This window comes from Microcoleus sp. LAD1_D3 (assembly GCF_036702135.1).
Taxonomy (GTDB): Bacteria; Cyanobacteriota; Cyanobacteriia; order Cyanobacteriales; family Microcoleaceae; genus Microcoleus.
Window position 1 is genome coordinate 1 of the sequence record NZ_JAUBSB010000019.1, and the last position, 57,671, is coordinate 57,671.

Annotated in this window: 48 protein-coding genes and 1 tRNA gene (1 of these 49 running past the window's edge); 26 read left to right on the top strand and 23 right to left on the bottom strand. The window is 45.6% G+C overall.

Features of this window, described 5'->3' with window-relative positions; genetic code table 11:
- Positions 1 to 463: 463 nt before the first annotated feature.
- The 5 genes from QUA74_RS13385 (at position 464) to QUA74_RS13405 (ending at position 5,929) form a co-directional block, all read left to right on the top strand.
- Entirely contained in the window at positions 464 to 1,132 is a 669-nt protein-coding gene (locus tag QUA74_RS13385) for a DUF3318 domain-containing protein (protein ID WP_333141663.1), read from the top strand.
- A gap of 396 nt (positions 1,133 to 1,528) precedes the next feature.
- A complete protein-coding gene (locus tag QUA74_RS13390; RefSeq protein WP_333329360.1) occupies positions 1,529 to 2,527 on the top strand; it encodes a sugar transferase in 999 nt (332 codons plus the stop codon).
- A gap of 547 nt (positions 2,528 to 3,074) precedes the next feature.
- A complete protein-coding gene (locus tag QUA74_RS13395) occupies positions 3,075 to 3,512 on the top strand; it encodes an ATP-binding protein (protein ID WP_333329363.1) in 438 nt (145 codons plus the stop codon).
- A 158-nt stretch (positions 3,513 to 3,670) separates the two neighbouring features.
- The gene (locus tag QUA74_RS13400) at positions 3,671 to 4,939 is read left to right on the top strand and encodes a WcaI family glycosyltransferase (RefSeq protein ID WP_333329366.1); all 1,269 of its coding nucleotides are present in this window, start codon (positions 3,671 to 3,673) and stop codon (positions 4,937 to 4,939) included.
- A gap of 198 nt (positions 4,940 to 5,137) precedes the next feature.
- The gene (locus QUA74_RS13405; RefSeq protein WP_333329369.1) at positions 5,138 to 5,929 is read left to right on the top strand and encodes a Uma2 family endonuclease; all 792 of its coding nucleotides are present in this window, start codon (positions 5,138 to 5,140) and stop codon (positions 5,927 to 5,929) included.
- 163 nt (positions 5,930 to 6,092) lie between these two features.
- Here QUA74_RS13405 and QUA74_RS13410 read toward each other — a convergent pair whose 3' ends face one another.
- The 4 genes from QUA74_RS13410 to QUA74_RS13425 all read right to left on the bottom strand — a co-directional run bounded on the left by QUA74_RS13410 (position 6,093) and on the right by QUA74_RS13425 (position 8,896).
- Entirely contained in the window at positions 6,093 to 7,004 is a 912-nt protein-coding gene (locus QUA74_RS13410) for a DMT family transporter (RefSeq protein ID WP_333329372.1), read from the bottom strand.
- A 12-nt stretch (positions 7,005 to 7,016) separates the two neighbouring features.
- On the bottom strand, positions 7,017 to 8,348 hold the full coding sequence (locus QUA74_RS13415) for a Na+/H+ antiporter NhaC family protein (protein WP_333329375.1): 1,332 nt from the start codon (positions 8,346 to 8,348) through the stop codon (positions 7,017 to 7,019).
- Complete coding sequence (locus tag QUA74_RS13420) at positions 8,348 to 8,623, bottom strand: BrnA antitoxin family protein (protein WP_333154178.1); 276 nt, start codon at positions 8,621 to 8,623, stop codon at positions 8,348 to 8,350. The genes QUA74_RS13415 and QUA74_RS13420 overlap by 1 nt, the downstream gene beginning before the upstream one ends.
- A gap of 66 nt (positions 8,624 to 8,689) precedes the next feature.
- Positions 8,690 to 8,896: a BrnT family toxin gene (locus tag QUA74_RS13425; protein WP_333329600.1), complete on the bottom strand. Its 207-nt coding sequence runs from the start codon at positions 8,894 to 8,896 to the stop codon at positions 8,690 to 8,692.
- A gap of 171 nt (positions 8,897 to 9,067) precedes the next feature.
- Here QUA74_RS13425 and yqeK point away from each other — a divergent pair, with 171 nt between their 5' ends.
- From yqeK to QUA74_RS13450, 5 genes are all read left to right on the top strand, one after another.
- The gene (gene yqeK / locus QUA74_RS13430) at positions 9,068 to 9,703 is read left to right on the top strand and encodes a bis(5'-nucleosyl)-tetraphosphatase (symmetrical) YqeK (RefSeq protein WP_333329379.1); all 636 of its coding nucleotides are present in this window, start codon (positions 9,068 to 9,070) and stop codon (positions 9,701 to 9,703) included.
- A 138-nt stretch (positions 9,704 to 9,841) separates the two neighbouring features.
- Positions 9,842 to 10,261 carry a ribosome silencing factor gene (rsfS, locus tag QUA74_RS13435; RefSeq protein ID WP_333329382.1) on the top strand — a complete coding sequence of 140 codons (420 nt, stop codon included), beginning with the start codon at positions 9,842 to 9,844 and terminating at the stop codon, positions 10,259 to 10,261.
- Positions 10,262 to 10,263: 2 nt separating this feature from the next.
- Positions 10,264 to 10,773 carry a CGLD27 family protein gene (locus QUA74_RS13440; protein ID WP_333329385.1) on the top strand — a complete coding sequence of 170 codons (510 nt, stop codon included), beginning with the start codon at positions 10,264 to 10,266 and terminating at the stop codon, positions 10,771 to 10,773.
- A 180-nt stretch (positions 10,774 to 10,953) separates the two neighbouring features.
- On the top strand, positions 10,954 to 11,907 hold the full coding sequence (locus tag QUA74_RS13445; protein ID WP_333329388.1) for an asparaginase: 954 nt from the start codon (positions 10,954 to 10,956) through the stop codon (positions 11,905 to 11,907).
- Positions 11,908 to 12,024: 117 nt separating this feature from the next.
- A tRNA-Met gene (locus QUA74_RS13450) sits at positions 12,025 to 12,101 on the top strand.
- Positions 12,102 to 12,504: 403 nt separating this feature from the next.
- On the opposite strand, the gene QUA74_RS13455 is transcribed toward QUA74_RS13450, so the two are convergent.
- The 3 genes from QUA74_RS13455 to QUA74_RS13465 all read right to left on the bottom strand — a co-directional run bounded on the left by QUA74_RS13455 (position 12,505) and on the right by QUA74_RS13465 (position 14,126).
- The gene (locus QUA74_RS13455; RefSeq protein WP_333329391.1) at positions 12,505 to 12,693 is read right to left on the bottom strand and encodes a DUF2949 domain-containing protein; all 189 of its coding nucleotides are present in this window, start codon (positions 12,691 to 12,693) and stop codon (positions 12,505 to 12,507) included.
- Positions 12,694 to 12,927: 234 nt separating this feature from the next.
- Positions 12,928 to 13,332, bottom strand: coding sequence for a hypothetical protein (locus QUA74_RS13460; RefSeq protein WP_333329393.1), 405 nt, complete (start codon positions 13,330 to 13,332; stop codon positions 12,928 to 12,930).
- Between the two features lie 623 nt (positions 13,333 to 13,955).
- Positions 13,956 to 14,126: a hypothetical protein gene (locus tag QUA74_RS13465; protein WP_333329396.1), complete on the bottom strand. Its 171-nt coding sequence runs from the start codon at positions 14,124 to 14,126 to the stop codon at positions 13,956 to 13,958.
- A gap of 51 nt (positions 14,127 to 14,177) precedes the next feature.
- On the opposite strand from QUA74_RS13465, the gene QUA74_RS13470 reads away from it, so the two are divergent.
- The gene (locus QUA74_RS13470; RefSeq protein WP_333329398.1) at positions 14,178 to 17,087 is read left to right on the top strand and encodes a PAS domain S-box protein; all 2,910 of its coding nucleotides are present in this window, start codon (positions 14,178 to 14,180) and stop codon (positions 17,085 to 17,087) included.
- 121 nt (positions 17,088 to 17,208) lie between these two features.
- Here the strand turns inward: QUA74_RS13470 and QUA74_RS13475 are convergent, their stop codons facing one another.
- Positions 17,209 to 17,799 (bottom strand): rhomboid family intramembrane serine protease, encoded by a 591-nt coding sequence (locus tag QUA74_RS13475; RefSeq protein WP_333329401.1) that lies wholly within the window; start codon positions 17,797 to 17,799, stop codon positions 17,209 to 17,211.
- A gap of 470 nt (positions 17,800 to 18,269) precedes the next feature.
- Between QUA74_RS13475 and QUA74_RS13480 the strand changes: the two genes are divergently transcribed.
- The 4 genes from QUA74_RS13480 (at position 18,270) to QUA74_RS13495 (ending at position 19,944) form a co-directional block, all read left to right on the top strand.
- A complete protein-coding gene (locus QUA74_RS13480) occupies positions 18,270 to 18,647 on the top strand; it encodes a Mo-dependent nitrogenase C-terminal domain-containing protein (RefSeq protein ID WP_333329404.1) in 378 nt (125 codons plus the stop codon).
- A gap of 357 nt (positions 18,648 to 19,004) precedes the next feature.
- Positions 19,005 to 19,307, top strand: a complete 303-nt coding sequence (locus QUA74_RS13485) for a hypothetical protein (protein WP_333329407.1) — start codon at positions 19,005 to 19,007, stop codon at positions 19,305 to 19,307.
- A complete protein-coding gene (locus QUA74_RS13490) occupies positions 19,304 to 19,564 on the top strand; it encodes a DUF433 domain-containing protein (protein WP_332972106.1) in 261 nt (86 codons plus the stop codon). The genes QUA74_RS13485 and QUA74_RS13490 overlap by 4 nt, the downstream gene beginning before the upstream one ends.
- Positions 19,561 to 19,944 carry a DUF5615 family PIN-like protein gene (locus QUA74_RS13495; RefSeq protein WP_333329410.1) on the top strand — a complete coding sequence of 128 codons (384 nt, stop codon included), beginning with the start codon at positions 19,561 to 19,563 and terminating at the stop codon, positions 19,942 to 19,944. Before QUA74_RS13490 ends, QUA74_RS13495 begins: the two co-directional genes overlap by 4 nt.
- A gap of 182 nt (positions 19,945 to 20,126) precedes the next feature.
- On the opposite strand, the gene QUA74_RS13500 is transcribed toward QUA74_RS13495, so the two are convergent.
- A complete protein-coding gene (locus tag QUA74_RS13500; protein ID WP_333329413.1) occupies positions 20,127 to 20,939 on the bottom strand; it encodes a hypothetical protein in 813 nt (270 codons plus the stop codon).
- A gap of 23 nt (positions 20,940 to 20,962) precedes the next feature.
- Positions 20,963 to 22,489 carry a ferredoxin:protochlorophyllide reductase (ATP-dependent) subunit B gene (bchB, locus tag QUA74_RS13505; protein ID WP_242723164.1) on the bottom strand — a complete coding sequence of 509 codons (1,527 nt, stop codon included), beginning with the start codon at positions 22,487 to 22,489 and terminating at the stop codon, positions 20,963 to 20,965.
- Between the two features lie 932 nt (positions 22,490 to 23,421).
- On the opposite strand from bchB, the gene QUA74_RS13510 reads away from it, so the two are divergent.
- Positions 23,422 to 28,935, top strand: coding sequence for an AAA family ATPase (locus QUA74_RS13510; RefSeq protein ID WP_333329417.1), 5,514 nt, complete (start codon positions 23,422 to 23,424; stop codon positions 28,933 to 28,935).
- Between the two features lie 78 nt (positions 28,936 to 29,013).
- Here QUA74_RS13510 and QUA74_RS13515 read toward each other — a convergent pair whose 3' ends face one another.
- Positions 29,014 to 29,160 (bottom strand): hypothetical protein, encoded by a 147-nt coding sequence (locus QUA74_RS13515; RefSeq protein WP_333329420.1) that lies wholly within the window; start codon positions 29,158 to 29,160, stop codon positions 29,014 to 29,016.
- A gap of 106 nt (positions 29,161 to 29,266) precedes the next feature.
- Between QUA74_RS13515 and QUA74_RS13520 the strand changes: the two genes are divergently transcribed.
- A complete protein-coding gene (locus QUA74_RS13520; RefSeq protein ID WP_333329423.1) occupies positions 29,267 to 31,453 on the top strand; it encodes an ATP-binding protein in 2,187 nt (728 codons plus the stop codon).
- A 406-nt stretch (positions 31,454 to 31,859) separates the two neighbouring features.
- Here QUA74_RS13520 and QUA74_RS13525 read toward each other — a convergent pair whose 3' ends face one another.
- Positions 31,860 to 33,071, bottom strand: a complete 1,212-nt coding sequence (locus QUA74_RS13525; protein ID WP_333329426.1) for an acetate kinase — start codon at positions 33,069 to 33,071, stop codon at positions 31,860 to 31,862.
- Positions 33,072 to 33,299: 228 nt separating this feature from the next.
- Here QUA74_RS13525 and psaK point away from each other — a divergent pair, with 228 nt between their 5' ends.
- Positions 33,300 to 33,560, top strand: coding sequence for a photosystem I reaction center subunit PsaK (psaK, locus tag QUA74_RS13530; protein WP_333329428.1), 261 nt, complete (start codon positions 33,300 to 33,302; stop codon positions 33,558 to 33,560).
- Positions 33,561 to 33,604: 44 nt separating this feature from the next.
- Here the strand turns inward: psaK and QUA74_RS13535 are convergent, their stop codons facing one another.
- From QUA74_RS13535 to QUA74_RS13545, 3 genes are read right to left on the bottom strand one after another with little or no spacing between them, the layout of a single operon-like run.
- Positions 33,605 to 34,243 carry a histidine phosphatase family protein gene (locus QUA74_RS13535; RefSeq protein ID WP_333329432.1) on the bottom strand — a complete coding sequence of 213 codons (639 nt, stop codon included), beginning with the start codon at positions 34,241 to 34,243 and terminating at the stop codon, positions 33,605 to 33,607.
- A gap of 32 nt (positions 34,244 to 34,275) precedes the next feature.
- Entirely contained in the window at positions 34,276 to 34,962 is a 687-nt protein-coding gene (locus QUA74_RS13540) for a DUF3226 domain-containing protein (protein WP_333329435.1), read from the bottom strand.
- Positions 34,955 to 36,049, bottom strand: coding sequence for an ATP-binding protein (locus QUA74_RS13545; RefSeq protein WP_333329438.1), 1,095 nt, complete (start codon positions 36,047 to 36,049; stop codon positions 34,955 to 34,957). The genes QUA74_RS13540 and QUA74_RS13545 overlap by 8 nt, the downstream gene beginning before the upstream one ends.
- Here QUA74_RS13545 and QUA74_RS13550 point away from each other — a divergent pair.
- Entirely contained in the window at positions 36,048 to 36,380 is a 333-nt protein-coding gene (locus tag QUA74_RS13550; RefSeq protein WP_333329441.1) for a DUF433 domain-containing protein, read from the top strand. The genes QUA74_RS13545 and QUA74_RS13550 overlap by 2 nt on opposite strands.
- On the top strand, positions 36,377 to 36,700 hold the full coding sequence (locus QUA74_RS13555) for a hypothetical protein (protein ID WP_333329444.1): 324 nt from the start codon (positions 36,377 to 36,379) through the stop codon (positions 36,698 to 36,700). The genes QUA74_RS13550 and QUA74_RS13555 overlap by 4 nt, the downstream gene beginning before the upstream one ends.
- Positions 36,701 to 36,849: 149 nt before the next feature.
- Here QUA74_RS13555 and QUA74_RS13560 read toward each other — a convergent pair whose 3' ends face one another.
- Positions 36,850 to 39,324 carry a phosphoketolase family protein gene (locus QUA74_RS13560; RefSeq protein WP_333329447.1) on the bottom strand — a complete coding sequence of 825 codons (2,475 nt, stop codon included), beginning with the start codon at positions 39,322 to 39,324 and terminating at the stop codon, positions 36,850 to 36,852.
- A gap of 524 nt (positions 39,325 to 39,848) precedes the next feature.
- Here QUA74_RS13560 and QUA74_RS13565 point away from each other — a divergent pair.
- The gene (locus QUA74_RS13565; protein ID WP_333329450.1) at positions 39,849 to 40,220 is read left to right on the top strand and encodes a hypothetical protein; all 372 of its coding nucleotides are present in this window, start codon (positions 39,849 to 39,851) and stop codon (positions 40,218 to 40,220) included.
- Between the two features lie 604 nt (positions 40,221 to 40,824).
- Here QUA74_RS13565 and QUA74_RS13570 read toward each other — a convergent pair.
- The 3 genes from QUA74_RS13570 to serA form a co-directional block, all read right to left on the bottom strand.
- Complete coding sequence (locus QUA74_RS13570) at positions 40,825 to 41,130, bottom strand: pentapeptide repeat-containing protein (protein ID WP_333329453.1); 306 nt, start codon at positions 41,128 to 41,130, stop codon at positions 40,825 to 40,827.
- Positions 41,131 to 41,287: 157 nt separating this feature from the next.
- A complete protein-coding gene (prmA, locus tag QUA74_RS13575) occupies positions 41,288 to 42,178 on the bottom strand; it encodes a 50S ribosomal protein L11 methyltransferase (protein WP_333329455.1) in 891 nt (296 codons plus the stop codon).
- A 185-nt stretch (positions 42,179 to 42,363) separates the two neighbouring features.
- A complete protein-coding gene (gene serA / locus QUA74_RS13580; protein ID WP_333329458.1) occupies positions 42,364 to 43,947 on the bottom strand; it encodes a phosphoglycerate dehydrogenase in 1,584 nt (527 codons plus the stop codon).
- Between the two features lie 290 nt (positions 43,948 to 44,237).
- On the opposite strand from serA, the gene QUA74_RS13585 reads away from it, so the two are divergent.
- From QUA74_RS13585 to QUA74_RS13605, 5 genes are all read left to right on the top strand, one after another.
- The gene (locus QUA74_RS13585) at positions 44,238 to 44,744 is read left to right on the top strand and encodes a hypothetical protein (RefSeq protein WP_333329460.1); all 507 of its coding nucleotides are present in this window, start codon (positions 44,238 to 44,240) and stop codon (positions 44,742 to 44,744) included.
- Positions 44,745 to 44,835: 91 nt separating this feature from the next.
- A complete protein-coding gene (locus QUA74_RS13590; protein WP_333329463.1) occupies positions 44,836 to 45,426 on the top strand; it encodes a Uma2 family endonuclease in 591 nt (196 codons plus the stop codon).
- Positions 45,427 to 45,639: 213 nt separating this feature from the next.
- The gene (locus QUA74_RS13595) at positions 45,640 to 48,918 is read left to right on the top strand and encodes a DEAD/DEAH box helicase (RefSeq protein ID WP_333329465.1); all 3,279 of its coding nucleotides are present in this window, start codon (positions 45,640 to 45,642) and stop codon (positions 48,916 to 48,918) included.
- Between the two features lie 15 nt (positions 48,919 to 48,933).
- Positions 48,934 to 49,758: an SWIM zinc finger family protein gene (locus QUA74_RS13600; RefSeq protein WP_333329468.1), complete on the top strand. Its 825-nt coding sequence runs from the start codon at positions 48,934 to 48,936 to the stop codon at positions 49,756 to 49,758.
- 238 nt (positions 49,759 to 49,996) lie between these two features.
- A complete protein-coding gene (locus QUA74_RS13605; protein ID WP_333252879.1) occupies positions 49,997 to 50,776 on the top strand; it encodes a photosystem II S4 domain protein in 780 nt (259 codons plus the stop codon).
- 104 nt (positions 50,777 to 50,880) lie between these two features.
- Here the strand turns inward: QUA74_RS13605 and QUA74_RS13610 are convergent, their stop codons facing one another.
- From QUA74_RS13610 to QUA74_RS13625, 4 genes are all read right to left on the bottom strand, one after another.
- A complete protein-coding gene (locus QUA74_RS13610; RefSeq protein WP_333329471.1) occupies positions 50,881 to 52,335 on the bottom strand; it encodes a hypothetical protein in 1,455 nt (484 codons plus the stop codon).
- A gap of 90 nt (positions 52,336 to 52,425) precedes the next feature.
- On the bottom strand, positions 52,426 to 52,785 hold the full coding sequence (locus QUA74_RS13615; RefSeq protein ID WP_333329473.1) for a hypothetical protein: 360 nt from the start codon (positions 52,783 to 52,785) through the stop codon (positions 52,426 to 52,428).
- A gap of 11 nt (positions 52,786 to 52,796) precedes the next feature.
- The gene (locus tag QUA74_RS13620) at positions 52,797 to 56,432 is read right to left on the bottom strand and encodes a tetratricopeptide repeat protein (protein ID WP_333329476.1); all 3,636 of its coding nucleotides are present in this window, start codon (positions 56,430 to 56,432) and stop codon (positions 52,797 to 52,799) included.
- 534 nt (positions 56,433 to 56,966) lie between these two features.
- Positions 56,967 to 57,671 carry the 3' portion of an SDR family oxidoreductase gene (locus QUA74_RS13625; RefSeq protein ID WP_333329479.1) on the bottom strand. The gene runs 84 nt beyond the window's last position, so the window shows 705 of its 789 coding nt (coding positions 85-789); its start codon lies off the right edge, out of view; its stop codon occupies positions 56,967 to 56,969.

Sequence of the window (57,671 nt, forward strand, 5' to 3'; positions counted from 1 at the left end):
TGATTTTAAACCATCCTAATCTTTCTTCAGTCTTGTCTTATGGTACTTTGGCTGCTTAAAAACTGTCCGGAGTATTGATATTTAAATCCTGGTCAAGTTACTATCGAATATTGAAAGCGGTTAATTAACCTGGCAGAAAGCCCAGGTATAAAAATTGAGAAAACAGCGATAACTTATCCACAAAAAACGCTGTCTTTGCCGAAAAAGATTATCACAGCAGAAGCCAGAAATAGCAGTAGGATAAGTGGTACTGTATCCCTTAGATGAGTGTCAGTCCGTCGCTCAAATACTCCAAAGGAAATGATCGAGTCGGCAGTTGCGATCGCCCCCACAGACTAAAATAAACTAAAATTGCAAGTATTGGTCGATCGACCCCCGTTACTAGACTAAATTTGCATTAAAGGTTTGCTATACTCCAAAAATAGACACATATTAACCTTTGGAAAATTAATAGGCCGGAGCTATGACATCCTATGCAACCTCTACAGCAAGAGCCGAGATGAGTGAGATCCGGCGCTTGAAAAACATACTGCCCCCAGAACTCCAAAGTTGGGTAACAGTAGAAAAAACAATAGAAGTTAATCCCACCCTGATCCGGAGCGAAGAAATAGGCAAAGACCAGGTAGAAATCCAAATAGACCTGATCCGCTGGGAACAGCTAGCAATGGATCAGCGGAACCTCCTATTTTGGCACGAAGTCGCCAGAATCCAAAACGACACCATCCCCAGAGACGGTTGGGAAATGGCAGCCCTCGCCATTGGTTTAGGTGGCGCCGTCGGCGAACTTTGGGTGCAAGACGGCTTGCTGCTGTTACTAGCCCTATCCCTGTGTGGCGTCTCCGGCTGGAGACTTTTCCAAAAAAACAACGGAGAGAAAAGTTTAAAAGAAGCAGTAGACGCCGACGAAAAAGCCCTAGCCCTAGCCACCCGCTTCGGCTACACTCTCCCAAACGCCTACAAAAGCCTCGGCAGCGCCTTAAAAACCTTAATCGAGCAAACCTCCAAAAAACAGCAGCGGGCTAAATACGAAGCTCGTCTCCAGGCGCTCAAACGCAACGCAGCCAAAGCCAAAGCCAAAGTCAAACCCATCACCCGCGAAACATCCCAGTCAGAAAACGTCTACAATTCTTAACCTCATCCCCCGACGCTGGTTACGGGGGTTTTCCAGTTAACGGTTAACTGTTGACTTCTGTGTTAGCTGTTGACTGTTAACTGCGATGGCTATCCGGTGCAAGACAGGCACAAAAATTATTAACGACAAGATTAATCAGTCTGAATCCACAAAAATCTTGATTCCGATGTCAAAGTTTGGCAGCGACTGGGTTCAAAAATCTTTGGGCCAAAACTGGCACTGGTAGACTTAAGTCTATTTTTGCCTTTGATATCATTCTCGGCGGGCGAGTTTGCAGGCGTTTTTGTAAAGTTTGTATAAAGCTAGCCTTTTGTTAACCATAATATTTGGTAAAGGTGGAGCGGCTAGGACAGAATAAGCTAAAGACATCAGCTTGAAATTTGAAACCAGGACTTCATGGTCAGTCACACCCCAGAGGCAGATTTTCGGGTTACGTACTTGGACGAGATTCCCTCAGTTCACATACCCGTGCGCTTGAGCGTACTTGAAGCCGTAAACTTCAAGACAACCTGCCAGCAACTTTTCTCTGGAAGCACCGTTCCCAGCAAAATTGTCCTAGACTTCAGTCAGACGACATTCATAGACAGTAGCGGGATCGGTGCTTTAGTCAGCAATCTGAAATTTGCCAAACAGCGAGATAGCGACTTGGTGCTCCGAAGCCTCAAGCCGCAGGTGATGGCAGTATTTGCTCTCACCAGCCTAGATCAAGTGCTGACGATCGAGCAGCCCTCTGCAACCTCAACTCCCACAGAGACCAACCCCTCGGACAATCAGCTACCGATGACGCACCCCTCAGTGCAATCGTGGGTGAAGCGGCTGATAGATATCGTTGGGGCAATCGTCGGTTTGATAATTACAGGAATTTTGCTCGTACCCATAGCAGCAGCTATCACTATCAACGATCCAGGCCCGATATTTTTCGGTCAAACCCGCTGTGGCTGGATGGGCAGACAATTTCGGATTTGGAAATTTCGATCGATGTGTACCAACGCCGAAGCTATGAAAGCCCAAATCAAAAACCAGGCTTCTGGCGCATTTTTCAAAAATGACAACGACCCGCGGATTACCAAAGTCGGGCGCATCTTACGCAAAACCAGCCTCGACGAACTGCCCCAGTTTTGGAACGTGCTCAAAGGCGAAATGAGTCTAGTCGGCACTAGACCGCCTACCCCAGACGAAGTTGAGCGCTACGAAGTCCCTCAGTGGCAGCGTTTGGATGTCAAACCCGGGATGACAGGGGAATGGCAAGTCAACGGTCGCTCTCAAGTCCGCGATTTTGAAGATGTCATCCGTTTAGATTTAAAATACCAACAAAACTGGAGCCTGGTGTATGACCTCAAACTAATTGTCAAAACTGTAACAGTCCTGTTTAACAAAAATAGTGGCGCTGTGTAGGAACCCTCAACAACCCACCGCTGAACTTTGAGGTGCTGTTGCCGACGAGGGGCGGGAACTCGAACTTGATACTTAGTCAAGCAGACGATCGCTAGCGATACCTACGTTAGCATTAAGTGTTAAAATTCACACGCCCAGAAAATGCACAGCTAGTTGCCAGCTCTGCATTCAGAGCATTAATAATTAGCAGCTTGCGAGTTCGAGCTCATACTCGAATGATCCCAGCATGATTTTCGAGGACGAGAAGAACTCACCTGTGTTTAGAAAAGTAGCGACTGCTAACACGGTCGAAGCTTAAATCACTGCCTCGCAAGCTGACTCGGGAATTATCCCTATTTAAACGCCCTACCGAGGCGGGTTACAGTATCGGAAGTCTCTCATTTGCTGTGCGAGTAAATGGTGCGAAAGGAATGCTCACCTTGAGGCAAAACGGGCTTCTTCAACTCAAGCTTGACTTAACTAATATGTTGCCAAGACCTTGCCCTCCTTTTTCTCTCCCTCCCCCGCTGAGTACAGCGGTGGTGGGGGCCGACCAGGGGGAAGAAAGATGAAAGACAAGCAACCAAAGGCCGAGTGGCACCTGCAGGTTGAAACAGACCTGAATGCTTTAACATCCGTTTTGGAATGGTTGGAGAATATCGTTTTGCCCATGATACCAGCGGATTTCTGGTGGCAGTGCCGCCTGATAATCAACGAAGGCTTTACAAACGCTGTCCGCCACGCTCACCTGAACTTGCCGCCCGCGACGCCCATAGACATTGAGGTAAAAGTGTTTGCTGATTACTTAGAAATTAGGATTTGGGACAGGGGTCAACCCTTCAACTTAGAAGCAAAGCTGCACTCGATCATGCAAGAGCAGCGCGATCCTTTGGACAGAGAAGGAGAAAGGGGATTGGTGTTCATGTACAAGCTCACAGACGACCTTCGGTATATCCGTACCGACGATCGCCGCAACTGCCTGGTAATGCGAAAAAACATTACCTGAGGGCGCGATACCCGCCCGGTCAGGGCGGCTTTCGCAAGGAGTGGAAGATCCCCTCGCCCCCTATTGTCCTACCGGGAACCCAACCAAATCCTCTGCAATTCTGCGGGTGTAGGCTCGATGCACGCGGCTGCAGGACAATTTGCTTCAAAATAAATATTATGCGTATTCTAATTTATTCCTATAACTACTATCCAGAGCCGATCGGCATTGCCCCCCTAATGACAGAACTAGCGCAAGGCTTAGTCAAGCGGGGGCACCAAGTCCGAGTCGTCACAGGAATGCCCAACTATCCGCAGCGCCGGATTTATCCGCAATATGAGGGCAAATTTTACCTCACCGAAGAACACAACGGCGTCACAATTCAGCGCAGCTATCTGCGCGTCAACGGTCCCCACCCCACCCTCCTAGACCGACTTTTGCTAGACGGCAGTTTTGTCGTCTCCAGCGCAGTCCAAGCCTTCAGAGGCTGGCGTCCCGACGTAATTTTCTCGACCATGCCCCCTTTACCGATTTGCGTCCCAGTCGCCTTTTACGGCTGGATTCGCGCTTGCCCGATCGTCCTCAACGTTCAGGATATCGTCTCAGAAGCAGCCGTGCGCGTCGGCTTGGTCAAAAAAAATGGACTGCTAGTTCGCATTGCTGACGCTTTGGAAAAATTGGCCTACAGCACAGCCAGCCAAGTCAGCGTCATCGACAGCGGTTTTATCAAAAAATTGCACTCTCAGGGAGTACCCCCGGACAAAATAGTTTGCGTTCCCAATTGGGTTGATGTTAATTTCATTCGCCCCTTACCCAAAGAAAATAACTCATTTCGAGAAACTCACAAACTCCAGGGCAAATTTGTCGTTCTCTATGCTGGGAATATTGCCCTCACTCAAGGCTTGCAAACAGTTGTCCAAGCCGCGGCTCGTTTGAAACATATACCCGAAATCGCTTTTGTAATTGTGGGGGAATTAACAGCACTCGCCCGCTTGCAACAAGATTGCGAAACTTACAAAGCTAATAATGTAATGTTGCTGCCATTTGAACCGCGAGAAAAATTGCCCGAATTGTTAGCTGCTGCTGATGTTAGTTTAGTAGTACAAAAGCGCCGCGTTACTAACTTCAATATGCCTTCAAAAATTCAAGTAATTCTCGCCAGCGGTCGGGCAATTTTGGCGTCGGTTCCAGAAACTGGTACGGCCCAGAAAGCAGTGCAGCAAAGCGGTGGCGGGGTGGTGGTAGCGCCGGAAGATTCGCAGGCTTTGGCTGATGCTGTTGAGGATTTGTACTTGCACCCTGCTAAGGTGGATGCGTTGGGCGAGCAAGGCCGAAATTATGCTGTGGAGAATTACGGATTTGAGGAAGCTTTGAATCATTATGAGGCTTTATTTGCGGCGGTGGCAGCGAGTCATGCTGAGAAAATATTGGCACCGCTGCCAAAATAAGATAAGCGGTTGAAACCGCTCCTACACAACCTTTCATCCCTATCTAAGAGACTAAAGAATTAAGGGGGTAGTTAAACTCGATTTGATATTACCTTTTTCCCAATTCTCAATTACCTTTTTCCCAATTCCCTTTTTCCCAATTCCCTTTTTCCCAATTCCCAATTACCTTTTTCCCAATTACCTTTTTCCCAAAATATTATGAAATTCACCCTGAATGTAGAAAACAACCCTACAGGCTGGCCTGACCACACTCAGCTACCAGAATCAGACGGTACTTTTGTGAAAAATTTTCAAGAACATCCCCAAAGCATTCTGTTAACCGATTCAATTACTCCCGTCCTCGAAAGAATTCATCCAGACGCTAACTACTGTATCGGTCAAGACAGCGGGATTTATTGGCGATTAACTGACCCGCTAGAACGGGGTGCAGAAGCACCAGATTGGTTTTATGTGCCCGATGTCCCGCCAACCATTGACGGTCAATTGCGCCGTTCTTATGTGATGTGGCAAGAATTGATTGCACCGTTAATTGTGTTAGAATTTGTATCGGGCAATGGTGCCCAAGAACGGGACAGAACGCCTTTATTGCGTTCCGGTCAACAGGAAACTAAGCCGGGTAAATTCTGGATTTATGAAAATGTCATCCGTCCGGCATTTTATGGCATTTATGAGGTAAGCAAGGCGAGTGTAGAAGTCTATTATCTGATGGAAAATAGGTATCGATTGGTTGCTGTAAATGAACGCGGTCATTATCCGATTGAACCGTTGGGAGTTGAATTGGGAATTTGGCAAGGAAGGTATCAAAATGTAGATTTGCCTTGGTTGCGCTGGTGGGACAGTGAAGGGAATTTGCTGTTGGCGGGATCTGAAAGAGCCGATGTAGAACACCAAAGGGCCGATGTAGAACAGCAAAGAGCCGATCGAGCAGAACAAGAATTAGAGCAATTGCGGGCGCAGTTGCGATCGGCTGGAATTCAACCGGAATTGTGAGCGAAATCTTGACTGGGAGGTGACTGACCAGAAGTGTCCGGTTAAAGAATTATCATTAACTTTGTAGTGACGGAAGTCCTCAAATCCCGCCCATTGCCGATCGCCAACAATTTTATTATAGTCATTAACCGGACATGATATGAAATAAGGTGCGTACATCATATCATTCTTTCTGTCTGTTGCTAATTTCTGCAAGGCTTGGTTCTGTGCGGTTAGTAATAATAATGCCGCAGACGATCGCCAACGTACTAAAAATATGCACCCACGAAATCGCTTCACCGAGAAACAGCCGCGCAGCAATACCGCTAAAAACCGGAATCAGGTAATAGATTAAGGCCGTGCGGTTCGGGCCAATGAGGGCGATCGCCTGATTCCACGCTAGAAACGCCACCACCGACGAAAGAACCCCTACATAAAGTAACGCCAGGGCGATCGAACGATTGAATACCACAGGGTGATAAATCCAACATTCCAGTGCATAGAAGGGCGATAAAAACAACAGCCCCAAGCTAAAAGTGCATAAAGTGAAAGTTGTCATCCGCAGGTTGGGTGGCTTGCGCTTTACTAGCATAGTGTAGCCAGCAAAGATGATAGATGCTAGCAACATATACAGATCGCCGATCGCAAAGGAAATGCTCAGCAGCCTTTCTAACGAGCCTCCCGCGATTAACAATACAACACCGCTGACGGCGATCGCAATGCCGACAGCGCGCGTTAACGAGATAAGTTCTCCGTAAAAAAAACGAGACATAAGTACAATAAAAACCGGAGAAGAAGTGGCAATTAACGCCATATTCACCGCCAGAGTTGTGTGACCGGCAACGTAAATCAAAGTGTTAAAAGCAGTCACGCCTAACAGCGCCGATACAGTCAAGTAAGGGAGATATTTTTGAATCAATTTCCAGTCAGAAACGGCCGCCCGCACGGTGAATGGAGCCAAAGTTGCCACAGCAATCGCCCATCGCCAGAAAGCTAGACCGAACGGCAAAATATCCTGATTCAAAGCTCTAGCAACGATGAAGTTTCCCGCCCAAATAACAGTCGCAATTACTGCAAAAAAATAACCGAGTGACATTCTCTTATTCATTTAGTGGGGGTGATTTTTATGAGAATGTTTAAGCAGCTTCGTTTGAATTAAGTTAAATAAGGGAATGAGATATAAATAAAAGGCATAAGGGATAAAATCTGAATTCACACTCAAGACAGTTGCAGGCACTAATCCGGCAATATTCCAAGGGATTAATGGAGAAATCACAACAGCGGTATTTTCCAAGTCTACAGCGAGTTGATAATCATCTAATCCATCTTTTCGGTATTTTTCTTCTACTAACTGATGAGTCAGGAGAATTGCGATAGTTTGGGTACAGCCAAATGCTGCTGATAAAATGCTAATTACTGTCGTCCCTAAAAATAAATCGCCTCTCGTTCGAGCTTTGTTTAGATACACTTCAATAAATTCTAGCGTTCTCGTCCCCGCAAAAATGCCGGCAAAGGCTGTCGATACAATCACAACTGTTGAAACTTTGAGCATCGACAAAATGCCTCCTCCCGCCACAATATCTTTTAAACTAGAAGTTGATTCTAACTTAAATCCGGTGAGCGCGAATTGCAGAATGTCGATCGGCGAATAACCTTGAACGAAAATGGCGATCGCACTTCCAGCAATTATACTAACACCCATCGCGATTTTGACTTCGACTCGCAGCACACAAAGGATGAGAATTGTCAAGGCTGGCAGCAAAGTTATCGAGTTAAGATTGAAGGCGGTGCCTAGTTCCAAAGCCAAATTGTTGCCCGAAAGTTCTACGGGATTTAAAAAAGATAAAATTAAATACAAGAGGCTGGAAACTATCAGCGGTAATAAGCCTGTCACGGTCATGTTTTTGAGATTAGTATAAATTTCGGTTTTGGTAATGATGGCAATCAAATTAGCGCTCGAAGACATCGGAGAACACCGATCGCCAAAATAAGCTCCGGCAACAATTGCCCCCGCAATCATATTGGGATTGACACCGCTGCCGCGTGCCGCGATCGTTAACGCAATGCCGATCGTGCTCGCAGTCCCAAAGGAAGTTCCCAGCAGCACAGAAACAATGCTAGTTAAGATAAACGCCGAAAAGATAAAATACTGAGGGCTAATCAATTTAATTCCCCAATATACGAGAACCGGAACCGTCCCCGCAGCCATCCAGACAGCCATCACAGCCCCGATTAAAAGTAAAATACCGATTACTGAAAAAGATTTTTGACTGCCAGTAACAGCCATTTCTATCAAGCTTGTTAGCGGAAATCCTCTTCTCAACAAAACGGCAATCAAAATTACCATCGAAGCCAGAAGTGGAGCAACTATAAAATAACTTTTGATGGCACTCACTAAAAGTAGAATAAATGAAATAATTACAAAAAATAGCAAATCCATTATTGATGGGCTTTCATGTATTCTCTTAGTAAGGCGTTGATCTGAGTTTGATAACCACGACCTTGAGATTTAAACCACTCCAAAACATCACTGTCAATGCGTAAAGTCACTTGAGCTTTAGTCTTAGGGTTAGGCAAGCCTCGCCGAACTACGGCTTTAGCGAACATTTCAGGCGTAATTTCAGGGCAATCAGAGAAATCAATATCTTCATCAGTCATGGCATCTAGACGTTCCCAGTCAGTTTGAGATTTGCTCGAAGTAAATTCGTTGTTCATATTTGTTTGCTTTTCTAGCATAAACAATGCGGGTACATTCCTCTCGTTCTGTATGGACGATAGCGACTACTCGCCCTTGCAACACAAACCAAAAGTCACAAACCTTTGCTCCCCATAACTGAATCGTTCGTCCTCAACTGTTACGATTTCTCCATCAAAAACTAATGGAACATCGATAAAGTCAATTCCATGTTTGCTAAGGTTGGTAAGACGTTTAGTCTCATCCCACTCAAATTCAATACCTTGATTGTCACTAGATATTGTAACTACAATTTGTAGTTACAGACCCTCACTTTATCACATCTTTGAATTGCTCGGGTAGAGCCGATCGCCTCCTTCACCCCTCCCCATCCTAGATGTCACCGCACCCCTGTCAGACGACGCAGCAGCCGCTCGAAACAAAACGCTAAAATACTAGATATCACACAATTTCGGAGTTAATATTTGACACTTGCACCCGCGCGCGAAATCGTCCTAGCTTGGCTCTCTGAGCGCGTTCCTGCTGCCCGCATCACACATATCCTCGGAGTCGAACAGACAGCAGGTGACTTGGCTCGCCATTACGGCCTCGACGAAGCCAAAGCTCGATCGGCCGGTTTGTTGCACGATTTGGCAAAATACTTCAAACCTCCACTGCTGCTGCAAATGGCAAGGGCGGAAGGTTTAGAGTTAGACTCAGTATTGGAAGCAAACCCGCATTTGCTGCACGCAGACGCGAGCGCGATCGTCGCCAGAGACGAATTCGGGGTAGTCGATCGAGAAATTTTGGACGCAATCGCCAATCACACCCTCGGCCGACCAAACATGAGTCAGCTCAGTTGTACCGTATTTGTAGCAGATAGCATAGAGCCGAGCCGCGGCAACACAGCCCAACTAGAAGCTCTGCGCGAGGCAAGCTTGCAAAATCTTTATGCAGCCGTGTGGCAAAGTAGCGATTATTCTCTTAAATATTTGCTAGAAACTCGCTGCTACATCCACCCCCGCACCGTACTTACGCGCAATTGGGCGCTGCAAATGGCCCGCGAATCGCAGGTAACAGGAAATTCGACGGGGAAGTCGATCGAACAAATCACAAGTTAAAAGTAAAATTTACCAGCAATCCTGTCCTTACTTTTGGCTTCAGCCTAACTCCTACTTCCCGTCTCAAACAGCCAACAACCGATGGCCAAAGCGCACCCATTCCCCCGAACCCCTATCAATTAGGAAATTAAACACTTAATGTCAGATCTAACTCAACTCGAATACTCCAGGGCCCAGTCTACAGCAACGGACGGCACCTCCCAAGACGAAGCCCGTGGCCTGATCATGACCGTTGCCCAAGCAGCCGATGACCGCAAAGCAGTAGATATTGTATTGCTCCGGGTGTCAGAAGTATGCTTTTTGGCAGACTACTTTGCGATCGTCACCGGGTTTTCCAATGTGCAGGTACGAGCCATCTCCCAAGCGATAGCAGACCAAGTGGAAGAAGAGTGGCAACGCTTGCCACTGCGTACACAAGGGCTATCAGACGCAAGTTGGGTCGTCATGGACTACGGCGACGCGATTATTCACATTTTGAAGCCTCAAGAGCGCGAATTCTACAATTTAGAAGCGTTCTGGGGACACGCCGAACGCATTGACTTTTCCCCCGCGCCGTGAGGATGGCTAATGTGAAAGACGTTTCTGCTTCTATTTGTCCGGTTCCGCAAGAACAGCGACCCATCAATGAATACCAAGAACTTAAAGAATCCTGGTTTTTTAGCTGGGTAACACTCAATTGGCCCGGATACCTGGCAAAACTAGCTTGGGTGTGGGCTTGGAGTTGCTTGGTATCTGGGCCGATAGCTGCTTCTAGCTTTGCTCCTGTCAAGTATCCAGCTAAGTTTGTCCTGTGCGGTGCCGCAGGTGCCGGTTTTATTCTAGGATTAGCTTTGCTGCGACTCTACTTGGGTTGGTTCTACGTGCGATCGCGCCTTTCAAATCCCACGGTCGTCTACGAAGAGTCTGGCTGGTACGATTGTCAATCTTGGCCTAAAACTCCCGAAGTTTTGCTTCAAGACCAGTTGATTGTCAACTACCAACTAGAACCAATTCTCAGGCGTCTGCGGCAGACATTTTATGGTTTGACAGTATTGCTGGTTGCCGGGGGACTAACTTGGAGTTGTTTGTAATCGGGAATGCAAGGGAGTTTTGAGTTTTGAGATAGCCGCGCACAGCCAACAACACACACGGGGTGCATGAGTCAGAAACGATCGCAGAAAGATTAACTTTACAACTCGTAACTGGCAGCTCGCAACTCCTAACTTCCTCAACCCCAATCTAAAATCTAAAATCTAAAATCTAAAATTGATATGACAAGGGGAAAACGAACCCAAGCTCCCGAACTGGAAGTCACATTGCTGCGCGAAGGTATTGTGGAATCGAGGCACCGCGCCCAGGCCGCTGTCTGCGACAACCGCGGGCGCGTTCTCTCTGTTGCTGGTAACTCGGAAACGGCTTCATTTGTCCGTTCTTCACTCAAGCCTTTTCAAGCTTTGGCTGTGACGGGGACTGGCACTTTAGAACGCTACGAATTGACCGATCGAGATTTAGCGATTATTTGCAGTTCCCATCAAGGTACGATCGAGCAATCGCGCCAGGTATTTAACGTCCTGTGGCGCTGCGACATTGACCCCTCTAAACTTCAATGCCCCATTCCCGAAGGCAAAAAGAGCGCCCTGCAATACAACTGTTCCGGCAAACACGCGGGAATGCTGGCTGTCTGCCAGCAACTGCACTGGCCTCTGGACAATTATTTACGCCGCAAACATCCTGTCCAGCAGCTTATTTTGGGCAAAGTGGCTGACTTGCTGGCAATGCCTGCCGAAGAGTTTATCAGCGCTCGTGACGACTGCGGTGCTCCTACCTATCTGTTGCAGTTGGGGCAAATGGCGTCTTTGTACGCTAAGTTGGCTTCCGGCGACAATGTGGAGATGGAGCGGATTGTCCGCGCTATGACTCATCACCCAATGATGGTTGCTGGTGAGGGGAAATTTGACACGGAACTGATGCGTTTGACTCAAGGCGAATTGGTGAGCAAGTCCGGCGCCGAAGGGGTGCAGTGCATTGGCCGCGTTGGCGAAGGCATGGGCTTGGCAATTAAGGTGACGGATGGGGGAAAGCGGGCTCAATTTGCTGTGGCGATTCACTTGCTCAAGCAGTTGGGGTGGATTACTCCGACGATCGCCGAAACTCTTTCGGAGACTTACCTGACTCTCAGCGAGTTCAAGCGCTTGGAGGTAATCGGGGAAGTTTCGATGCTTTAGGGCGATCGAGACTCTGATCCGATTTCAGCAACCCCTCCCACAATCTAAAAAGTTTTTTTGATTTAGGGGTTGCAATTTTCAGAAAGATATGTTTATATTAGAAAAGAGATAAAACGACGCGGGATAGAGCAGCCTGGTAGCTCGTCGGGCTCATAACCCGAAGGTCAGTGGTTCAAATCCACTTCCCGCCACCAAATTTGATAAGACAAGCCCCGGCAGCCTAAAGGTTGCTGGGGTTTGTTTTATACCGTCTGTTTGATGCCTTCTGCGATCGCCTCTTCGAGAGATTGAAAGCAGTTTATTTTAGTCTGCAAAAAAAATGAGGACACAGCAGTGCTGTGTCCCTACCGGATATTTGTGTTTTTCTTAAACGGAAAAGATAAGACCCATCCTCAACTTCAACACTTAACAAAAAAAGAGGACACAGCAGTGCTGTGTCCCTACCGGATATTTGTGTTTTTCCCAAACGGAAAATATAAGACCGATCCTCAACCTCAAGACTTAACCCCATACTTTTCGACGATTGTTTATGCAAGCTTTATTTGTCAAAAATGTGCAATCCGATATCCCTATTTTTTAAATCAGGATTTTAAATTGCTAAATCGGCTGAGCTTCCAACCAATCAAAAATCAAGTTTAACTGTTCCAATGTCACTAACCCGTACTGCCACAGAACCATCGGCAGTTCGCTGGCATCTTGTTCACCGTGTCGGAGAGCAACGGCGATGGCAGAATTCGATATTGCCAACTCTCCCCGCAAATAATCGATCAGTTGAGCCTTTCTCATCACCTTCACCGCCAGTTTTATGTGCTATTGTAAAGATCTGTATCTAATCGGTCTGTATCGGAAGTTTAATTGGTCTAATTTTAGGTTCACAATAGAGAACCAGGTGTGATGGAAACCGCACAAAACTGGTGATAAAACTCAGATAAAAAAGCGATCGCAGTCACAATAACTCCGAGAATCAAAAATTAGGTTCCGCGATCGCTCGTTTGCTTCACTTCAATTGATTTAAAATTGCTAAAGTCCAAGCTGAAGTTGAACTCCTGCTTCTGTGCCACTATCGGTTTGTTTGGGAGGTAAAGGATTTCCTTGACGCTGGGCGTCCGAAGGAGTAGTGATAAATTCCAATGGGCCCTCGATTTTGAGGCGAAATGTGTCGCCCAAGCTGCTTTCCCTTCTAGCAGAATTAGCCGCCGTTTCAGGTTCACCAATCAAGTTTTGGTAGTCCGAGTCTAAGGTTCTGTCCTCCACCGTCCTCAACGACTCCCCAGATAAAGTCGTTTCCGAATTTTGGGGCGCTGGTTGCAGTCTTTGTTGGGCGAGAACCGCCGGGGTCAAACCGATAAAAATTGAGCTCAGTCCGAGAGCAGTGCCAAGACTAGCAATAACTGCGTTCATCATCCATGCCTCCGCTAGTTGCATCCTACTATGCTTATTTTACCTAGCCGGAATTAAGTTGCACTCTATCAAAAGTAGCTGCTTGTGGAGAGATCAATTAAAGTTCCTGTCAAAACTTATAACTTTCGATCGTGCTCTCGGTCAAATAGAACTGACGCAGCAATCGGGTTGAAACGCCAAAATACGTCATTTCAGGAATGAGTCAACCAAAAACTCGGTTTGTTTGATTAGCGCGCGTCAGGAGTGGAAAAATAGTTAGTGCTGGACGCACGGGTGGCTATCCACCGGGGTTTTTTCATAAAAATAGTTGGTTGCAGCCCGCCGACACGCTAAAAAAACCCGGTTTCAGATACCAGTTTAAAAAAAGAATGGAACAGCCAGCAAATTCTAAACCCTTACAGAATCAGTTTTTCGCAATTCTTTAATTCTTTAATCTCCAATAGTCCGGACAGTTTTTATATAGCCCAATGGCTTATGCTCGCTTGACTTTGAGCCACTGTGGATAATTAAATCAATGTCAGCTCCACCCCTGACTTACATTTAATTCGACTTTTTTACGATCCTTGCCCTGTAAAGCTTGTAGTATCGTTCCAAAAATTGTCCGGAGTATTGTAATCTCAAATCTATAATAGTATGAGCGTGTAGAGTCAGTCCAGGATTGATACTGCATTCATCTCGATCGCCAATGTTCCCAAAGCTCGTGATCGCGCTAAGATGACGGTGGCAGTCGTTAAAAATTCAGTTGCCAGCGGCAGATTCCGAGTTATTAACAGCACTTTGCCTACTAAAACCATCTCAACTTCAAAACCTGCGCTCATCAATTTGTACTTGACCGGAATGTTGTGGGTTCATAATTGTTCTGCTTTACCATGCCAATCAAATATCTGACCGACCCGATTTTAAAAATGTCGGGCAAAGTGCCAATTCGCATCGTCCTTGTTGTGCCTTTTGCCCTCCAGACTTTCGCTGCTGTAGGGTTGACGGGGTGGCTGTCGCTGCGGAACGGGCGCATAGCCGTCAACGATGTTGCCGCACAACTGCGGACAGAAGTCACATCGCGTATCCAGCAACATATTAATAGTTATATTGAAACGCCACACCAAATCAATCAGCTCAATCTCGATGCTATCCGTCTCGGCATTGTGAACGAGCAGGATAGTGATAGTTTGCAACGCTACTTCTACAAACAAATCAAAATTTTTGATAAAATTAGCTACATTCAATTCGCATCCGAAGCAAAAGATTTTATTGGAGTTGAACGCCTCGACGACGGCAAGTTGCAAGCTCAGATTTCTAATCAATCTACTGGCTATAATTTGCATAGCTACGAGCTGTCTGAGTTCAATAAACCAACCAAGCTATTAAAAACCACTCTCAACTACGACCCCCGCGTCCGACCTTGGTACATAGCTCCGGTGCGGGCAGGCAAACCGACTTGGAGTAAAATTTATAATTATTTTGACGCTCCCAAACTAGCGATTACGGCTGCTCAACCAGTTTATGGCGAGGATGGTAAACTGATTGGCATCCTGGGTTCTGACTTGGCACTTTCCAAACTCAATGAATTCTTGGAAACTCTAAAAATTGGCAAATCAGGACAGACTTTTATTGTAGAAAGGTCTGGGCAATTGGTGGCAAATTCTACTCTGGAACCGCCATTTATTGTTAGCAATGGTGTTGCGAAACGCATTGTGGCAGCGAGTAGCAAGAATGTTCTAATTCGATCGACCGCCCGCTATTTGACTGAACGCTTCGGGGATTTGCACCAAATTGACAGATCTCGCCAGTTAGATTTTACGATCGACGGTCAACGCCAATTTCTACAGGTGACGCCGCTTTTAGACAGCAGGGGCCTCGACTGGTTGATTGTGGTGACGGTTCCTGAAGCCGATTTTATGGAAAGGATTAATGCCAACACTCGGTATACTGTGGTGATGTGTCTGGGTGCTTTGGTGCTTGCAACGGCGATTGGCGCTCTGACTTCTAGGTGGATTGTTGTACCGATTCGGCGTCTGAGCAAGGCTGCGGAGGCTTTGTCCCGGGGAGAATGGGATGGGATGGCGGTAGATTCCCGGTTGATGGCGTCTGTAGAGCGAGAGGATGAGGTGGGTGTCCTGGCTCGTTCTTTTAATATGATGGCGGATCAATTGGAAGAGTCGTTTACTACTCTCGAAGATCGGGTAGAATCCGCGATCGCCGACAAAAATCAATTAATTATTTCTCTGAAAAACTCGCAGCAAAAACTGGCTCTCCATCTTCACCAAACTCCTTTGGGAGCGATTGAATGGGATCTCAACTTTGAAGTAGCGGAATGGAATTTGTCAGCGGAAAGAATTTTTGGATACAACCGCTTGGAAGCAATGGGACGCCACGGAGTCGATCTCATAGTTCCTGAAAGTGCTAAGGAGTATGTCAGGCAACTATCTATAACTTTGCTCACTAATACAGGAGGAGTTACCAGCCTTAACGAGAACATCAGAAAGGACGGCAAAATTATTCTTTGCGAGTGGTACAATACGACTTTGGTTGATCCTGACGGCAGCATCATTGGGGTGGCATCGCTGATTCAGGATGTGACTGAATTTCACAGTGCTGTGGAGAAGTTACGGGCTAGCGAGGAGCGGTTTCGCCAGTTGGCCGAAAATATTCATGAGGTATTTTGGATTAGAGAACCCAATCAAAAGCAGCTAGTTTATGTCAGCCCTGCTTGCGAAAAAATATGGAATTTGAGCTGTCAGAGTTTGCAGTCAGAACCGGAGGCTTTTTGGGATGCTATTCACCCGGAGGATCTCGATCGCCTCAAGGCTGCTTTTGAGAAACAGGTGCGGGGGGATTATGATGAGGAGTATCGGGTAGTGCGATCCCCTACGGGGGCTACGCCAACGGACGGTTCAGTTTGCTGGGTGCGCGATCGGGCTTTTCCAGTCCGCAACGAAACAGGGGAAATTTACCGCATCGTCGGTATTGCTGAAGATATTACCCAGCGCAAATTAGCAGAAGAATTCCAAAAAGTCGCTCAAACCGCTCAAGCTGCCAACCAAGCCAAAAGCGCCTTTTTAGCTAATATGAGCCACGAATTGCGAACACCTCTCAACGCGATTATTGGTTACAGCGATATGCTCAAAGAAGACGCCGAGGATTTAGGCTGCGAAGATTTTATCCCCGACTTGCACAAAATTCAAACTGCTGGGAAACACTTGCTTTCTTTAATTAGCGACATTCTAGATATTTCTAAGATTGAAGCGGGGCGGATGGAACTTTATTTGGAAACTTTCAACCCTGTTAATTTAATTGACGAGGTAGTTTCTACTGTCAAACCCTTGGTTGATAAAAATTATAATAAGTTTGAAGTTTATTGTGCTACAGACTTGGGAATGATGTATGCTGACCTTACCAAAACTCGTCAAATATTGCTCAACCTGCTGAGCAATGCAGCCAAATTTACCGAACGCGGCACTATTACCCTCTGCATTGAAAGAGTTAAACATGACAGCTTAACAACTCAAAAAATAGCAGAACCTTCCGATTTAATAATTTTTCGGGTAGCTGATACCGGCATTGGGATTCCCCCGGAACAATTGCAGCATTTATTTCAAGCGTTTATGCAGGGCGACGCCTCAACTACGCGCAAATACGGCGGCACGGGTTTGGGATTGACTATTAGCCGTCACTTTTGCGTGATGATGGGTGGCGATATGCAAGTTCAAAGCCAGTTAGATTGCGGTTCGGTTTTTACAGCCTGCTTGCCGGCGCGCGTTGAATTATTGGTCAGCAGTTAGTCTTGCTGTCCGGGACGCAATTGTTACAAAAAAAATCTGGTTTCTTGACCAAAACCTGCGCTTTTAGATAATTTATGAGCAATAAACCAAGGTGATGATACGATGCAGCATCAGCCTTATTCTAGTTAATTCGGCGTTTGTGCCGCCCCAAAAGTTGAGCTGTTAATACCCCCCCGACAAAGCCAAAGAAATGTCCTTGCCAGGAAACTCCCGGCTGCGAGGGCAAAACTCCCCAAATTAAACTGCCGTAGAAGAAACCGACAATTAAAGATACCAAAATAGAGGTAAAGCTGCGTTCAAAATAGCCCCGCAGCAGCAAAAAGCCGAAGTAGCCAAAGATTAGTCCGCTAGCACCAATGTGAACGGAATTGGGCGCGCCGGTCAGCCAAACTCCGAATCCGCTGACTAGCACAGTGACGGCACTCACGATAAAAAAGTCGCTAATTTCTCGCAGCATTATCAACCAACCCAATGTCACTAAAGGGAGGGTATTGGCGGCTAAGTGAGCAAAACTGCCGTGCAGAAAAGGCATAAACAAGATGCCTTCAAGTCCGTCGATGCTGCGGGGGCGGACTCCGTAGTCATTCAGCCTGCTTCCGAACAGGAATACATCGACAATTTCGATAATCCAGAGGAGGGAGACGAAGCCACCGAGAATGGTGGCGTGGCTTTGCAATTCGCGGGTGATAGCTTTGCTTTCTGGGTTGCTCATGGGTTGTGAGGGCAGGGATACCGATTATTTCTAATTGTAGGAGTTTCTGAGCGATCGCGAGAAAAGATAGTTGGGGCGGGGTTTCAGGGTTTTTTACAGCAGAGCTTATTTAAAAATATGATAAGTTTTATTAAAAGTTCCGCATTTTCACGTATAGGATAATTCACCTCGATGCGTCACAATTGTAATTGAACTACAAAAGGAGAGTCAACCGAAGGTTGAAGCTAAAACGTAGAAGACAGAATTTTTACCCTATCAATCAATTGTTGGGCTTGAAATGAGGACATTTTTTAGATCGCACACCGTGACTAAAAAAAATCAGGAACTACTTTTCTCGCCCTAAGTCATTAATTTAAGAAGTTCGATCCGGTAAAGCAAAACGAGATGCTGTAGATACAGATTGTAGATAATATCGCACAAGCTCTACAGAGAGTTCTTGGCACCTCGTTGTAAAAGAGGAAGAGAGCAAAATGAACGTATTTGAGCATACAGTCTCCTACCGAACTCTGCCAATCTGGGTACGGTTTGGCAAACAAGAAACCGCAGTTAGTGTCGCTACAAATTCTCAACCTTACGGTCAAAAGCCACACTTTGACCTTTTGCATCCGCTAAAACAAGGGCTTGATGACACTGCAATTAAAAGTCAAAAGTTGGCTCGGTTGCTGTGCAAATTAATTCCCAGCCAGTGTCCGTTTGAGCGAGAAGTCAAAATTTGCGATCGCACTTTATTTTCCATTCCGCCGCTGTGCAAGTTAAATCCACTTTACGAGCAAGTGGTTGGGCTGCGCTTTCGAGCTTTGTGTTATTTGGCTGACGAGTGCGGCGAAGATGTGACTCCTTATTGTTAATTCTGCAAAAACTTAAATTTTTAACTGTCTTTTCACCCTCCCTTATCCTTGTTGGGGAGGGTTTTTGTTTGGTGCCGACTTTCAGGGAGCAAAAGTGCGATCCATTTCTTGAGCGTCCAGTAAATCAGCTTTCAATCAATTCTTTTTTTGTGATTGATAGTTATCTCAAGGGTGGTTGTTTGGGAGATTTTCCTAGGGTTGATATGATTCTTTGCATGAACCCACTATTGGCTCATCTGATATTGTATAAATTTTTCTCGCGGGCGATCGCACTTGGTTTGAAAAGGGCGAAGGGCGATCGCTCCGACCTCGTGTTAGACTGAATCTAGCGGTCGTGTTAAGCAAGGAAAAATAGCCGTGATACCTCTGCAAGAACAAATTGTTGACAAACTGAAAAATTTCTCTGAAATCGAACTGCAACAAATCCTCAACTTTGCTGATTTCCTGTTATGGCAGCGGAGAAAGCAGGAAGTAGCTTCGCCGCCAGATGAAACGGGCAACAGCAAACCAGCAAATATGGATGAAGAGTGCGAGGTTCATTATGTTGGTGGAGTCTTAGTCGTCAAAGCATCATCAATAAAAAATCAAGAACTGATTAATTGGCATACAATTATTTACGATAGGCCCGAAAATGGAAAATATCTAATTGAAAAGACATGACTCAAAATAATTTACTGTCTCGCATCTCAATTGACTCGAATATCTGCTTTGGCAAACCGTGTATTCGCGGTCATCGCATCTGGGTTTCTCTGATTCTTGACTTTCTAGCTAGCGGCATGACTTTGGAAGAATTGCTTGAGGAATATCCGGGAATTGAACGAGAAGACGTTTTGGCTTGTATTGCTTATGGGGCTGAGTTGGCAAGAGATTATTATGTCGAAATTCCTCTGGCTGAAAAAAAGGTAGTTTTAAAGTGAAGTTAAAACTTGATGAAAATTTGGGCAGCATCCGCGTTGTTTCGATGTTACGTTTGGCTGGCCACGATGTTGCGACTGTACGAGAACAAAATTTGAGTTCAACACCGGATGAATTATTAATTGATATCTGTCGAAGGGAAGGTAGATGTTTGGTGACGTTGGATAGGGGATTTGGCAATCGCCTCCGCTACAATCCTTCTGATTATTCTGGGATTGTGTTACTGCGTCTGCCTTCTCAAGCGAAACCGCCTGATTTGCAAGCGGCAGTAGAAATATTAATTCGCGGATTAGATGCCGCAGAAGTTGTGGGTAAATTGTGGATTATCCGACGGGAACAGCTTTTGGAGTATCAAGCAATATCAGAAGATGAATCTGACTAAAAATTTACCATCAAACTTACAAAAAAATTAGTTTAACACGCTATTTGCGGTATAAGGTGCGCCCATAAACACCCTACAATTAGTGGCATATCGCCCTTGGTTTGAGAAGGGCGATTCCCTACGAGATAGCTACCCTTCTGAAAAGCTTGGCGAACACTTTACGATTAATTTTTGATATTTAGCTAAACTCTAGGTGATGCTAATGTCTGCAACCCAAAAACAACTAGATCGCCAAGGTTTTTAACTAAAATTTCCATTGCTGGTTTCAAACCCCATTTTTTAACTTTAGTAGGTGAAAGCGCACCATGTGCAGTGGCATTTCTTAAAGCCTTGGCTAACCTAGTAGCATTAGCCCAATCTTCTATCGGATTGCTATTAACAAGCCAGTCTTTAATTAGATTTCGATCGCCATGTTTAAGACCAAGAAAATTTAGAAGTTCATCACCTGTTTCAGGTGTTTCAGTAGATAATTTTGTAAGCCATTTTTCAAGATCTTTTCTGTCGGTATTAGGTGGTATTAAGGGAATATAATCAGGGAGATTGCATTTAGATGTAAAATCTTGAACGTCAGCTATACTAAGACCTGAGTTGTTTTCTCTCAGATTCATTAATGTCTTTGTAACACTTTCAAATCCACCGTAGGCCATCACCAGTTGCCACTGAATGCCTCTTGCATTAGCGGTAGAAGGGTCGTTTGGTAGAGTATTACCTGCCACAGGATTATCCCATTCAACAGCAGCTTTGGTCAGGTGAAATCCTATTGATAAAGCTTTCATCACATTATCAATATGCTTTCGATCTTTAATATGACTTTGATTGAATATGGAAAGTCTCTCTTGTATTTCTGAACACTTAGCTGGCTCCAACCAAGATTCATTAGGGCCAACTATCGCCCATATTTCCTTCCAGCCATCGTCTTGAGTAATATCTGGCATTTTTCCTAAGTCAACTTTATCGTAAATTAATCTATTTGTTTGATAAGCAAGGGCATCCACAAGAGATGCCCTTACCCACCTAACTACGCGCCGACAGATTCCTTCGCTGCGTAAAGCACCTCAACGGTAATCTTATCAATCCCCCGATCGCGCGCAAACTTCTCAGTATTCCGTTTCACCTTACCCCGCACAAAACCAGGGATTTTATTCAACTCAGCCTGTCCATCCTTCGTCCAACCCATATCAGAGTCAGCCGAAATACCCTTCGTAATCACTTCCTTGGTATCGTGGCCGCCGAAGATTTCCAGCAAGTGGTCTTCCATTCCCAAAGTAAAGGAATTGTAGACCAAATCTACGCACTGATTCGTGCCTTCATAACCCAAAAATGGCTTGTAGCCGATCGGGAAATTTTGGACGTGAATCGGTGCAGCAATTACGCCGCAGGGAATATCCAACCGCTTACCTACGTGGCGTTCCATTTGGGTGCCGAAAATCGCCGAAGGTTCCGCTTTGGCGATCGCATCTCCGATCGCCCCGTGATCATCCGTGACGAGCACTTCATCGCAATACTCGCTGACCTGTTCCCGGAACCAGTCAGCGTCGTGTTTGCAGTAGGTTCCTGCCCACACAACGTGGATTCCCATCTCGCGAGCCAAAATCTTCGTCATCGCCGCAGCGTGGGTATTATCGCCAAATACGACGGCTTTTTTGCCGGTTAAGTTTTGGCAGTCGATCGATCGCGAAAACCAAGCGGCCTGCGACACAAATCGAGTTTGTTGGTCAATAAAATTTTCGTAATCAACATCCGCACCTTGAGCATTCAAAACTTGCTGAATCTTGCGGATACAGCGCGCAGTTTCTACCACACCCATCGGCGTAATATCCACCATCGGCGTGCCGAATTCTTTTTGCAAATACTCCCCGGTCATCATCCCCAATTCCCGATAAGGAACCAAGTTAAACCAAGCACGCGGCAGTCTTTTCAAGTTATGAACCGAAGCACCTTCGGGAATAACTTCGTTGACTTCAATGCCCAAATCTGCCATCAAACGCTTCAACTCGGTGCAGTCGTGCTGGTTGTGGAAACCCAGGGTAGACATACCGATAATGTTGACAGATGGTTTTTCGCTTTTGGCTTCTACTAAATCGCCTTTTTTGCGGGCTTTGTTAATGTAAAATTGGACGATTTGATCCAAAGTGCGATCGGCTGCTTGCAGTTCGTTGACGCGGTAATGATTAACATCCGCCAGCAATACATCGCCTTTGGCATCCAATTGAGCTCGCTCCACGAAGTTTTCCAAGTCTTCTTGCAGAATGCTGGAGGTGCAAGTCGGGGTGAGCACGATTAAATCTGGGTGTTCTTCTCTGTCTTTGCGGGTGATGTTGTCCACCACCCGTTCCTGCGAACCCCGCGCCAGTACGTGTCTGTCAACGACGCTGGTAGTCACCGGGGTGAAATCCCGTTCCCTCTCCAGCATGGAACGCATGACGTTAAAATAGTCGTCTCCTATGGGTGCGTGCATGATTGCATGGACGTTTTTGAAGGAAGTGGCAACGCGCAAAGTGCCGATGTGGGCTGGCCCTGCGTACATCCAATAAGCCAATTTCATAGGTATTTTTCCTGGTGCTGGTTGAGAATTGCCCGATCGGGCGATTACTGCTAAATTTTAAGGTTGTTTCTGATTTTCTCACCGGATGAATCCTTGAGAAATACTAACTTTCTGAGAATTTACAGATTTAGGAAATGCTCAAACGCTTTGCCTGCTTGGCATTTGACTCGCAATTCAAAGAACTTTACCTGGGTTTTATGGCAATAATTCTTAATCTTTCCTAAAATTTTCTTAAGAGTTAGGCAAATTTGATTAATGTAGGGTTCGCTGCCGTGCACCAGACAAGGTGCAATAATTCTGCATTTTTTGTCAAATTTAGTCCGCTCTAACGCTCTGTTAGTAACGCTCTGTTAGTATTGTTAGTCGAGTCGCCAAAACAGATAGAATTGAGGGCAATTGCAGCTTCAGAAGCAACACTTACTTTCCTCAGCGCCTCGGTCGCGAATTATAGTTAAGATTTGCACCGCCCGGTTTTTTTTTAGCACCCACAATTCGGGCCTTATTACCGAAAAAAATACATCTTTCACCACTTGCGTATTTTCACGAGATGTGGTTACGCTCCGCTAAAATCAAGCGATTGCTTGGAATCTGAGATGATTTAGTTGTCAGCGTGGCGATCGAGCATTAGAGTAAATCCTTGCACAAATCTTGTATTTGTGATTTTGTTTACCTAACTGCTGAGGTGACGAAAGCCCCAGCGTGCTTTTGTCAGCAGTAGCTCTTTCCTGTCAAGGCCTGCTTTCCCACACATCCCAAAAGATAGCTCTTGAGCGATAATGAAGAATAACATAGGATTTACGAAAAGAAACCCGATTTACACGAAAAAATCTTGGGTTTGTCAACGACTAGCAACGAAGAAACCCGGTTTCTAGCCCGCCGCGCGTAAGTCCTGTAACATTGACCAAGCACACCTAATTTGAGAGAACCCAACTATGATGGCAATTCCCGGCGTTGCAGTTCTCGCTCTCATTTATGAAAGCAGCACTTCCCTGGTTTACCGCGGCCACAACGAGCAGAACAACCAACCTGTTATTATCAAGCTTATCAAAGAAGACTATCCGACTCCTGAAGAACTGAATAGATACAAGCGCGAATATGAGATCACTGCCAACTTAAGCCTGTTGGACGGAGTTGTTAAAGTGTATAAGTTGCAGCAGGTTAGAAATAGTCTGGCAATGATCTTAGAAGATTTTGGCGGGGAATCTTTAAAGATATTTATGGCTTCCCAAAAATTTACCATTTTAGGATTTCTAACTACTGCAATCAAAGTTGCTGAAACTTTGGGAGAAATTCACGGAAAAAATGTTATTCATAAAGATATAAATCCCTCTAATATAGTTTTTAATCCTGCTACTGGACAAGTTAAACTAATAGATTTCAGCATTTCAACAGCATCCAACCTGGAAAATATTCCCAATAAAAATCCCAATTTTTTAGAAGGCACTTTAGCCTATATGTCGCCCGAACAAACCGGCAGAATGAACCGGGTAGTCGATTACCGCACCGACTTTTATTCCCTCGGCGTGACCTTCTATGAAATCCTGGCAGGACAACTCCCTTTTCCCACTACAGATCCCATGGAGTTAGTTCACTGTCACATCGCCAAACAGCCAGTACCTCTTGCTGAAATAGCCCCGGAAATTCCTAAAGCTGTTTCAGATATTGTGATGAAATTGTTAGCAAAAACTCCTGAGGAGCGTTATCAAAGTGCTTGGGGACTAAAAGCCGATTTGGAATCCTGCCTGTTTCAGTGGCAAACATCTGGGGTTGTTTCTGAGTTTCCTCTCGGCAGCCAAGATATTTCTGACAAATTTCAAATACCTCAAAAACTTTACGGCAGACAGCGAGAAGTTGAAACTCTATTAGCGGCATTTGAACGGGTAGCAGCAACAAATAATCGAGGCTCCCGCACCGACGATTCTCAAATTTCTGTCATCAAGAAAGAGATCAAATCGAAAAAAGAAATTCCCTTGTCAGTCCAGGGGAGAGCACAGCATAAATCCCGCAGCGAGATGATGCTGATTGCCGGTTACTCCGGCATTGGCAAATCTGCAATGGTGAAGATTTTAGACAAACCTATTACCCGCAGGCGCGGCTATTTTATTTGGGGAAAGTTTGACCAGTACAAGCGGACTATTCCTTACTCTGCGGTTGTCAGCGCTTTTTCGGAATTGGTGCGGCAACTGTTAACTGAAAGCGAGGCTCAATTAGCAGTGTGGCGCGAAAAACTCCGCAGTTCATTCGGTCAAAATGGGCAAATTATTATTGATGTCCTTCCCGAAGTTGAGCTAATTGTCGGAGCTCAGTCTCCTGTAGCTGAATTGGGGCCGACGGAATCTCTGAACCGCTTTAATTTAGTATTTCAAAATTTCATTCGCGTATTTTGTCAGCCAGAACATCCGCTGGTAATTTTTCTCGACGATTTGCAGTGGGCTGATTCTGCTACTCTCAAGCTGATCGAATTGATGATGACAGATGAAGCTACGCAATATCTGTTTTTAATTGGCGCTTATCGGGATAATGAAGTTAGTCCTACTCATCCTTTAATGATGACTGTGGAGACGCTGCGAAACCAGGAAGCTATCATTAATCAGATTGCTTTGTCGCCGCTGGGGGTGGAAAACATAACTCATTTGATTGCGGAGACATTGCACAGCGATCGAGAATCTGTCAAACCGTTAGCTGAATTGGTAATCAGCAAAACCGACGGCAATCCTTTTTTTGTCAATCAATTCCTACAAACATTGTATCAGGAAAACCTGCTAGTTTTTCACCCGCCACAGTCGGGGAGCAAGGGCGGCTGGCATTGGGATATGACTCAAATTGAGCAGTGCGCTATCACTGACAATGTAGTAGATTTGATGGTACAAAAATTGAGAAAACTGCCAAGTTCAACGCAGCAAGTTTTGCGCTTGGTGGCCTGTTTGGGCAACGAGTTTGACTTGAATACTCTTTCTTTAATTAATGAAAAAGAAGCCTCGGAAACTTTTTCTCATCTGTTGCCCGCGATTAAGTCGGGACTGATTCTGCCAACTTCGGAATTGGAAAGCAAGTCATTAGATTACGTGCTGTTTCCGCTATTAATTCTGAATTATAAATTTTTGCACGATCGCGTACAACAAGCAGCTTACGCTCTGATCGACGACTCGCAAAAAAAGGCAGTTCACCTGAAAATAGGCAGGCAAATCCTAGAAAACACTCCGGCTGAATATCGGGCTGACAGAATCTTTGAATTAGTCGATCACTTGAATGTGGCTCGATCGCTAATTAAAGACGATCGAGAATTAATTGAACTCGCAACGCTGAATTTAGACGCCGCCCGCAGAGCCAAAGATGCCACTGCTTATGTTGCTGCCTTGCAGTATTTGACCGCAGGCATGGACGGTTTGGGCAAGGATATTTGGGATTCCCACTATGACTTAGCCTTTGCTTTGCACATGGAGCGGGCAAATGTCGAGTATTTAAACGGTTTTTTTGAGAAGTCAGAAGAATTTATTAATATAACTTTGCAAAAAGCGCGATCGCCCTTAGAAAAGGTAGAAATTTACAACCTGCTGATCGTGCAGTACACCCTGCGGGCGAAGTACGAAGAAGCCGTTAAAGCCGGAATCAAAGCTTTGGACTTGCTAGGCATTGACTTGCCACTAGACGGGCTACAAAAAGTCATATCCGAAGAATTTGCAACAGCCACGAATATTTTAGCAGGTAGAGAAATAGCTTCCCTGATTGACGCCCCCGAAATGACTGTACCCGACAAAAAAGTTGCAGTCAAATTAATTACCAACTTGCTGACATCGGCGTACCTCAAAAATCCCGACTTGTGGAAAGTCAGCGTTTTAAAAGGAGTCAATCTTTCTCTACAATACGGTTTAGTACCCGAAGCCTCTCTTTGCTATGCTGGCTACGGTATGTTCTTAAACGCAGTTTCGGGAGATTACAAAGCTGCGTATCAATTCGGCTTGCTCTCGCTGAATCTCAGCGAAAAATCTGGCAATATCGGCTTGAAGTGCAGAGCTTGTTCATCCCTGGTCAGTATTTTTTATTACTGGTTCAACCACATCAAAGATTCCCACGCAATCAGCAATGAAGGATATCAAGCAGCTTTAGAATCAGGAGATTTAGAGTATGCCGGTTATATCCTGTCCAACCGCATAGCTAACTCATTTTTTCAAGGTAAAGAAATCTCGCAAATTCTGGCCGACACGAGCAGGTATTTGCAGTTCAGCCAAAAAACCAAAAATCAGCTCGTAACCGATATATTATTAGGGGTAGAGTTAATCCTGCGTAATTTGGGTAAACTGACTCCTGAAAAGTTTGTATTTGAAAGCGAAGATATCAGCGAAGCTGAATACGTACACAACTGTCAAGCTCATCAAAATTTGTACTCGCTCTGCCTTTATCAGATTCGCAAATGCCAGGTAATGTACTGGTACGGCAACTTCAACGAAGCGCTACAACTAGCTTTTGAAGTAGAAAAACAGCTATCTTTTATTACCGGAGCGATACCCGCTACCGAATGGAATTTTTTCTTTTCTCTAACTTTAGCCGCGGTTTTCCCAAATGTTTCAGAAGACAAGCAAAAGGAATACTTGGAAAAGTTAGAGGCAAACCAAAAACAGATGAAAATTTGGGCAGACAACTGTGCCGAAAACTTTCTGCACAAGTACCTTTTAGTACAAGCAGAAATAGCCAGAATTTCCAAAAAAGATTCAGAAGCTGTAGAACTGTACGATTTCTCTATAAATTTAGCCCAAGACAATGAATTTGTCCAAAATGAAGCGCTAGCTAATGAACTAGCAGCTAAGTTTTGGTTGAGTAAAGGCAAGTATCAATATGCCAAAATCCACTTGCGCGAAGCTCACTCGTGCTACTTGCGCTGGGGTGCAGTTCGCAAAGTAGAAGATTTAGAACAGAAGTATCCGCAGTTGCGGGAAATGACGCCAATCAACGGCAGTTTTAACAACAGTCAAACTACCACAACTATTCATACTTCTACTGGCAGCGATGCAAGAGTGCTGGATTTGGCAACGGTAATGAAAGCATCTTTGGCGATTTCTAGCGAAATTGTCCTCGATAAGTTGCTGGCTTCTTTGATGAGAATCTCCTTAGAAAATGCGGGGGCTCAATTAGGTTTTCTGATTTTAGTCAGAGATGGTCAACTGTTGATTTCAGCTAAAGCGTCAGTATTTGCTGAAGATGTAGCTGTGCTGCAATTTACGCCTGTTGCAGACTATCATGATTTACCTGTGACGGTGATTAATTATGTGGAAAGGACTCGCTCGGATTTGGTGTTGAGCAATGCGGCGGGTGAGGGACTATTCACAGCCGATCCTTACATCGCTAAACACCAACTCCAATCAATTTTGTGTACTCCAATCATCAATCAAGGCAAACTGATCGGCATTCTTTATTTAGAAAACAATTTGACTGTCGGAGCATTTACTCCCCACAGATTGGAAGTTTTAAGGTTGCTTTCTTCCCAAGTTGCTATTTCTTTGGAAAATGCTCTACTTTACAATTCGGTGGAACAGAAAGTACAAGAGCGAACGCAGGAGTTAAATGAAAAGAACGAGCGCTTAGAACAAACTTTGCGCGAACTTAAACTAACTCAAGCTCAATTAATCCAAACGGAAAAGATGTCTAGTTTGGGGCAAATGGTCGCTGGTGTAGCTCACGAAATTAATAATCCTGTAAGTTTCATCTACGGCAATCTTAATCCGGCTAGCGAATACGTTAAAGACTTGCTAAAATTGATTGAGCTTTACCAGCAGCACTATCCAGAACCTGCGGATGAAATTCTCGAAGAAATAGAAACAATTGAGCTGGAATTTTTGAGCGAGGATTTGCAAAAGCTGCTGGATTCCATGAAAGTAGGAGCGGAAAGAATCCGGGATATTGTGCTAAGCTTGCGGAATTTCTCGCGCCTCGACGAAGCGCAAATGAAGTCGGTAGATATCCATCAAGGCATCGACAGTACGGTGATGTTGCTGCAACCGCGCCTGAGAAAAGAGGGCGGGCGTTTGGGCATTGAGGTGATTAAAAATTACAACACGCTACCCCTAATTACTTGTTATGCGTCTCAGTTGAATCAGGTATTTATGAATATTTTGACAAATGCGATCGATGCTCTCCTCGTAGCAAGAGATTACCCGGAAAACTCTCATCAACAGCCTACGATTACAATTTCTACAGAGGTGAGTGACAGGAATTCTGTCATCATTAGAATTGCCGACAGCGGGCCGGGGATGAGCACTGAGGTGCTGCACAAGATATTCGATCCATTTTTTACAACTAAGCCCGTGGGTTCGGGAACTGGTTTGGGATTGTCTATTTCTCACTCGATTGTTGTCAGTTCTCATGGCGGAAAATTGACTTGCGTTTCTGCACCAGGAAAGGGGAGCGAGTTTATTATTGAAATTCCGATCGCCCCCAGGCAAGTTTTGTAATCGGCGCTACTATTAACCAAAATCCCCAAATCAATTCCCGTTAGCAACCCTTAACAATCCGGCCACGCATTGCGTTTACTAAACTTTGAATTCGCAATTCAAGCTCGGCGAAAACTCTGCATTAAAGTCGATCGCTCTGGTTTTCATAAAAGGGCGATCGCCCTTTTGCAGCCGCACTGAGGACTTTTCATCACGACGAGGTGGCAATGCTTCGGCATCCGGCAAAGCATAAAAAGTGTCAGATTTTTAATTAAAAAAGTAAATATTGTGTGTATCTTCAGGATCGAACTGTCGATAGTAGATCATACTAAAATAAAAGTAATTTCCGATCATGAAGATACGTCACTTCGGCAAAACTCCGGCGATCCCATTGCAGCTCATACTGATGGTGCCATTTGTTTTGCAAATCTTTGGAGCGGTCGGTCTGGTGGGATATTTGTCGTTCAAAAATGGACAAAAAGCCGTAAACGACCTGGCGGCTCAGTTGATGGATCGAACCAGCATTTCGGTGAATCAACATCTGGAGGCTTATTTATCTATTCCGCATCAAGTGATTAAGATTAACGCCGATGCGATTCGGATGGGATTGCTAGATGTGCGCGATCGCCAAACCCTCGGTAAGTATTTCTGGCACCAAATGCAGGCCTATGACCTGAATTACATCGGCATTGGACTGACCACGGGTGAGGGAGTAGGAGCCGCACGCTACGACCCCAAAACCGTCGTGATTGATGATTGGAGTCCCAAACCGCCGAATAATGTCACCAATTATGCCACCGATAACAAAGGCGATCGCACTCACGTCGTGACTATTTATGATTGGGACAACTTCCAAGAACCCTGGTACACCGAACCCGTGAAAGCAGGTAAACCCATCTGGTCGCGGATCGTCACCGTAAATTATCCCAATTATCCCTACATCGCTGCCTCCGCTGGTCGCCCCATCTATGACGCAAATAATCGCTTGCTAGGAATGGTTGGAGCCGATATCCATCTGTTGAAACTGAGCGATTTCTTACGGAATATAGATCTCAGTAGCTCAGGGCAGGTTTTCATCATGGAACGAAATGGGCTGTTGATCGCAAATTCTGCGAAAGAACAACCCTTTACCACCGTCAAAGACGAGATTCGGCGTTTAAAGGCGATCGACAGTGGCAATCCCATAGTGCAGGGAATTGCCAAACAAATCCAGCAACGGTTCAAAGGGTTTCAATCCATTTCTAAAGACACCAATCTTCGACTTGATTTTCAAGGAGAACTCTACTATGTGCAAGTCACTCCCTGGCGCGACCAATATGGATTGGATTGGTTAGTGGTGGTGAGTGTGCCAGAAAGCGAGTTCATGGCACAGATTGATGCCAACACCCGCACCACAATCTTGCTCTGCTTAGCAGCATTGGGGGTAGCTTGTGGGATGGGCGTTCTTACCTCCGGCTGGATTACGCGTCCAATTCTGCGACTGAATCGGGCGAGTGAGGCAATAACATCTGGCAACTTCGACCAAGCTGTAGAAGACAGCCGTATTCAAGAACTCAACGCCCTTGCCAACTCCTTTAACCAGATGGCAAGACAACTGCGCGAATCGTTTACCGCCTTAGAAAAAAGTAATGCAGAATTAGAAGACCGGGTGGAATACCGCACCGGTGAACTCAAAAACGCCCTAAGTGAGTTGCAACGCACCCAATCACAGATAATTCAGAGCGAAAAAATGTCTAGTTTGGGGCAAATGGTTGGTGGAGTCGCCCACGAAATTAACAACCCGGTCAACTTCATTCACGGCAACCTCGTCCATACACAGCAATACACCCAAGATTTGTTAAAGTTCGTGCAGCTTTATCAACAGCACTATCCTAACCCTGCTGACGAAATTCAAATCGCAGCCGAAGAAATCGACCTGGAGTTCTTGCAAGAAGACTTGCCCAAAATGCTGTCTTCGATGAAAATGGGTACCGATCGCATCCGCCAAATTGTCCTGTCGTTGCGGAACTTTTCGCGCATGGACGAAGCAGAGTTTAAACCAGTGGATATCCATGAGGGTATTAACAGCACCCTACTGATTTTGCAACACCGCCTCAAAGATAGACCGGAACGACCGTCTATTGAGGTGATTCAAGACTACGGTTCTCTACCCCTGGTGGAATGCTACGCCGGACAACTCAATCAGGTGTTTATGAATATTTTGACAAATGCGATCGATGCTCTCCTCGTCGCAAGAGATTCCCCGGAAAACTCTCATAAACAGTTTGCTATTACAATTTCTACAGAGGTGACTGACAGGAATTCTGTCATAATTAGAATTGCCGACAGCGGGCCGGGGATGAGCACTGAGGTGCTGCACAAGATATTCGATCCATTTTTTACAACTAAGCCCGTGGGTTCGGGAACTGGTTTGGGATTGTCTATTTCTCACTCGATTGTTGTCAGTTCTCATGGCGGAAAATTGACTTGCGTTTCTGCACCCGGAGAGGGAAGCGAATTTATTATTGAAATTCCGATCGCCCCCAGGCAAGTTTTGTAATCGGCGCTACTATCAACCAACATCCCCAAATCAATTCCCGTTAGCAACCCTTAACAATTCGACCACGCATGGCGCTGACAGGGTGAGAACCCCGTCAGAACACTGATATAATCAAGGACATAGCGGTCATATCCCTCTGAAAAAAGGGAAGTTTTTTTCGGTAATTCTGATTAATGAGCCTAATAATATCGGCTCTTCCGTATTTAGTGTGCCAAATTATTAGTTTTTTGGCGTCCTACACCATAGCTGGCAGGGATTTTAAGGCAATCGCCACTACTTGAGCAAGTTGCTCAACAGCGCAAGCAGATGTAAATAATTTCCAACCCTTACCTAGCAAGCCTTCAGGATAAATTTAAGTTAACGCCAGCACACTAAGTACGGAAGAGGCGAGAATCCATAAAATAAATTAGTGATAAAGTTTCCAGCATTCTCGCGCAATTTCCCAATCCTCCTGCGTGTGAATGACTAAAACTCTCGCCGCTGAATCCACTGCCGCAATATCTTCATCCATCGGCGACTGTTGATTCTTCTCCCCATCCAATTTCAAACCCATAAATCCAAAAGCTTCGCAAGCAGTCGATCGCACAACAGCAGAATTTTCCCCAACTCCAGCCGTAAAAATTAAAGCATCCAACCCTCCTAAACTCGCCAGCATGGCACCAATTCCGGCACGCAAACGGTGGATATAAATATCCAAAGCCAGTTGAGCTCTCTCATTACCTTGGGCGATCGCATCTCCAATCTGCCGCATATCGCTAGACACCCCTGAAATCCCTTTTAAACCAGAATTTCGATTGAGAATACCATCAAGTTTCTCAGCAGTAAAATCGGATTGTTTTAACAGATGAATGAGAATGCCTGGATCGATCGAACCCGATCGACTTCCCATCATCAAACCTTCCAAAGGCGTAAATCCCATCGTCGTGTCAACACTCCAGCCACCGCGAATGGCCGCCAGAGAACATCCGTTGCCCAAATGACAGCTAATCAACCGCAAATCTGCCAAATCTTTACCCAGAATGTCGGCGGCCCGACGCGCGCAATATTGATGGCTAATCCCGTGAAAACCGTAACGGCGAATCCCGTTTTCCAGCCATTCATAGGGGCCGGGATAAACAAAGGCTGCGGGCGGCAATTGTGCGTGAAAAGCTGTATCAAATACTGCTACTTGCGGCACATTTGGGAGGATTTTTTCAATCGCTTCGATACCTTCGAGGTTAACCGGATTGTGAACGGGGGCGAAAACAGATAAACGGGCGATCGCCTTTTTAACATCCGGCGAAATTAACGTACTTTGCTGATAATCTTGTCCGCCATGTACGACGCGGTGGCCGACAATATCAATCTCTTTTAAATCATTAATTGTTTGAACTCTTCCCCTCCAAAGACTCTCTAGCATTCGAGAAATAGCATCTTTGCGAGAGTCTGAGGCAAACTCCTCTTCAAGTTGATCGCCTTTTGCTGTTTGGACTTTCAACTCTGCTATACCCTGCTGGTGACTCCAATCAATTTGAGCTGACCAGAGGGGTTGCAAAGGTCGATCGGGCAGGACATCGTTTAACTCGTAAAGACAGCTCTTTTGACTGCTAGAACCCGCATTTAACACCAGTATTTTCATGCTTGATTATTTCCTGTTGATTCGTTCTTTCGATCGCTAGGCGATTGAAATCGCGTCTTGTCAAACTTTCATCCGCCTGCACAGACTAAGAAACCTTGAGATCCTGGAAAAATTATTAAGAAAAATGTCAAAAAATTAACTATTAATGCAAGGTGTAGCTAACAGTTGCATTTTTTTGATATATCTTCTATGCACATTTTCATTGACTAAAGTTTAAGGAGCCGATCGATGTTTACACCAATTTTACTTGCCACTGTCGCCAGAACCGTAGAGTGGAACCCCACGGTCGGTTTGATTATGATTGTTTGCAATATTTTAGCTATTGCGATCGGCAAATCAACCATCCAGAAGCCTACCACAGGCCCAGCAATGCCCTCATCCAGTATGTTCGGCGGTTTGAGTTTGGGTGCAGTTGTGGGAACTATGGCCTTTGGTCATATTTTGGGAGCAGGTACTATTTTAGGATTGTCTTACATAGGCGCGATTTAGTTTCAGACTGTAGGGTACGCAGTGCGCGCACCCTACCCGCAATTTCAAGTACCGGGTAAATTCCGGAGAGTTTCATCCATGTACGATCGATCGCCCAAAACCTCCAGCAACGGGCCGCGCACGTCAAACTTAACAATACTGACAGAAGCTGCTAAAGTGGCAATGCGATAGCGATAACGTCCCAAATCAATCCCCAACAAACTGCACAGAATAATTCTAATAGTCGCCTTGTGCGAGACAACCAAAACATTACCGCTCTTGTACTTTTCCTGAATTTCTGCGATAACTAAGGACGCTCGGCTAGCAATTTCCACGGAAGTCTCGCCGCCATTCGGTGCATTCCAAGCAGGTTCAGTCAGCCAATTAATATAATCTTCTTCGTATTCTTTTTTGACCTCTTCTACTGTTTTGCCCTCCCACTCACCGTAATTAATTTCCTTAAGTCCGTCGTGAAGCTGCATTTCAATTCCCACAGCATCGCACAAAGGTTTTGCAGTAGCAATAGTCCGTTTCATCGGACTGACATAAACAGCATTCCAAGGCAATTTGGCGTAAGCGGCGCCAAACTGTTCTGCCATTTGAAAACCTGCGGGCGTTAATTCTGGATCGATATGGCCGCAGAAACCGCCAGTCTGGCTGTAAGTCGTTTCACCGTGTCGTACAAAGTAGATTTTTAAGCTCATGAGTTAGTTAATTGTGTGTCAATTTTACTATGTTAGCAAAAGAGTTTAAAAAACTCCTTCAAATCATCGAGAGCAGGATTATCCCAATCCCAAATATCTTTTTTGTGTTCCATAACATAATCAAACCGAGACATAGTGCATTTCCTGCCAGCTTGTTGCTGTTCCTTATCTGAGCAAGTATCATACCTGAGATAGATGCTCACCCAGAATTTATTCAAATCTTTGTCGCTAATATCCTTTCCCTGGCTTTTTATGCAAGTTTTCCAGCTATTCAAACAATCAGCATGAGGAGATTCTCTAGCCTTTATTGTCTTTAAAAGCGTTTCTAGTTCGCCTTTACCTCCAACATTTGTAAAGTAACAAGCCAATTTGGCTTTTGTTCCATTATCTCCACAAATTTTGATAAATTGTTTAGTGCTTGACAAAGTTTCAGATTCAAACACCTGTTGTATACATTCATTTACGAATTCCAGCCGCTCTGCCTCTGAATAGTTATCAATATCAATAATAATCCCAATCTTTTCTATATCTCTTTTTTGAAGGTCGGCTTCTAAAGCTTTTAAAGTAGTAATTAATTTGGTTTCGCTCAAGCCTTCCAAACGTTCATAATCATCTATATAAATAGGTTTTTCTACCTGGAGATCGCAGTTTAGTTTCTCAACCATTGCCTGCATAAAAATTGCATCATTTTTACTTTCTACTATGACAATATTACTCACCTCTTACTCCTTTTTGATGTTCTAGTGCGTAATTCAAAGTTTCCAAATCGCGCCGGATTCCGATTATTTGATCTGTTTTCGGTTTCTTGGCTAGTTCAAAATATGCGCTGCTACATTCCTGATTGGGTTCTAAACCAACATCAGCAAATGCTTGCAGCATCTCTAAACTGTGAGTTGTGGCAAAAATCTGGGTATCCAGTTCCACCGCCAAGCGAAATAAAATTCTCCAAAACTCCCGCTGGTTTGTATAGTGTATGCCATTCTCTATTTCATCGATTAGCAGGATTTTATGTTCGCTGTTTACCAGTTTCAAGATAATGTCTGCAACTCGGTTAATTGCATCTCCGAATAATGGAAGAGGCAAACGCTTTTCTCCTTTTTTTCTCAAGTACAGCGTGGGTTCACCAATTGAAAAGCTTTCTACTGATTCGATAGCCGGATCGATAACTTGAAAAGCTTTTAAAACTTCACTATCTTTATCATCCAAACGGGCGCGATCGTAGGCTGCCGTGAGTTCTTTTCCAGAAATTCTGATAAAGGAAGGAATGATTGCTACTTCGTCAGCCTCATCTGCAATAGAAATTCTATCAATATTTATTGAACCACGGGAACTAGCTATTAAAGATGACTGGAAAGGTTTTTTTTCGTTTATTATTACCTTAATAGTTATTACAGATACACCTGCCTTGTCTTTCGGTAAAGCATCTATTATACCTTGACTAGCAATCAGATCAACTAGGGTGTTTTTAAATTTATTTAAGATCGACTCTATAACTATTTCTACTCTATAAGCTTGATAATTCTCTCTTTTTCCAATAATTACTATAATTTTATCTTTTTCAAACGAATAAAATAAGTTATCCCAGGCTCTCTTAGGCATAGCTTTTAGGGCTTCTAATGACTCCCTTCTTAGCTCTCTTAGTATTTCTATACTACTCGCTTTGGGAGCAACATAGAGAACAAGTGCTTCTAGCAAGGCTGTCTTGCCAGCATTATTTTTACCGCCGATTAAATTGACTCTTTCAAACCCAGAAATTTTGATTTGCTCAAAGCACCTAAAATTTTGAATTTCTATTTCTTTAAGCATGACCGCCTCTTTTGAATGTACAAATCCTAAATCACCGTTGATTTATGCTAAGATTAATTCTATCTTAGTTGTTTTACTTGAGCCGCAACAAGCAACGAACGTCATGCAGAATATAGATTTCTTTGAAGTCATTGAACGCGATCCAACCAAGGTGAGTGGTGCATGGGTATTTCGGGGAACGCGCGTACCTGTTGCCGCCTTTTTCGAGAATCTTAAAGATGGAGCCTCTATTGACCAGTTTCTGGAATGGTTTCCGGGAGTAACTCGCGCCCAAGTTGAGGTATTACTCGATCGCGCGTTAGCCTCATTAACGCAAATGGTAGAGGCATGAAGATATTGTTTGACCAAGGTACACCAGTACCGTTGCGCCGATCGCTGCTGAGTCATACAGTAGATACTGCTTATGAACGTGGATGGTCAACATTAGCAAATGGCGATCTGCTCGACACTGCCGAACGCGATGGGTATAATCTCCTGGTGACTACCGATCGCAACTTGCGTTATCAACAAAACCTGACAAACCGACAAATTGCTATTGTGGTTTTGCTGTCTACTTCTTGGCCTCGCATTCAAAAACATCAAGACGAGATTCGGAACGCGATCGACACTATTGTTCCGGGCGCATACCTAGAAATTGAGATTGCTTGCTGAAGCTTTATTTAACTGATGTCACTCCCTATGATTGTCAAACTGAGGTGAAACCTCGATCTTGCGTAGGTTGTATACTCGCAAAATCGTTAATTTTCCCTGTGGTTGACAATCATAGGGATGAGTAGCTTGTGCTCTACAAGCGATCGCACCTATCCAGGTGCACCCGATCGCACAGTTTGTTCTGCAGTCGCCCCCGGATCAGTCGTTTCCTGCGGCGCTTCCCGCGAAACCGGGCCCGCGTGCGGCCACTTCCAGTCGCGAATTTCCGGCATATCATCGCCGTGCTTGGTGATATACTGCGTGTGCTCGATCAGCTTGTCACGGATAGCTTGTTTACCATAAGCTGCTACAGAACCCAGTTTCGGAACGCGATCGAGAACATCTGCAACTAAATGGAATCGATCGAGGTCATTCATCACCACCATATCAAACGGCGTCGTAGTCGTTCCCTCTTCCTTGTAACCCCGAACGTGAATATTCGAGTGATTCGTGCGGCGGTAAGCCAATCGGTGAATCAGCCAAGGATAGCCGTGAAAAGCAAAAATCACCGGCTTATCTATCGTGAACAAAGCATCAAAATCCTTGTCAGACAAACCGTGAGGATGTTCGCTAGCAGGCTGAAGAGTCATCAAATCCACCACATTAACCACCCGCACTTTTAAATCGGGATAATCTCGGCGGAGAATGTCAACAGCAGCCAAAGTTTCCAGCGTCGGAACATCACCCGCGCAAGCCATCACCACATCCGGTTCGCCGCCTTTATCATTGCTGGCCCACTCCCAAATACCGATGCCGGCCGTACAGTGTTTAATCGCAGCATCCATATCCAAATACTGCAATGCCGGCTGCTTCCCTGCAATAATCACGTTGACATAGTGGCGGCTGCGGAGACAGTGATCCGTTACTGACAGCAAAGTGTTCGCATCCGGCGGCAAATAAATCCGCACCACTTCCGCTTTCTTGTTAATTACGTGGTCGATAAAACCCGGATCTTGGTGAGAAAAACCGTTGTGGTCTTGCCGCCAAACGTGAGAAGTTAGCAGGTAGTTGAGAGAGGCGATCTGTCGGCGCCAAGGAATATCGTTAGTAGTTTTCAACCACTTGGCGTGTTGGTTGAACATCGAATCGATGATGTGAATAAATGCTTCGTAACAAGAGAAAAAGCCGTGGCGTCCCGTCAGCAAATAGCCTTCCAGCCATCCCTGACATAGATGTTCGCTGAGGACTTCCATCACCCGGCCGTCGGGGGAGATGTGGTCGTCTTCGGGCAAAATTTCGCCCGCCCACACCCGGTTCGTCACTTCAAACACCGGATCGAGGCGGTTTGAGGCCGTCTCGTCAGGCCCGACAATGCGGAAATTCGCGTTTTCCTGATTCAGTGTCATCACCTCTCGCAGGAAGCGGCCGGAAACGCGGGTTGCTTCTGCCATTACAGTGCCCGGTTTTTGCACGTCAACGGCGTAGTCTTCAAATTCCGGCATTTTCAAGTCTCGCAGCAGCAGACCGCCGTTAGCGTGGGGATTTGCCCCCATCCGCCGAGATCCCTTGGGTGCGAGTTCCGCCAATTCGGGAATTAACTTGCCCTTTTCGTCGAAGAGTTCTTCCGGCTTATAGCTTTTCATCCAATCTTCGAGGAGTTGGACGTGTCCCGGCTTAGAAGCCATTTCCGAAAGTGGGACTTGGTGCGATCGCCAATAATCCTCAGTTTTCTTACCGTCAACTTCCTTCGGCCCCGTCCAGCCTTTGGGAGTTTTCATCACAATCATCGGCCATTGAGGACGGCCGGAATAGCCCTCTGTCCGGGCTTTTTCCTGAATCGCCTTAATTTCGCCGATCGCGGTATCGAGAGTTGCAGCCATCAACTGGTGCATCGTTTCCGGGTCTGAACCTTCCACCCAATAAGGTTTGTAGCCATAACCCACCATCAAACTTTCCAATTCCTCACGCGGAATGCGGGCCAACACGGTAGGATTGGCAATTTTGTAGCCGTTCAAGTGCAAAATCGGCAACACTGCCCCGTCGCGAACCGGGTTGAGAAACTTGTTAGAGTGCCAGCTAGCAGCTAGCGGGCCGGTTTCCGCTTCCCCGTCGCCGACAACAGCCGCCACAATCAAATCGGGATTGTCGAAAGCCGCCCCGTAAGCGTGCACCAGGGCGTAGCCGAGTTCGCCGCCTTCGTGAATCGAACCGGGGGTTTCCGGGGCGACGTGGCTGGGGATACCGCCGGGAAAAGAGAACTGTTTGAACAGCCGTTTGATACCCTCTTCATCTTGGGAAATGTTCGAGTAATATTCGGTATAAGTGCCTTCGAGATAGGTGTTGGCGACCAAGCCCGGCCCGCCGTGTCCAGGGCCTGCGATGTAGATGGCGTTGAGGTCTTGGGCTTTGATGATGCGGTTGAGGTGAACGTAGATGAAGTTTAGGCCTGGAGTGGTGCCCCAATGTCCGAGGAGTCTCGGTTTGACGTGTTCGATTTTGAGGGGTTCTTTGAGTAGGGGGTTGTCGAGGAGATAGATTTGTCCGACGGATAGGTAGTTTGCCGCCCGCCAGTAGGCGTTTATTTTGTGGAGTTCTGAGTCGGAAAGCGGCTTTAATTGCGGGATCTCGGTTGTTCCTAGCATCATCAGCGATTGACTCCTAAGTTGTGGTTGTTTTGTAACGTGCGATCGAGAAGTGCGATCGATCTTGTAACTGACGCGGATATTATTATTTGGTTATTTGAGACACTGTTTATGTTGACTCCATGTTTCACCAGCAAACACTTGAATTGTATACCATTTTTATCTAAATCCAAGTTTAAATCAACGTTAATTTTTGAGTAACAAGTGCTCTCTTATCACGGCATAAAAGCCGAAGGTTGCGGGGGTGAAAGCCAGCGGAATCACAAAGATACTTCTCAAGGTAGAGGTGAGAAGCATTTATATGTGAAAATTCTGTTTTTGGAGGCTTGCAGATGAGATGCAGACTCTTGTTTTGGTAGACTTTTGTATATTCGGTTAAGGTCTAGGAGTAAGAATCATCCGTAAGTTGTTCAGCCCCGATATATTCGAGATTCGAGATCAACAAGTTTGAAAAATGATTACCTTATACACTGCACCATCCTTTGATGAACTACCAAGATGAGCCCACCCTGTCTAGAGCTTGAAACTTGGCTCCGTATGGCAAAGCACCTTACAAAAAGGTTATCATCACAGCACAAAGTTTTGAGCTGGCTCCCAAAGGTAAAATTCCTTTCATCGACTATCAAGGAAACCTGATCGGTGATGTCTTTCTAATCATTGATATTGCGAACAATTCTGCTCGGGTTACACCTTGGTATACGCCGGAACACAGTTTTGAACATGGTGTTGATGCTGCTCCTTGGGAAGGAATTGGTACGGGGTGGTTTTATTCGGTTTTAGGTGGCGGTTCGGAGTTGCGTCCCCAAACGAATGTAGAGCGTATCCCGGTTGATTTTGACAATACTTATGATGCCAGGATGCGGGGAGATAGGGCGGTTCCCACTTTATTTAACGGCTAGTTTGATGCTGTTTTTAATCCGCAGGGTGGTAATCAAACTATTTTTTCTGAGGCGCTTCCTGGCTGGTCTTTTCATAATGGTGAAACGTCAGGGAGTGTAGCTACAAACAATCTTGTTGATGTGCATCAGCTATCTGCAATAGAGACTCCGGCTTTGCACGCATAATATCAAATCCGTTAGCATCGGAATAGTAAATTCGAGTTCACTGTTCACGGCGTTGACGGTTGACTGTTCACGGCGTCAACAGTCAACCGTCAACAGTCAACATCATTCCGGTGTAACCGGAATTGATATAACTGGATAGGATAGGAGTCGATCGCACTCAAGCAAATTATGCTCTGAAGCTAGAATCCGGTAAAAGTATTACTCACAACCGTTTTGTAGTGCCTGAGTGGGGAAATTTACGCTTTGATCTCCCTGTTCCCGAAGCAGAACTGAAACGAGGCAGAATAGTATCGCAAAAAATTAAACCATCTTCTTCTGTATGGACTTGAAATGTTGCTGCCATCAAGTTGGCTGTGGTTAGGTCAGTACCAGACAATCCTGTACAAAACAGGCTGCCTTCTCTCAAGTCAACATCAATTAGGTCGCATACCAGGTCGGCCTAATCTAAAATGGCTTTCCTCAAATTGGCAGCAGTCAATATAGTACCAGATAGGGTAGCAGAGTCTAGGTTAGCCCTACTCAAGTTAGCAGCGCTGAGATTAACATGACTCATTTTTGCTCTAGTCAAGTTAGCACCGCTGAGATTGATACCACTCCACTCATTTTGACCTGGTTGGAGGTGTCTGATATCACCCACGCCAGCAACGTTTAAGTTAGCACGACTTAAATCAACTTCAGGAAAATCTCTCTCTCCCGCAGCGTAACGTCTATATAGTTCTTCAACGGCCAGAGCTTTTTTGTTCAAACTGTTTATGCTTTGATAGTAGGGCGATTCCTTCTACTTTTTATCAAAAAATATATCAAGCTGTGGGAGAGGTTGAACCCGATCGCATACCAACTAATCCAGATGGCTCAGAATGAATACAACAGTCCTAAAATCTCAACTCGAAAATATCAGATCGCTAACTGCGCCGAATATTAAAACAACACCAATCTTGGCGCTTCCACAGAGTAGCGACAATCCAGCCATGCTGTTCGAGAGTGTCAGCAATTGGCTTAGCTTGTTCGAGCAAAATGCCGCTGAGTACGCCCCAAGTAGTGGGTTTGCTAATTGCAGTGAACTGCGGGATTAAATCGATGATTACTTCTGCTAAAATGTTGCATATCAAACCGTCGATCGGCTCATCTACCATTTCTTTCAAGCGATCGATACTGCCGAGTTCTGCAACTAACTGCTGAGAATTAACGCGGTTGAGTAGTCTGTTGCTAATGGTCGATCGCACTGCCAAAGGATCTGTATCCAAAGCATAAACTTTTGTAGCGCCCAACAACACCGCGCCGATCGACAAAATACCCGATCCGCAGCCGATATCAGCAACGATGCACTCTTTGTCATCAAAACCGAGACGCATTTCTAGCGACTCCAGACACAGTTGAGTAGTAGCGTGAGCACCGGTACCGAAAGCCACACCGGGATCTAAACGCAAAATAATGCGATCGGTATCAGCCGGTGGGGGCAGCCAGGCCGGATTAATTAAAAAGCGATCGCCCACTTCTTGAGGCTGCCAGTGCTGCTTCCAAGTGCTGCCCCAGTCTTCGTCTTCAATCAAATCCCACTGCATCGCAGGTAGGGGCAAACCTGCACACAGAGCATCTTGGCGCAGCCACAGAGACAGAGCGGCCAAATCCAGCAATCCTGCCTGTTCTTCCGGCAAATAAGCCGACATCAGACAGGAATTGCTTTTGAGCTCAGTAGCAGTTCCCTGACAGCAAAACCGTTCCAGACGCCAAAAGATGATATCTTCCAGCGCCGGATCGCAAAGAATTCTAATTTCCCACCAGCTATGTGCCATAACAATTTTAGATTTTAGATTTTAGATTTTAGATTGGCCCAGGGGAACTGGAGACTGGGAACTGGGGACTGAAGAATGAGGATTGGCTAATAGAAAAATTCCCAGTTGTCTTGCCAATTACCAACAATCAATTACCCATTACCAATTATCAGTCCTTGCATCCAAAATCTAAACTCCAAAATCCGTCAAAGATTTACTGTGTAAGCATCCCGAATTCCCGGAACTTTGAGGATCTCAGCCAGTATCCCCTCTGGTAGAGGGTCATCGAGGCTCAAAACCATCACCGCATCGCCTCGCACGATTTTACGGCCTACTTGCATACTGGCAATATTGACATTAAAACTGCCCAATTGGGAACCAATTTTGCCAATAATCCCCGGCATATCGCGGTGCAGGGTAAACAGCATATGGTGAGTGGGGGAAACGTTGACTGGGAAATCGTCAACGCTGGTAATCCGAATTTCGCTTTCGCCGAGCACTGCACCTGTCACGGTGTGTTCGCCGAGGGTTCCCTTAGCCGAGAGGTGCAGGGAGCCGGTGTAGTCGCGAATTGAGGCGTCTCTGGTTTCGACGACGCGAATTCCGCGTTCTTTGGCTTCGATGCTGGCGTTGACGTAGTTAACGCGCTCTCGCAGGGCTTGGGAGAGCAGGCCTTTGAGGGCGGCAACAACTACGGGCTGGCTTTGGTTGTTGGCCAATTCGCCTTGCAGTTGGACGTTGAGGTAATCGACTCGGCCTCCGGCTAGCTGGCTGACGAGGTTGCCGAGGGTTTCGGCGAGTTGCAGGTAGGGTTTGAGTTTTTCGATCGAGTCTGGGTAAATTCCCGGTATGTTGACAGCCGATCGCGCGGGCAGCCCCAACAGTACATCGCGAATTTGTTCAGCCACGTCGATCGCCACATTCACCTGAGCTTCCGCTGTAGATGCTCCCAAGTGGGGCGTCAGCACGATGTTCTGGCCGACAGCCCGCAACGGGGAATCAGCTTCCAGCGGCTCCTGTTCGTAAACGTCCAAAGCTGCGCCGGCGATCTTGCCTTCTTTGATGGCTTCTGCGAGGGCTGCTTCGTCGATGATGCCGCCTCTGGCGCAGTTTATGATGCGGGCCGTGGGCTTCATTTTCGACAGCACTTCAGCGTTAATTAAGTGCAGGGTTTCCGGCGTTTTGGGGATGTGCAGGGTGATGTAGTCGGATTCGCGCATCAGCAGTTCGAGTTCTACCAAGCGGCAGCCCAACTGGTCGGCTCTTTCGGTCGAAATGAAGGGATCGTAGGCCAGCAGTTTCATGCCCATTGCTTTGGCTGCGGCGGCGAGGTGGGAGCCGATTTTGCCCAAACCAACGATGCCGAGGGTTTTTTTGTAAACTTCTACGCCGATAAAGCGGTTGCGTTCCCATTTACCACCTTTGACGGATGCGTTGGCTTCGGGGATGTGGCGGGACATGGAGAGCATCATGGCGATCGCGTGTTCGGCGGCGGCGATGGTGTTGCCTTCAGGGGAATTGACGACTACAATTCCTTTGCGGGTAGCGGCGGGTACATCGACATTATCTACGCCGACGCCGGCTCTGCCGATGATTTTGAGTAAATTCCCGGCTTCTATGATTTCTTTGGTAACTTGGGTGCCAGAACGGATCATTAAAGCGTCGTAATCTGGAATAATTCGTACCAGTTCTTCGGCTGAGAGTCCTGTGTTTACGTCAACTTGCGCGACTTGGGAGAGGATGTCAATTCCGGCTTGGTCGATCGGATCGGATACTAAAACTTTAGGCATAGCAAGCAATTGAGTGGAATCAGTAAAAATAGGCAAGCGCGTTGGCGAGCACAAAGTTGAGGCTTAAACCAAGGGCAGTATCTCACGGCTGGGCTGAAGCTTGCCTTTGTGCAGTTTGAATTGTATCTGCATTCGGTCTTGACCGACCGTTTTTGCTTGAAATATTTTAGGTTTCGGGGCGATCGCACTCTCGGATGGTCTGGAAATCCCCGAACTGCTTAGCTAGTATGTCTTTTCCGACTATAATTATTTCTAGGTGTCCGAGCCTAACCATCAGGAATTATTTGTCAATGAATTATCTTATCGCCGTACTGCCCGATCGAATTCAAGCCGAAGCTGCCTACAGTGCTCTGGAAAAAGAAGGCTTACCCATGAAGCAAGTGAGCATTTTGGGCCGCGGCTACAAAACTGCTGATGAATTTGGCTTAATCGACCCCAACCAGCAAGCGAATAAACAAGCTAAACTCATGGCTGTTTGGCTGGTGCCGTTTGGCTTTATTGCTGGCGTTACTTTCAGTCTGATGACTCAGTTGAAGACTTTTGCCTGGGCGGGCGAAATTGGCGATCACGCGATCGGCGGAGTGCTAGGTGCGATCGCCGGCGGGATGGGCAGCTTTGTTGTTGGCGGAGCCGGGGGCATGGCTTTTGGTAGCGGCGATGCTTTGCCCTACCGCAACCGTTTGAATGCGGGTAAATATTTGATTGCGGTTAAGGGTTCTGACGATTTGACTGGGAAAGCTGCGAAGATTTTGCGGCAGTTTGAACCGGAAAATATCCAAGGTTATACAGAGACTTAGTTATTTGTTGACTGTTGACTGTTGACTGTTGACTGTTGACTGTTGACTGTTGACTGTTGACTGTCAACTCCTTTAATATTTGGAGGCAGTTATGGAATCACAAACTATCCCCCTACCTTCTCCCCTAGAATTAACGCTCGAATTAACAGACGAGCAGTTTTTTCAGTTGTGTATAGACAACCGGGATTTGAGATTTGAGCGCACTGCCACGGGAGAATTAATTATTATGCCGCCTGCAAGTAGCGATACAGGCAGACGGAATGCGGATCTAAGTTTTCAACTCGAAGGTTGGAGCCGTCAAAATAAGCATTTGGGAATAGCTTTTGACTCTTCAACTGGATTTAAACTCCCCGACGGTACAGACATTTCTCCCGATGCTGCTTGGATGCGCCGCCACAGGTGGAATACTTTAACTCCCGAACAGAAAGAGAAATTTGCGCCGATTTGTCCAGATTTTGTGGTGGAATTGCGATCGACCCCTGACTCGCTAGAAAAATTGCGGTCTAAAATGAAAGTGTATGTAAAAAATGGAGCGAGGTTGGGATGGTTGCTCGATCGCAAAAATAGAAAAGTAGAAATCTCCCGTCAAGGTAGAGAAGTAGAAATTTTAGATGAACCTGCAACTTTGTCCGGTGAAGATGTACTACCCGGTTTTGTGTTGGACTTAACTGATATTTTCTAAATTTGTAAGAAGAATCGGCGGTTGAAACCGCATCTATCAAGTCAAAACCCGCAGAGGGTGGTTAAAGAGGACAACTGGGGTAAAATTACGTTATTCTCTTTAGTCGGCATCCAGCAGACATGGTTTGTATAAACCTGCTTTCAATTGCGTTCTTATGTTTTCCCACTCATTCATGATATGATAGGCTGCCAAAGGTTGCGTTTGGTATGACCTATGAAAATCCTCCACGGGACTTGGATTCCTCAAGCAGAAGAGAATTTTATTCAACCTGGAACGTTTTATATTTGGGTTGAAACCACTGAAAAGAAAAAACAGCCTGTTAAGGTTCATCCCCGACAATTGGAGACGGGACAGTTAAGAGAGTTTCTAACGAAAGAAGCCGGGATTCAACTGCCACCAGTCAGCAATACAAGTGCGATGGGGCTAGAATACGCGATCGTCCCTCGGTATTTTTTACTGCCCACTGCCGACAACCAGCCGTTGCCTTCTTTAGAACTAGCGCGATATTTAGAGACAGAGTTACCCGAAACATTTGAGTTGGAGTATTGGCAAGTTGATTGTGTGTCCATCGCCACCCACACTTTGACTAAAGTATTGAACGATTTGCATTTTTTTGCCCTCTACGATTTAGCAGAAGTTCAGTTTGGTTCAGACTTGCTATTTTGGTATCACTACACCCAATTTTTTAAGCAAATTGTTCTGAAAGATCATTATATTCCGGCGTTGCGCTATCGAGAAACTGCTCCGATCGCGATCGCACCCATCGAAAAATCCGAACCCGCTGAGAAAGCCACGCGCGGGCGTAAGAAAGCGGGCGAGACAAAAACCAAAACAACTGCAAAAACTCCAAAAACACCTGCCAAAATTGCACCCAGCTTTGAGATTTATCCGGGATGGGAAATTGTTTCAACACAGTACGAAACTGATTTACAACGCTATGTTGAATGGATGCCTTTAGTTTGTGTGTCCGGTTTTCGGAAGATCCAGCTACAAGATACACCAAAGTTCTACGATCGCGAACGGTTGCTGCGGCATTTTTCCGAGTGTGCGATCGCGGAAATTGTCACTCAAACCCCCATCCCAGCATCGTTTGAAAATAAGATTGCGGATTCTTTACTCCAAATCTGCCTCAACCAAACACGAAAAATCGCGCGAGTAAGCCTTGAGCAATACCGGCAATGGCAAACCTGGCGCGATCGCATTACGCGCAATCAATCTGCTGACTCATTCTCCCTCTGCTTTCAACTACAATCCCCCGAAAACCCCGAACAGCCTTGGGTTTTAGAGTTTCAGGTGGCTCCGAAAAAAGACCCATCTCTGCGGATGCCGTTGCAGGATTATTGGCGATCGCGATCGACTCAACAAAAGCAGTTGCAAACACAATTCGGCGAGAACTTTGAGCAACATTTGCTGACAAATCTCGGCTACGCTGCCCGCATTTATCCCCAACTTTGGCAAGGGTTAGAAACCGACAAACCCGTTAACATTACCCTCAGCTTAGATGATGCTTTCACCTTCCTCAGCGAGTCCGCTTGGGTATTAGAAGATGCCGGATACAAAGTGATTGTCCCCGCTTGGTGGACGCCGAAGGGACGACAACGGGCGAAGATTCGCCTGCAAGTCAAAGGGAAGGGCAGCAAGAGCGCTGCCATCAAGGGCAAAGGATTGTTTTCGGCGGATTCCTTGGTGGAATATCAATATGAATTGGCGATCGGGGGTGAACGGGTTAGCGAACAAGAATGGCAGGCGTTAGTAAGCGCTAAAACGCCTCTAGTGCAGTTCCGAGGACAATGGATGGAACTGGACAAAGACAAGATGCAGGAGATGCTGGAATTTTGGAAAAAACATCGCCAAGAAAACCCCGATTTAAGCCTGATTGACTTTATGAAGTTGACGGCAGAAGGAGAAGCGAGCGAACAGTTGGAGGTTGAGCGCGATCGGGCTTTATCGGATATGTTGGAGAAGCTGAACGATAAGAGTCGGTTAGAGTTAATTGCAGATCCAGCAAAGTTTCAAGGCAAGTTACGGGATTACCAAAAGCGCGGCGTTTCTTGGTTGAGTTATTTGGAAAGTTTGGGATTAAATGGCTGTCTTGCCGATGATATGGGTTTGGGTAAATCGGCGCAGGTAATTGCTCGGTTATTGCAAGAGCGGGAAGTTTTATCTACTACAAAAGAGACAGAAAAAGTGATCGCACCTTCAGTTCTACCCACGCTGCTAATTGCGCCCACATCCGTAGTTGGTAACTGGCAAAAGGAAATGGAAAAATTTGCTCCAGAATTGCGATCGCTCATACACCACGGCCCTGGGCGCTTGCAAGATGCCAAGGAATTCAAAGCCGCCGTCCAAGGTTGCGATATGTTGATTACTTCCTTTACCTTGGCGCGCAAAGACGAGAAACTGTTGAGCAGCGTAGCGTGGCATCGCTTAGTAATTGATGAAGCGCAGAATATTAAAAATCCGAAAGCGGCGCAAACCAAGGCGATTTTAAAGTTACCCGCTACCCATCGACTAGCATTGACTGGAACACCCGTGGAAAATCGATTGCTGGATTTATGGTCAATTTTTAATTTCCTCAATCCGGGCTATCTGGGTAAAGAGGTGCAGTTTCGGAAGTTGTTTGAGATCCCGATTCAAAAAAATGGGAGTCGCACGCAATCGGTAGCGCTCAAAAAATTAGTGGAACCCTTTATTCTCCGGCGCCTGAAAACCGATAAGTCGATTATTCAGGATCTCCCCGACAAAGTTGAGCAAAAGCTCTACTGCAATCTCACCCGCGAGCAAGCTTCGCTTTATGAAGCGATCGTGAAAGAGGTAGAACAAGAAATTGACGCGGCGGAAGGGATGAAGCGCAAGGGGATGATTTTGGCGACACTGCTGAAGCTGAAGCAAATTTGTAACCATCCGCGCCAGTTTTTGCAGGATGAAAGTGAGTTTACACCAGAGCGATCGCACAAACTGGAACGGCTGATCGAGATGATTGAGGAAGTCAAAGCAGAAGGCGAAAGTTTATTGGTATTTACGCAGTTTACAGAACTGGGAAGCGCGTTGGAAAAATACATTAAACAAACGCTACATTACAACACTTACTACATCCACGGGGGAACCAGCCGCGAAAAACGGGAACGGATGATTTCAGAATTTCAAGATCCAGAGTCTGAACCTTCGGTATTTATTCTGTCACTGAAGGCGGGCGGCGTGGGAATTACGCTGACAAAAGCTAATCACGTGTTCCATTTCGATCGCTGGTGGAATCCGGCAGTGGAAGATCAGGCGACGGATCGGGCGTTTCGGATTGGACAGGAAAAAAATGTGTTTGTGCATAAGTTTGTGGCAATTGGTACTTTGGAAGAAAAGATTGACCAAATGATTGAGGACAAAAAGAAATTGGCAGGGTCAATTATTGGTGCGGATGAGTCGTGGCTGACTGAGTTGGATAATGAGGCATTTAAAAAGTTAATTAGGCTCAATAAAAATGCAGTTTTAGATTAGGAGAAAATCAAAAATATGTCACAATTTACTCGGACTTGGTGGGGTAATAAATTTATCGATGCGTTAGAAAGATTTACAGATTCTGGGCGACTCGGACGGGGACGTTCCTATGCACGGAATGACAAGGTAAAAAGCTTTAAGATTAATGATGGCTTAGTGATGGCAGAAGTAAGGGGGTCGGTAAATCCTTATTTTGGGGTTTATAAGGAGCCACTCTACAAAACTAAAATTGAGTTTCAGGCGATTAGTCAGGCCAAGTGGAAAGTGGCGATCGCCCAAATGGCATCAAAAGCCAGCTTCATTTCCCGGCTGCTACTCAACGAAATGCCCGACAATATTGAAAATGCTTTCTCACCCCTCGGATTGCACCTTTTACCCAGCAGCCGCGAGGACTTTAAGACTACTTGCTCTTGCCCAGACTATAGCAATCCCTGCAAACATATTGCCGGAGTTTATTATTTGGTGGCGGCCGAATTGGACAAAGATCCATTTTTACTGTTTGAATTACGAGGGCTTTCTAAGGAAGTGCTGCACTGCGAATTAGCAAAAACGCCTTTGGGTTTGGCACTTTCTGCCGAGTTGACGGCTGATGCAGCGGCCCCTGTGGCGGTGGATTCCTATTACACGCAGGCGATCGCCAGTGAGGCGCAAACGGTCAGCCTGAAAGAGTTTTGGCACGGTGCGAAGCGATTACCGCAGACGATTGAGGTGGCAGCGCCAAGTGGGGTAAGTGCGATCGTGGTGAAGAAACAGGGAGATTTTCCACAGTTTTGGCACAAGGATGGTTCGTTTATTGAGGCGATGGAAGAACTGTATTTGCGGGTGAAGAAGAATAAGTAGTTGGGTGGACAATTTTGCTGCCATACTCGATCGAACTCTTGCAAAAACTTTAACTCGAAGACTTCATAGATTTGGTACAATAATCGTGCTCATCATATCAGCTTTACCAGCAACTAAAATCATAAGATCGTTATTTGATGATTTTAGACTATAATTAAATTAGTGCGACTGTTAAAAAAGTAGACTTTTTAGTGACAGCAAGGTTTGGCAATTTCAAATTAGAATCTAACATTAACTGATGTTACAAAGAGAAGAACTGTTAAAAGGCATCGAAAACCGCGACTGTGTGGCGCGGGCGATCGACCAAGCGGAACAAGCAATTAAAACTTGGGAAGTTACTCTGACTGATTTTCTGTCGCCTCCAGAATTGGCGGACACTCTGACGGTATTTAAGCGGTTAACAGACGTGGAATTAGTGGCTTGGGGCGGCTACCCGCAAGCTGAAAGACAAAGAATTGCGATCGCGCGATCGGATATCCCGATCGACTCTGCTAGCGTTAACGTTGCTGCGGTAGAAATCGCTGGCAATTTCTTGTTCGATACAGCTTCTCACCGCGACTTTTTGGGGGCGATGTTGGGTACGGGAATTGTCCGCGAGAAAACTGGCGATGTGATTGTTTTGGGAGAACGCGGCGCGCAAGCCATTGTCATGCCTGAGATGGTAGAGTATTTGGAGATGAGTTTGCAGCAAGTGCGATCGGTTCCTGTACAAACGCGGCGCATTGAGTTGAGCGAACTCAAAATTAGAGAACCCAAAAAGAAAGAAATGACAACCGTTGAAGCATCCATGAGATTGGATGCTGTCGCCTCGGCTGGATTCGCAATGTCTCGCAGCAAAATGGCCGATTTAATTGATAGTGGCGACGTGCGAGTTAACTGGAAAGACGTTACTCAAGCTAGTTATAATGTCAAGTCTGGAGATTTAATTGCTGTTACCGGCAAGGGAAGATTGGAAATTGGGGAAGTTGCTGTTACTAAGAAGGAACGCTATCGAGTCCAGTTAACTCGATATTTGTAATTTATAGCCCAGAAACCGGGTTTTTTCCGAGAATATTGTTACACAGCCCAAAAACCCCGAAAAACCCGGTTTCTTTGGTTTTATGGGTAAGTCCTAAATCCAAATTATCGGGGAAAAGTTTTCCTTACCCACACGGCGATAGCCAGCATTAACAAGCCAAATAGTAAGCCAAACAGCAGACTCCAGATAATTGTCGCAGCAAAGGGATGCAGCGGGAGAGAAAAATCGGGTTGCCATTGAATCGGTGTATCCTTGATTAGAGGATAGGCGGCGGAAAAGATTTGTCCGCCGCCGATCGCAGTTCCGACAAAAAAGATGATATTCTCAAGCTGGCGATCACGCTTTTTCTCCCTGTCTTCCTGTTCCCTGTCCAATTCCACCTGTTCAATTTCAACCATCCCTCGCACAGTGGATATCGACTGCTGGAACAAATCTTGACTCGCAATCAGGTAGTTTAAATCGATTTCAATTTGTCGCTGATATTTATTCTCCGCTAAATCTAGAAACTTCTGCAAGAAATCCAGATTATCGCCTGGGATGCACAAACTTGTAATTTTTTTCAAGGTCTCACTATAATTTTCAGCATTAGTATCAATGGTATTTCTATCTTCTTTCAAATACCGCACTTGCTGAGCACAATCAAACATTTTAGTGCGGACTTCAGCCAGCAATTGCTTTAACTTCTGCAACTTAACTTGTCTATCTTGTTCCCTTTCTATTTGACTGAATTCGGGAAGTTTATTTTCTAAGTCGCTGACTATTTGCTGTGCTTTGCGATACTTTTTTCTAGCTTCTCGATACACAAATACAATTTTAGCGCGAGAACACAGCAGATTCATCAAGTAAAAGTTAAACGTCGAGGTTGCGAATTCCAAAGTGCGGGGATTTTCTTGAAACCATACTAGAAAGTGACATCGCTGACACGCATCATCTTCGCGGCTGTCATACTCAAAAATCGGACTCCCGAATAACTTTCCTTCGGCGCGAAACTCTACTTGTGATGGTTGTTTATATTGTACAAAAGCTTTAACCGATTCGTCAGCTAGTTTGCGGTAAGTATCATAAACTGCTGGTGCGGCATATAACAATAACGTTTGTCCCAGAGAAGGTTGAATTGCATTTGGCAACAAGCAACCTTGGGGATTGAATCGAGTTAAGTCCGCTACTTTTATTGTGACATTTTGATAGTAAAATGTCAAGTCTGCGGTGTAAGTGTCGTGAATTCGCAGGGCATAGATAGAACCATCAAGTTTCTGGTTATCTGGCTGAATAATTTGCGGAAACTTCAGAGTTTTTCCTTCGGGAATCAGCAATTTGCCGTTAGTCAGTTTTTCCCGTTCGCCGTCGGGATAATACAGGCCGTTTTTGTAGCAAATTAGCTTGTCTCTGAGGGATTTTAGTTCGTGGATGTTAAATTCTTTGCCGACATTATCTGCTAGATTTTCCCACAAGGATTGAGCATTTCTGGCTACTTGTCCGTAGCCTTCGTCGCTATCATCCCGCAGGTGGAAAGGATACAGGGTAATGCTGGGATTTTTAATTTGCCATTCTTGGCTCATAATCAATTTTGTGAGAGGTTTTTGAGTATTTCTATCAGATATTTGGGGCGGGCAAGATGCCCACCCCACAAGATTTTTATGGTTTCTATCCTAGGAAGGTGTTTGTGGATTATTTGTTGGTGGTGCAGCCGGCGCAGACGACAGAGGCAAACCCAGTCGAATCTGATTTTCCTTGAGTGTTTCGCAAAACTCCCTCACGAGTTCCTCCCGTGCATCGCTATCAGTACCGCCCCCACCCGCCCGATAAATTTTGCCTTCTAAATTTTCTTCAATTTCAGGTCTGGTTTCGCACCACTCCTTAATTTTTTGAGCGATAATATTGATATTATCTGTCGAACTAACATCAAGCGCTGATAAATGTTCGGCAAATAGCTGCGGCTCGGATATTTTCAATAACTTACTTAAACCCGCAACAATTTGTTTGGGTGTGGCATCATCGGGAAGTGACATGACTAATCTCCTTAAATCTTTTTTTCAGTGGATAGGGGTAAAGTTTCTGTTTCCCCAATTAGGGTAAATGCTGCCCAATCTAAGGGAGTCCGAAATCGAGCTTTTGTTGTTAGCATAGCACACCGCAAGGCAGCGGCTCGATTGTCGCCCCGTGCTAAATTTTCGTAGAATTCTGTCATTAGCAACTTGGCTGGTAGCACGCCCATATCCCACAGAGAAACGATGATGCTGGGTACTCCCGCGAGGATGAAGCAGCGCGATAATCCGACAACTCCATCTCCGGTGATTTTACCGCCTCCGGTGCTGCACGCGCTTAAAACTACGAGTTCGGAATCGAGTTTTAATTGCAGGATTTCTGGGGCGTTAAGCGCGCCGTCGTCGGTGTCTCCTGATGGTGCTAAAATAATCGCGCCTGGAATGCCGGAACCTTGGAAATCGTCGAGGAGTCCGTGGGCGGATAAATGGACGATGCGCGTGTTTAGCATGCTGTCTAAAATGGCGACTTTAGTGGCATTGTCTCCGCTAATTGCTTGGGTTCCTAAAGTTGCGGCAATGGCTTCGGCGGCTTCTTTTGCCCTAGAGATTTGGTCGAGTTCGTAGGGCTTTTCTTTGAATTTTGGGTGGAGAGTTGGATCGCCGACAATCAGGGCGGCTTGTCTCAATCCTCGCACTCGGTTTTGATGTTCGCGGGTTTTTTCTAATACTTGGATGGATGGGCTGGTGAGGATGGTATGATTTTCGATTAGGTAGCGGTTGTTGCTATCTTGCAAGGCGGCGAAAGGAACTAAATGTAGTTCGTAGTGGGGGATGAAGATGATGGGGGAATTGGCATCGGTGGGTAGCAAGTCTATGATGGGTTCGATCAGGATTTGATGGAGGAGTTGCAATAGGGGAAAGCCGCCCGTTGTGTCTGGTTGGTACTGGGATTCTGGCTGAATTTTGTTGCCTTTGTCGTCGGTTTCATCGGTGCCGATGGAGACGCGGGTTTTGAGGATGATTTGTTTGAGGGTTTGGTTTTGTTGCTTGAGGGGTTCGAGGTTGGCGGCGCGATGGGTTATGTTGCCGTTTGGTTGGATTACCCAGATGTAAATAATCTTTGAGCTGACAATCGAATATTCAACTATTGTGGAGTTTCTGGATCGGGCGATTTGTTGGATTTTGGGAATTGATAATTTATGTGTTTCGTCATTGGTTGGTAATTCATTTGTGAATAAGGTTTGTTGCAATAATTCGACAAAGGCACGGGTGCGGGACATTTCTGATATTTCTAAGGCGTCATGGAATTTAGATTGGGCCACTAGAACTTGTTGTAGGTTTTGATAGGGTGCTATTTGAGTTTCAAAGATTGATATTTTATGGTCGTCTTTTACTAATTCAGAGCGTATATTTGCGTAAATTTCGATAGAGGCGTGCAGTGCCGTTTCAGCTTCAGCAAGTTGGTTAGTTGTTAGTAAAATTTGTCCCAAGCATCCGAGGGAATGAGCTTCACCTTGGCGATCGCCTATTTCTCGTGTAATCGCTAAAGACAGTTCGTGAAACTCGATCGCCTGGTTGTATTCCCCTATAGAATAATAATCATTGCCCAAATTATTGAGAGAAACAGCTTCTCCTTGACGATATCCTATTTCTCGCTCAAGCTTTAAACTTCCTTTGTGAGCTTTTATCGCCTCGTCATATTTTCCTAGGGAATAGTAAATCAATCCCAAATTCGCGATTACACTAGCTATCTCTCTGAAATCATTTAATTCCAATGAAATAACTAAAGACTGCCTGTAAAACTCAATAGCTTTGGAGAATGATGCCAGCTTGTAGTAAGCAGAAGCCAACTTGGACAGGGAAGCAGCTTCACCTCCACGATATCCCATTTCTCGTTCAATCTTTAAAGACTTTTTGTTAAACTCGATCGTCCGGTGATATTGTCCTAGAGAATAATAAGCAGAACCCAAATTACCGAAGGAATTAGCTTCACCTTGAGGATCGCCTATTTCCTGTGAAATTTCTAAAGACTGTTGGTGAAATTCGATCTCCTTGTGGAATTGTCTTAAGAAATGGTAAGCACTGCCTAAATTGTTGAGGGAATTAGCTTCTCCTCGGCGATTTCCGATTTCCCGTTCAATCTCTAAAGACTGTTCGTGAAATTCGATCGCTCTGTGGAATTGCCCTAGGGACTGGTAAGCTGAGCCCAAATTGCCGAGGGAATTAGCTTCTTCTTGGCGATTTTTGATTTCCCGTTGAATCTCTAAAGACTGTTCGTAAAATTCGATCGCCTTCTCAAATTGACTTATAAAATGGTAAGCATTGCCTAAATCGTTGAGGCAACCAGCTTCTCGTTCGCGGTTTCCTATTTCCCGTAAAATCACTAAAGACAGTTCGTGAAACTCGATCGCCTTCTCAAATTGTCTCAGACGGCTGTAAGCATTGCCCAAATTACCAAGGGAATCAGCTTCTCCTTCACGATCGCCTATTTCCGGTTTAATCACTAAAGACATTTCATAAAACTCGATCGCCTTGTCGAATTGCTTTAGGGAATAGTGATCGTTACCCAAACAGTCGAGGGAACCAGCTTCTCCTCGACGATCACCTATTTCCCGTTTAATCACTAAAGACAGTTCATAAAACTCAATCGCCTGGCCTAATTCTTCCAGGCATCTATAAGTATTGCCCAAACAACCTAGGGCAGCAGCTTCTAGTCGGCGATTTTCTATAGCCCGTGACATCATTAAATACTGTTCGTAAAACTCGATCGCCCGCTGATATTCTTCTAAATATTTATAAGCATTGCCCAAACAGCCGAGAGCTGCCGTTTCGAGTTGGCGATGTCCTATTGCCCGTGAAACCATTAAATATTGTTCGTAAAACTCGATCGCCTTGTGGTATTGCTCTAGGGAATAGTAAGCCTTGCCCAACTTGCCGACGCAAAGAGCTTCTTCTAGACGATTTCCGATTTCCCGTGAAATCATTAAAGACCCTTGGTAAAATTTTATCACCCTGTGGTATTTCCCTAGAGTATCGTAAGCATCGCCCAAATTACGAAGTGACTTAGCTGCTGTTTGAAGATCTTCTAGTTCCCATGAAATCACTAAACACTGTTGGTAAAATCCAATCGCCCGCTGGAATTGCCCTAGGGATTCACAAGCATTGCCCAAATTGCCCAGGGAATTAGCTTCTCCTTTGCGATTTCCGATTTCCCGTGAAATCTCTAGAAACTGTTCGTAAAATTCGATCGCCCGCTGGTATTGCCCTAGGTCTTGGCAAGCATCGCCCAAATTACCGAGGGACTTAAATTCTCCTTCACGATATCCAATTTCCCGATAAATCGTTAATGCCTGTTCCCAAGACTGCAAAGCTTCTGGATTTTGACAGATTCTATATTGCTGCTTGCCTTGTTCAAACAGTTTATCTGCTTCTGTTTTTAGTGCTATTTTCGGTAGAGCTTCCCTCAGTTGCCCTGCAAATCTTTTCAACCGATTAGCATTATTTAGTTCGCCTTGTTCTCTAAGATTATCTACCTCTTCTAGCATTGCCGCCACCAAGCCATCATCCAGCAATTCCGCGTGAGTCTCTAATACCTGCGCTTCTTCGCCGCTGGGACAGGTTAGCAGTTGATTTATCAGGTTGAGATAGGCTTGTTCGCGTTCTGAGTTCATTGCGATTTGGGATTGGGGATTGTGCGATCCATTAATTTATTATCGGTGAAACTCATCGGTTTGGGGCTGGCGATGCCAAGTTTTTTGTAAGGGTTCTCGCATTTGGGCGACAATATTTGCAACACCACGGGGATTTATCCTTTATTCGTCGGCCCGATGGTTTGTCCGTGGGTGCGATGGTTTGTCCAGGGGGTCGTTTGTTTGTCCGCGAGTCCGCCAGGGGTTGAAACCCCTGTCTCATAGCTAAAGTCGGTTGAAACCGACTGAAGAATGGTGAAAAATACTCGATTATGGTGAAAAATACTTGAACTTGATTGTTTATTTAATTTCCTTGGAAGTCCTCTTGAGAGGACTTTTGCTATGAGACGGGGGTTTCAACCCCCGGCGGACTTGTGGGGTAGCGTGGGAGATTTTGGTAGCAGAGATTTTGGTGGCCCGAATGTGCGATCGACTTTTGGGAAAATTTGGGTTAGGGGCGATCGAATGTTTGTCCTTGGGTGGGGGCGGGTTTATTTATATTGTCAACGATCGCGATTATTCGTCTTTCGCCCGAAACACCTTTTCTACCGACTTCACCAAAAGTTCTCGTGGCATCAATCGAGGCATATTTGCAATGATTTGATTGGGAATTCCCCCTGTGACAACATTAGACTCATTTTTGTCTAAAGCTTTCAAAGCATCTCGCACTACTTCAGCAGCGGGAACGAGTTTTTGCCCGCTGCTGGATGCCATTGATTGAGGGAATTCAGCTACTGCGAAAAAGTCCGATTCTGTGGGCCCTGGACAAAGGCACAAAACGCCAATTCCTAAATCTTTGTTTTCCGCCCAAAGTGCCTCGCTGAAACTTAAAACAAAAGCTTTAGTCGCTGCATACATCGACAAGTACGGCATCGGTTGAAAAGCTGCGATGGAGGCAACATTGATGATACTTCCTGTTTTTTGCTGCCGCATTCCCTGCAAAAATAAGTGCGATAGTTCAACTAATGCTACAATATTTAGTTGCACCATTGTTAGTTGTTTCGCAAGCGGGCGATCGGCAAAAGCACCGTAATCGCCAAAACCCGCATTGTTAACCAACAAATCAACCGTCCCACCTTTTTTAACAACCGTATCAAATACAGCAGTTCCAGCGCCCGGTGCGCTCAAATCTTGAACGATAATTTCGACCAAAATATTGAATTCCTGTTGCAGTTGAGGAGCTAGGTGTTGCAATTTGTCTTCGGAACGAGCTACCAAGAT

Excerpts from the sequence above, each read along its gene's own strand:
- QUA74_RS13595 (WP_333329465.1), top strand. The coding sequence starts at position 45,640 with ATGAAAATCCTCCACGGGACTTGGATTCCTCAAGCAGAAGAGAATTTT.
- QUA74_RS13550 (WP_333329441.1), top strand. The coding sequence starts at position 36,048 with ATGACCGCCTCTTTTGAATGTACAAATCCTAAATCACCGTTGATTTAT.
- QUA74_RS13525 (WP_333329426.1), bottom strand. The coding sequence starts at position 33,071 with ATGAAAATACTGGTGTTAAATGCGGGTTCTAGCAGTCAAAAGAGCTGT.
- QUA74_RS13465 (WP_333329396.1), bottom strand. The coding sequence starts at position 14,126 with ATGAGCGCAGGTTTTGAAGTTGAGATGGTTTTAGTAGGCAAAGTGCTG.
- QUA74_RS13615 (WP_333329473.1), bottom strand. The coding sequence starts at position 52,785 with ATGTCACTTCCCGATGATGCCACACCCAAACAAATTGTTGCGGGTTTA.
- QUA74_RS13610 (WP_333329471.1), bottom strand. The coding sequence starts at position 52,335 with ATGAGCCAAGAATGGCAAATTAAAAATCCCAGCATTACCCTGTATCCT.
- prmA (WP_333329455.1), bottom strand. The coding sequence starts at position 42,178 with ATGGCACATAGCTGGTGGGAAATTAGAATTCTTTGCGATCCGGCGCTG.
- QUA74_RS13560 (WP_333329447.1), bottom strand. The coding sequence starts at position 39,324 with ATGATGCTAGGAACAACCGAGATCCCGCAATTAAAGCCGCTTTCCGAC.
- QUA74_RS13590 (WP_333329463.1), top strand. The coding sequence starts at position 44,836 with ATGGAATCACAAACTATCCCCCTACCTTCTCCCCTAGAATTAACGCTC.
- QUA74_RS13535 (WP_333329432.1), bottom strand. The coding sequence starts at position 34,243 with ATGAGCTTAAAAATCTACTTTGTACGACACGGTGAAACGACTTACAGC.
- QUA74_RS13445 (WP_333329388.1), top strand. The coding sequence starts at position 10,954 with ATGACAAGGGGAAAACGAACCCAAGCTCCCGAACTGGAAGTCACATTG.
- QUA74_RS13620 (WP_333329476.1), bottom strand. The coding sequence starts at position 56,432 with ATGAACTCAGAACGCGAACAAGCCTATCTCAACCTGATAAATCAACTG.
- QUA74_RS13420 (WP_333154178.1), bottom strand. The coding sequence starts at position 8,623 with ATGAACAACGAATTTACTTCGAGCAAATCTCAAACTGACTGGGAACGT.
- QUA74_RS13460 (WP_333329393.1), bottom strand. The coding sequence starts at position 13,332 with ATGCAACTAGCGGAGGCATGGATGATGAACGCAGTTATTGCTAGTCTT.
- bchB (WP_242723164.1), bottom strand. The coding sequence starts at position 22,489 with ATGAAATTGGCTTATTGGATGTACGCAGGGCCAGCCCACATCGGCACT.
- QUA74_RS13475 (WP_333329401.1), bottom strand. The coding sequence starts at position 17,799 with ATGAGCAACCCAGAAAGCAAAGCTATCACCCGCGAATTGCAAAGCCAC.
- rsfS (WP_333329382.1), top strand. The coding sequence starts at position 9,842 with ATGTCAGATCTAACTCAACTCGAATACTCCAGGGCCCAGTCTACAGCA.
- QUA74_RS13605 (WP_333252879.1), top strand. The coding sequence starts at position 49,997 with ATGTTACAAAGAGAAGAACTGTTAAAAGGCATCGAAAACCGCGACTGT.
- QUA74_RS13415 (WP_333329375.1), bottom strand. The coding sequence starts at position 8,348 with ATGGATTTGCTATTTTTTGTAATTATTTCATTTATTCTACTTTTAGTG.
- serA (WP_333329458.1), bottom strand. The coding sequence starts at position 43,947 with ATGCCTAAAGTTTTAGTATCCGATCCGATCGACCAAGCCGGAATTGAC.
- QUA74_RS13480 (WP_333329404.1), top strand. The coding sequence starts at position 18,270 with ATGAACGTATTTGAGCATACAGTCTCCTACCGAACTCTGCCAATCTGG.
- QUA74_RS13410 (WP_333329372.1), bottom strand. The coding sequence starts at position 7,004 with ATGTCACTCGGTTATTTTTTTGCAGTAATTGCGACTGTTATTTGGGCG.
- QUA74_RS13405 (WP_333329369.1), top strand. The coding sequence starts at position 5,138 with ATGAAATTCACCCTGAATGTAGAAAACAACCCTACAGGCTGGCCTGAC.
- QUA74_RS13510 (WP_333329417.1), top strand. The coding sequence starts at position 23,422 with ATGATGGCAATTCCCGGCGTTGCAGTTCTCGCTCTCATTTATGAAAGC.
- QUA74_RS13555 (WP_333329444.1), top strand. The coding sequence starts at position 36,377 with ATGAAGATATTGTTTGACCAAGGTACACCAGTACCGTTGCGCCGATCG.
- psaK (WP_333329428.1), top strand. The coding sequence starts at position 33,300 with ATGTTTACACCAATTTTACTTGCCACTGTCGCCAGAACCGTAGAGTGG.
- QUA74_RS13470 (WP_333329398.1), top strand. The coding sequence starts at position 14,178 with ATGCCAATCAAATATCTGACCGACCCGATTTTAAAAATGTCGGGCAAA.
- QUA74_RS13395 (WP_333329363.1), top strand. The coding sequence starts at position 3,075 with ATGAAAGACAAGCAACCAAAGGCCGAGTGGCACCTGCAGGTTGAAACA.
- QUA74_RS13385 (WP_333141663.1), top strand. The coding sequence starts at position 464 with ATGACATCCTATGCAACCTCTACAGCAAGAGCCGAGATGAGTGAGATC.
- QUA74_RS13545 (WP_333329438.1), bottom strand. The coding sequence starts at position 36,049 with ATGCTTAAAGAAATAGAAATTCAAAATTTTAGGTGCTTTGAGCAAATC.
- QUA74_RS13440 (WP_333329385.1), top strand. The coding sequence starts at position 10,264 with ATGGCTAATGTGAAAGACGTTTCTGCTTCTATTTGTCCGGTTCCGCAA.
- QUA74_RS13520 (WP_333329423.1), top strand. The coding sequence starts at position 29,267 with ATGAAGATACGTCACTTCGGCAAAACTCCGGCGATCCCATTGCAGCTC.
- QUA74_RS13390 (WP_333329360.1), top strand. The coding sequence starts at position 1,529 with ATGGTCAGTCACACCCCAGAGGCAGATTTTCGGGTTACGTACTTGGAC.
- QUA74_RS13490 (WP_332972106.1), top strand. The coding sequence starts at position 19,304 with ATGACTCAAAATAATTTACTGTCTCGCATCTCAATTGACTCGAATATC.
- QUA74_RS13455 (WP_333329391.1), bottom strand. The coding sequence starts at position 12,693 with ATGAGAAAGGCTCAACTGATCGATTATTTGCGGGGAGAGTTGGCAATA.
- QUA74_RS13600 (WP_333329468.1), top strand. The coding sequence starts at position 48,934 with ATGTCACAATTTACTCGGACTTGGTGGGGTAATAAATTTATCGATGCG.
- QUA74_RS13400 (WP_333329366.1), top strand. The coding sequence starts at position 3,671 with ATGCGTATTCTAATTTATTCCTATAACTACTATCCAGAGCCGATCGGC.
- QUA74_RS13585 (WP_333329460.1), top strand. The coding sequence starts at position 44,238 with ATGAATTATCTTATCGCCGTACTGCCCGATCGAATTCAAGCCGAAGCT.